The organism is Brachyspira intermedia PWS/A, assembly GCF_000223215.1.
Taxonomy (GTDB): domain Bacteria; phylum Spirochaetota; class Brachyspiria; order Brachyspirales; family Brachyspiraceae; genus Brachyspira; species Brachyspira intermedia.
Genome location: NC_017243.1, coordinates 57672 through 115342, shown reverse-complemented (window position 1 = coordinate 115342; position 57671 = coordinate 57672). Strand labels below are relative to the sequence as shown.

Below are 57671 nucleotides of genomic sequence, written 5' to 3'. Positions count from 1 at the left end.
AAAAGACTACTTATTAGTAAAGCTTTTATTAGGAATAGCTTTAGGTATTGTAATAGGTATGGTATGTAATGAAGCTGTGATTAATGTCATACAATCTATAAAATATGTACTTAATCAAGTAATATCATTTATGGTTCCATTAATTGTATTAGGTTTTATTGCACCTGCTATTACTAGAATGGGAAACAGGGCTAATAAAATGTTAGGAGTTATTCTCGCTCTAGCATATTTTTCTTCTGTAGGGGCTGCTTTATTTGCTACTATTGCCGGATATATAATAATTCCTAATTTAAATATTGCTTCAAATGTTGCAGGAGGTAAAGAACTTCCTGAAATAATATTTAAATTAGATATTAATCCTATATTTCCTGTAATAACTGCCCTATTCTTAGCAATATGCGGAGGAGTAGCCGTTGTAAAAACTAAATCTAAATACTTTGAAAATCTATTAGATGAACTTAATAATATAATACTATTTTTGGTAAATAATGTAGTAGTACCAATATTACCATTTTATATAGGAACTACTTTTGCTACTTTATCTTATGAAGGTACTATAATTAAAAGTGTTCCTGTATTTTTAATAATTATAATTATAGCAATAGTAGGACATTTTATATGGCTTACAGTTTTATATTCTATAGCTGGTATTGTATCAAAGAAAAATCCTGCAAGAGTATTTAAACATTATGGTCCTGCTTATTTCACTGCTGTAGGTACTATGTCATCTGCTGCAACTTTACCTGTAGCTTTAAAATGTGCAAGTAAATCTGATGCATTAGATAAAGATATTGTAAACTTTGCAATACCTATGGGAGCAACTATACACTTATGCGGATCTGTACTTACAGAAACTTTCTTTGTTATGACTATATCTAAAATATTATATGGTCAGCTTCCAGCAGTTGGTACTATGATTTTATTTGTTATATTGCTCGGTATATTTGCTGTTGGAGCTCCAGGAGTGCCTGGCGGAACTGTTGTTGCTTCTTTGGGAATAATAATTTCTGTCCTAGGTTTTAACGATGATGGTACTGCTTTAATACTTGCTATATTTGCATTACAGGATAGTTTCGGTACAGCATGTAATGTTACAGGAGATGGTGCTTTAGCCTTAATACTTCAAGGTATTTTCAAAAAAGATCAGAAAGTTAGTTAAATTAGAATTCTTTTAAATATGGGTAAGACTTAATTATTAGTCTTACCCATTTTTATTTTTACCGCACGCAGAATGACACTACAAATATAAATTAATCATAATTACAAATTAATCTATAAATAACAATTTGCTTATCGTGCGTTAATTAAATTTTAAATCTAATCAAAACTTGGGCGGGTATGCTTTTACAATTTAAGCTTTAAAGAATAAGAAAGTTATAATATCAAATAAAAACAAAAAAATTTTTAAGGGCGGGGTATGTAAATTAAGCTTTAAAATTTAATTACATTTGCCCACCCTCTATCCTTATAATTTAAATTTGAAATTAAAACTTTAACTTCTTTATTACAAAAATAAAATTTATAAGCACCCACCCAAGTTTTTTTAATTAAAAATGCATTCACCGCACGTAAAAATAAATCTAATATATTGAATAATAAAAAAATAAATTAATGTACATTATACAGATATTATATTTACCGTGCGTACGTATTTGCAAAAAAGTAAAATTATAATATACTTGCTATTGATCTTATTTATAAAAAATACTAGAAAATGAAACATAAGATGAAGTTATTTTAATAAAAAATAATATTGGAGTTTTAATAATGAATAGAAAAAAAATTTCAATTATAGAAAAAATATTAATATGTTCTGTAGGAATATTTTTAACTTTTGATGGGATAGTAGGATTCTTTTCTTTTATTGATACAAAAAATTATATTCATACTGTAGGAGTGGTTGAAGAGTTAGATAGAAGAAAAATAGTATATAACCCTAGAAAAATTGGATATAAAAAGGTAATGGTAATAAGATATGAAGCTGATAATCATGGAACATTATATGCTACTTTAAGAAGTCATTATCCATTTAGAAAAGTAGGTGATGAATTGCCTTTATGGTATGATCCTAATGAACCCAAAAATATAAAACTTCCATTTTCTGATAGTATTTCTTATATATTAAGCATTGTTATAGGATTGCTAATAATTTATTTTGGACTTTATATTGTAAATAAAAATAAATATTGATTATGATGGTTTAAGCCTAAAATCTTATATTTCTTATTTATTCAATTTTTTTAAATTATAATTAAGTTATATGTAACAATTTATTGCAAAAATGCTAAACTATAATATACTATCATTTATTTATGAAAAAGCTTTTTTTATTTTTTGCATTAATATTGATTTTAAGCGTTAATCTATATACGCAGACTTTCAAACCATTTAGAAAATTATACACCATACAAACAAAAAAATTTGAAATAATATTTCCTATAGAGTCCAGAAGAACAGCAGAAAATTTGGCAAAAGTTGCTGATGATATATATGAAAAATATTCAAAAATTTTAAATAGCACTGTAAGAGGAAAAAATCCTATAACAATTACACCTGATTTCAATTTATTCAATTCAGCAGCAATGATAATACCATATTCAAGTTTGATATTATACGATACAAATTTAGATGAGAATTTCACAAGCTACAGCAATAATTTTGAAACAGTATTTATACATGAACTTACACATTTACTTTCTATGGCTTCAGAAAATACAGGACTTGCCACCAAAGTAATGGGAAACTGGGCTTCATTTGTGCATATTAATGCTATGCCATTTATGATTGAAGGGGCTCCTGTCAGTATGGAAAGTTTAACAGGTTTCGGACGTGCTAATGATCCTTTAGTAAAACAAAGATTAAGACAGGATATATTTGAAGGAAACTTTAGAACTCCTATTCAGGCTTCTTATGTTTGGACTAAAAGCCCTTATGGAAATGTATATTATGAATACGGCGGATTATTTTCTAAATATTTGCAAGATAGATTTGGAATGGAAAAGTATGCTGAGTTTTGGAATAGAATGCAGACTAAACTTCATTTCTCATTTTTAGTTTATAATTCTGGAGTTTATGGAGCTTTCAAAAAAGTTTATGGAATTAAATTTACTGAAGCTTGGGCAGATTTTCAAAATTCATTAGCTTTGGAAAATGTTAATCCTAGCGAAGAATTAATAGTAAATGATAAAGAAACTTTTATTAATGATCTTCATTCTTATAATGATACTGTTTATTATATAGATGGTGATATTGGAGCTTTATATTCATACAAAGAAAAAAGAAACAATGAAAACAATAAAAAAGATTTAAAATTAGAATTCTTAATAGACAGAGGATCAGAAAGTTTGGATATATCAAAAGACGGAAATAATGCTTTGATAGTATCTGTAATGTTTAATGGAGGACTTTATAAATATATAGTTAAAGAATATGATCTAAATAAAAAAACTAGAACTAAAAGAAAATGGTTTGATATGCAGTATGCAAGATATTTCAGAAACGGAATTATAGGAATATCAAAAGATTTGCATAACTCTATTTTAGTTTATATAAATGAAAACGATGAAAAAGAAATTTTATTACAAGCTAACGACAATTTTGGATATAGTTCACCTGCGGTTATTGATGATAATAATATAGCTTTGATAGTTACTGAAAACGGAATTAAACATATAGCAATATTCAATTATAATAATAAATCATTAAGATATATTAATACAAAAGATAATACTTTAAATTATGTAAGAACTTTAAGATATTCAAATAATAAACTTCTTTTCTCATACAATAATAATGACAGATTTTATAAACTTGGTGAAATTGATTTAAATAATAATAAAATTAAGCTTTATACAAAAGACTATTCAGGAGGGGTATTATCGCCAGTATACGCTGGAGAAAATATTTATTACAAGGGAAGATTTTCAGAGTATGACAGGCTTATGAAATATTCTGATAATGAATCTGTAACAAAAAATTTCGCCTACGCTGATAAAACAATAAATAAATATGAATTTACTCCTCAAATGGAGCTTGAGAATTATAATGGTTTTAAATATTTCAAACCTTGGGCTATGTGGGTGCCTCTGCCTCAGCTAAATGATACTTTCCCATTTTTTATTAATGGGCTTGGTATATTATCTGTGGTCGCTTCTCCTTCTTCTGATAATCTAGCATTGATTTGGCTTGGATATGATATACCTTCTAATTTTCTTCAAACTGAATTAACTGTTACTTCTTATAAAATGCTTTATCCTTTATACTTCGGGTTTAAAAGTGATGTTGTTTATTCTACTTATAATTATTGGAGATTGAATACTTATCTTGCAATGCAATTCTTACTTAACACAGAAAGTGATAAATTATATTTTATGCTTGAGCCTTCAATATCTGGAGCTTTATTTTCTGAGTTTGTAAATCCTCAAACTAATACCTCAACTGCATTTACTTGGAAATATTCTTCTTGGACATTAAATGTTTCTTTAAAAGCTTCAATGATATTTAGAGTACAAACTGATAAGCCTTATAGAGATGATTTAGTGAATCTTACTGTTATACCTAAATACTCTATTAGATACAATAAATTTGCTATAGATTTCAGTACAAAGTTTCAAACTAGATATGTACCTATAAGAGCTAGTTTTTATGGTTCTTATGCTTTTGGTACTAATACTGCATTCGATGGTGCATCTACAGTATTTGGATCAAGCGAAGTAAAAGCACCTGAAGAATTTTATGCTTATGTACAGAATAAAAAATATAAAGCAAATTATTTTTTAGGCGGAGATGTTGAGCTTTTAGGTTATTTGAGTTCTCATTTTAATTTAAGCCATATATATTTTGATAATTTCTTCGCTTCTCTTTCGTACAGATTTGCTTATTACTCAAAAGAATATATGCATTCAGCTGCTTTAAAAGTAGGATTTGATGCAAGCATTCCTATATCAGGATATCAGAATATTGTAACAGGAGAGCCTTATATATTATTGGCTTTAAGACTTCCTACAACCTTAGATAAAACTGTAATAGGAAATTATCCTACTTTAAATGATTTATATATAGGCTTCGGGCTTCAAATGTCTTGGTAAAGTTAATAGTATTAAATAAAAATAAAAAAAATTTTTTATAGTGTTTTACTTAATTAGGTTTAAAATATATTTACACTCCCCACCCTTTATATTTACAGTTACAATATGCAATTAATATTTTTTATTTCTATGCTGACTAATTAGATTTTTTTGCTACCCACCCTAGCCGTATTTAAATTTAAAATATTTTAAATATTTGGGAACTTTTAATTATGCAATTCGTCTAATTATACAATTAAAAGTTAGTATTAGGAGAAAAACTATGAAACGCATTATTATGGTTCTTTTCATCACAGTTATATTATCTATATCATTATTTGCTGAAAGTGAAAACTATTATTGTGCTAATGAACCTTACACTTACTTTATTTATAGTGAAGATTCACTTACTGAAAAACAATTAAATGAAATAATGAAGTTAAAAGATAAATATCAGCCTAAAATTTCAGAACTAAGAAAAAAAATGTATTTGGAAAGAACTAAAATAAACTTGGAAATGTCTAAAAAAAATCCTGATGAACTTGTTGTTAATAATTCGCTAAAATTGAATATGGAATATGCCAAAGAATTAAAAAAGATAGCTAGTGATTTTCTTCAGGAATATAATGAAATAAAAAAATAACAAATAACTCACATAATAAATAAAAACCATATTTTACTAAAGGAGAGATTAATTATCCCTCCTTTTTTCATATAAAATCATTTTTGATATTTCAATAAATTACTTTTACATGTATAATATAATTGTTAATTATTTTTGAGGATAAATTATGAAAAAGATTTCTGCATTATTATTATTTATTTTTTCATCTTTTTTATTTTCTTACTATTGTCCGTATGATAATTATGATTATTTCATTATAAATGCAGAAGGTCTAACAGAAAAACAATTACAGGAAATAATCAAATTAAAAGAGAAATATCAGCCAAAATTTCATGAATTAAAACAAAAAATTAATATAGAAAAAATTAAAATAGATATAGAAATGTGCAAAGAAAAAAGAAATCAAAAAATTATAGATGAAAGCATACAATTAAATATAGAATATAATAAAGAATTAAAAAAAATAGCCAATGAATTTTTTAAGGAATATAATAAAATAAAAACAGAAAACTAGTATATGAATCATTATAATTTTATTCATAATATGAAAGCAGATTCTGCTCTTTCCTTTCTCAAAAAACTTGATTTTGAAACATTAGAAAATAATGATTCATTCTTTTATGATTTTACTGAAAAATTAAAAAAAGATAAAAGATTAAATATTAAATATAATGATACTGCCATACTTCAATTATTAATAGATTCATATATAGATGAATGTGCTTATAATGGAGATAATGAAAGTTTTGAAAATGTTATAGGAAGTATAAATTCAATACTTATAAAAAACAGTAGTAATATATATGCAAGAAATAAAGCCGCATTTCTATATTATACTAAATATATTTATGATTATGATGATATTTATTATGATATAGTATCTGATCATATAGAAAGAATAATACATCATAATAATGAAGTTAGTTATTTTATTTTAGCTATATTAAATCATCTAAAGTATGTAAGAACTAAAAATAATAATTATTTTAATAAGGCATTAGACTACTATAAAGAAGTATTGAATATAATAGGCAGTGATATAAATTTAAGCTATAATATTTTCTCATTATATAAATCTAAATATTCAAATGCTGAAAAAGAAAAACATTTCAATATTGTCGCAGAAGTGTATTTAGAAATTTTAGATTTTGATCATGACAATATGTTTGCTTTAGAGCATGCAGCCAAATTATATAAAGAAGAATTTCTTAATACTAAAAACCCTGACTATTATTTGCTTTCTATAAATTATTATATAGATTTGTATTATTCTGTTAATGATATTGATATTTTGCTTAATGTTGGTTTTTTACATACCATCATGTTTAAATATAGTAAGTACATACAATTTTCTGATGATGCTGTTTCCGTTTTAAAAAAGATAGAAGAAATTAATAATTCTAACAATCTATTATATAATCTTTTAGGATATGTTTACAGCATAAGATACAGTTTAACTAAAAATAATAAAGATTTTTCCTCAGCTATTAATTATTATAATAAAGCCAAAGAATCAGACAATAATGCCTATTATTTCATGGCATACCTTTATATATTATGCTATAAAAATACAAAAGATGAATTATATTTCAATGCTTCTTTATCGGCATTTAATCATTTAGATACTGATGATATTGATATATTAAACTCTATTGCCTATCTGTATGAATGCAAATTTTCAATAACTAAAAATAAAGATGATTTTAATAATTCATTATTTTATTATAATAAAGCACTTGCCATAGATTGTGATTATCTTTACACATATATAAATAGATTTGAATTATACAGATTAGCATTTTGCTATTTTGATGATGTGAATTATTTTAAATTTGTTATTAATGATTATGAAACTTTACTAAATGACGGACAATTAAATAATGATAATACATTAAGCTATTATATGAATTATAATTTAGGATGTTTTTATCATTTTTTATATGGTAATAGTTTGGAAGATAATTTCTCATGCTCCAATTATAATTTAAGAGAAGAATTTTTTAATAAAGCATTATTATTTTTCAGCCATTCAAATTCTCTTATTGCTATAAGTGATCTTTACAGACTTAAATATATTGAAGATCATAATAACAATAAATATTTTAACTTATCTCTATCATATATAGAAAAACATTTTAATAGTTTTAGATATGATATCAAAAATTTATCACAAAAAGCAATACTTTATTATGAAGCATACAAAGTAGAAAAAGATATAAAATATTTTAATACCGCTTTAGAAAATTTTAATTATGCTTTAGAAATAAACGAATATGATAAAACATTATATTATAATTTAGCCATTCTTAATCATTTACAATTACTTGAAAACAATTTTGAAAATTATCAATCAGCAGAAAAAAACTATCTTAAAGCTATTGATATTGACAATGAATATTATATTGCAAAAGAGAATTTAGGTTTTTTATATAATAATCTTTACAGCAATTATAATGTTGAAGAAATATTTAATAATAGTTTATCCTGTTTTGAAACTGTACTATATAATAATAAAAAATCATTGATATCATTAGAAGGATTGGGAGATATATACAATTTAAAAATTCACAATAATGATTTTGATAAAGAAATTAAATATGAATATATAATTAAATGTTTAGAATACTATAATGAGGCTTTAAATCTCGGTGTAGGCATAGATACTCTTTATAAAAAATTAAGCAGCATTTATTTTTTATTATTCAGTGAATATGATGATAAAATTATCATAAATGATTATTTCGATAAGTATATAAATCTTATGCATGAAAACAGAATACTTGCAAATAAATATTTATTTATTTTAAATAATGTTATGTATGATATTCATAAAAATAATAAATATCTTATAAAGGCTGGTAAATGTTTAAGCAGTTTGAATATAGATATATTTTCTATAAGGTTATGCATAGATTTTTTTAAACATTTATTTGATATTACAAAAAGAATAAAGTATGCATTGTTCTCATTATTTTATTTGGAATATATAATCAATATAGAAAAAAATAATATAGACTATTATTTTGATATGGGAATTCTGCATTATAAAATATTTTTAAAAACTAAAAATTATGAATATGCTGTAAACTCTTTTCATTGCTATAGCAGAGTTTTGGATATAAATCCTAAATATCCTAAATGCAATTATAATAGAGCTTTAATATTAAAACATTTATTTGAAAAGACTTCAAAAATGTATTTTATAGAAAATGCTTTTGATAATCTAGTATGTTCTGTTAAACTTGGAAATATAGAAGCCTATTCTTTGATGGGAGATATATATTTACTTTTATATAAAAAACAAAAACCAGATGAGGAATATTTAGACAGAGCAATATATAATTATAATATGTCTATAGAAAATAAATATTACGGCAAAAATAATTATGAAATTTATTTTAATTTAGGAATATGCTATTACTTTAAATATAAAAAACACAGAGAAGTAAATGAGTATTTCAATAATTCTTTAGACTATTACAAAAAAGCATTGAACATAAATAAAAGAAATGTAAAGATAAGAAGATTTATTAAGTATCTTCAAATAATCAAAAAACTTCCTCGTTCCTCATAATAATAAATTTTATATATACTGAATTTTTTTAAGTTTGTCAATTTTTTTATTGTTCTTTTTCCCGCCGCACGCCACAGGCGGACTTCGTCAGGTACTCCCTTCAGTCGCAGGCACTTCCTTCGGTCGCAAAATAAGTGGGGTGCGAGGAAAAGCCCTGCAGATATTTAAAATTTAAAAAAATTATTTCTGACAAAATATAGTTGTTTAGACATATAATAAATCAATTTGATTTAAATGAATTATAGGTATATAATAGTAAACATAATATATTGGTATTAATTTCATAAGGGGTAGTAATATGAATTTTAATTTTTATATGCCTAGTAAAGTAATATTTGGATGCGGTTCATTAGAAAAACTTCATAAACAAAAATTACCAGGTAAAAAAGCATTAATAGTTACAGGCGGTACATCTGTAAAAAAATACGGATATTTAAAAAGATTGGAAGAACAATTAGAGAAAGCAAATATAAATTATTGTTTATTTGATAAAATACTTCCAAATCCTATTAAAGACCATGTTATGGAAGGTGCTGCTTTAGCAAAAAAAGAAAATTGTGATTTCGTTATAGGAATAGGCGGCGGAAGCAGTATGGACTCATCAAAGTCTATTGCTATAATGGCTACAAATGAGGGTGATTATTGGGATTATATATTCGGAGGTACAGGTAAAGGAAAGCCTATACCAAATGATCCTTTACCAATAGTAGCAATAACTACAACTGCAGGTACAGGAACAGAAGCAGATCCTTGGACTGTTATAACTAATGGAAATGAAAAAATAGGTTTCGGATATGAAAAAACTTATCCTTATCTTTCTATAGTAGACCCTGAACTTATGAAAACAGTTCCTCCAAAACTTACAGCTTATCAAGGTTTCGATGCATTATTCCACAGCACTGAAGGTTATATAAATAAAATTGCTAGTGAAATGAGCGACTTATTCGCTTTAAAAGCTATAGAGCTTATAGGTAAAAGTTTAGCTGATGCTGTTAAAGATGGTAACAATATGGAAGCTAGAGAGAATGTTGCTATGGCTAATACTTTATCCGGTATAGTAGAAAGTACCTCAAGCTGCACTTCTGAACATTCTATGGAGCATGCTATGAGTGCTTATTATCCTAAACTTGAACATGGTGCAGGACTTATCATTATCAGTAAAGAATATTATACAGTTATTGCTAATTCTCATGACTGTGATGAAAAAATGATAAACATGGCTAAGGCTTTGGGTAAAAAAGATGCTGATAAAGCTATGGATTTTGTTGATGCATTAGTAGAACTTCAAAAAGCATGCGGTGTTGATAATTTGAAACTTTCAGATTATGGAATGAAAAAAGAGGATTTACCTGCTATAGCTAAAAATGCTAAATTTGCTATGGGCGGATTATTTGAATGCGACCCTCATAATTTTACAGATGAAGAAGTTTTAAGCATATTAGAAAAGTCTTATAGATAATTTTATATTTTAATTTTTGTAAAAACAAAGGCTATAGTATATTTTACTATAGCCTTTATTTTTGAAGTTTTTACTTAGTAGTTTATAATTAATTTTAACTTACATATTGTTTATTATTAATTTTTGATAAAAAATATTGTATTTTAAAAAAAATTGTTAAATTTGGCAATTTATTTGTCAAAAATTATAATTATTTGTTACTATATATATAATAACATTTATTTTATTATAAATAAATTTTTATTTTGGAGAATAATAATTTTATGAAGAAAATAAACAGTTTAGCATTTAGAATGCCTTTCGTTATATGTGTTATGGTTGTAGTTATAATAATAGCAATGCTTATATCCTCTATAAAAATAGGGAGTAAGGGAATAAGCGACAGTAAACTTGGAGGCTTCAATAGTACCATAGCAGGATATGCTTCTGTTTTAGATACTTGGTTCGGACTTGAAAGCTCCTTAGTAAATACTTATGCTGTAACTCCTGTAGTTATCAGATATTTAGAAGGTTATCAGGATACTTCATTAGAATTATTATTAAACACAATAAAAAATTTCAAAAACAATAATCTTTATATAATAAATATGGGACTTGCTGATATGAACGGAAATATAATTGCTGATTCCGCATCATCTGCACTTATAGGAAGGAATCTAAAAGATTATATTCCAAATGCTTGGTCTCAAGAATCTGCTAATAAAGAAGAAATTATATTTTCAGATACTTTAATGCAATCTGAAGTTACAGGCAAATGGGCTATGCCTGCTATAAAACTTGTAAAAGACAGTAATAATCAAAATGCAGGATATATATATGTTCTATTTGATTGGTCTATACTCCATCAAACACATTTTTCTAATATAGATTTAGGAACTACAGGAGGACTCTTCATAACTAGTGAAAAACTTTATAATATAATGGATTCAAAATATGAAAATATAGCTAATATGAAAATTAATCCTATATATAAACAAGCATTCACTGGTGCTGGAAGTGGAATAATTACTTATGATGTAAATGGAGAGCAAAGAACAGCTGCTTATTATAAAATGAAAAGTAGACCTTGGATAATAGCTCTTGCTATGATGGATTATGAAATATTTGCTCAGAATAAAAAATTGATAATAGCTACAATAATAATAGGAATCATATCAATAGTGGCACTTGCAATATTTGTAAGTTTATTCATTGGCACTATCACTAAGCCTCTTGAAATAGTGGTTGAAGAAGCTCAGGAAATAGAGAGAGGTGATTTAAGCAATATTAAGCAGCGTATAAAACCTAGAAAAGATGAGATAGGAGTTTTATCAAAATCTTTTGTTAGTATGAGAAGAAAACTTGCTGAAACTATTACAGAAGTTAATACTGCTTCTAATAATATAGTAAAAGCCGCTCAAGAATTATCTCAAGGCAATACTGATTTATCAAGAAGAACAGAATCTCAGGCTGCAAGTCTTGAAGAAACTGCAAGCTCTATGGAAGAGATGGCTTCTACAATAAAATCATCTACAGATCATGCCGTTGCCGGAAATAATATGATGGTTGCTTCAAGAGAGGCCGTTGAGAATGCTGGTAAAATAATTGCTGAAACTACAACAAATATAGAAGAAGTATATGAGGCAAGTACAAAAATCAAAAACATTACTAAAATCATTGAAGATATAGCATTTCAAACTAATATACTTGCTTTGAATGCCGCAGTAGAGGCAGCTAGAGCAGGAGATCAAGGTAAAGGTTTTGCTGTTGTTGCTTCTGAAGTTAGAAACCTAGCACAAACTACTCAATCATCTGTTAAAGACATTACTGTTTTAGTTGACAACACAAATGAAAAAATTAACAAAGCTACAGAAACAGCCCGTCAGTCTCAAGATATATTTATAGACATTCAGCAAAAAATAGAAGATACTGCCAGAATAATGCAGGATATTAGTGCTACTGCTATGGAACAGCAGACAGGAGTAGATCAGGTTAACAGAGCGGTCGCTGAAATGGATACTGTAACTCAGCATAATGCTTCTTTGGTACAGGAAAGTGCAAACACTTCTGAATCGCTTCTTGCTCAGGCCCATGTTCTTAAAGATACTGTAAGTTTCTTTAAATTGAGTGCTGATGACTTGAAAAAAGATAATACAGCAAAAGTTAAAAAAGAAGTTAATGAAATTAAAGAAAATAATCAAAAACAAAAAACTAAAACTCCTGAAATAAAAAAACAGAATTTTGAGAAAAAAACTGATTACAAAGAAGATTCTTATGAAGTACATAAATCTAGTTCTAAAAAAGAATTAAAAGTTCCGCCTTCTGTAGAAAGAGCAAGAGCTATGGAATCTCAAAAGCAGGATAATACTACAGTGAGAAACGATGAATTCGGTGTTACATATTCTTCTACTTCAAATGGTATGACTGATGATGGTTTCGCTTCATTCTAAAATCATTTTATAAAAAATTGAATTCAAAGCATCAAGTTAATAAAAAAACTTGATGCTTTTTTATTTATTAAATTCTCATATACCGCACGGAAAATAAAGCCAAAAATATAAATTTATTTTAATTTCAAATTATTCATTGAGTTTTAATTTTAATTAAACGTGCGTTGAATAAATTTTAAACCTAATAAAATCTAGGGTGGGTGTTAACATTTCTAATTCAGCATCAAAACAAATTAAAATTATAATTTCAAAGTTAAGCAGAAAAAACAAAAGGGCGGGGTATGTAAATTAAGTTTTAAAATTTAATTACACTCGCCCACCCTCTATGCTTTTTAATTTATTTTGTTATTTTTACTTTCAACTTCTTTATTGCTTCATTAGAAATTATAGCACCCACCCAAGTATTTTTTTAAATTAAAAAAATACATACCGCACGATAAAAAAATTTAAAATATATGATTACTTAGAATTCTAATTTAAATAATAAATAAAAATCTATTCACCATGCGTTAAAGATTTTTTCTAATAATAGAATTAATAATACTTATAATTTCTTATATTTTTTACTATTAGTATAAATATATGAGGAGTTTTTATTATGGCTTTTGATTTTAAACTAATAGTAAGAGATAAATATTCAGAAGAGATTTTTGATATTATAAATACAGTAGAAAGTATAAAGGCTGATGATATAAAAACTGATTATAAAGTAGCTGACGGAAGCAGATCATACTCTATCAAAACAGGTATAGGAAATATTGCAAGCGGTAGAGCTTTTAATATAGGAATTCCTATTTATGAATATAAAAATGAATCAGGTTCTTGGGTAAGAATAGAAGAGCAATATGCTAAATATACAAGCATGATTTTATCAAGCAATGTTAAAAGATATTTTATAAGAACTATATTTGAAGATGAAATTTATGAAGCAGAATATATTATGAAATCAGTTGGCGGATATAATATAAAATATATAAATAATTTGGGTGTGATAGATATTTCACTTGAAGCATTGGATAAAGTTTTTTTAAGACAAAAAGAAGAAGAATATGAATTACCTATTACAGAAGAAAATAAACAGGATATAAATTATAAATCATTAAGTTTAGTACCTGTGCCTGTGAATTTTAATTTAGAGTTTATAGTTGTAGGCGGAGCATTGGAATTCTTATTTGCTAATAGACAGAACTTTGGAATACAATTTAATGCAGAGCTAAGAAACGGAGTTTATAATATTGATTTTGACGGTGAGAAATTAAATGTAAATGGAGTGGCTTATAATTATAAAGGACTTCAGCCTGAATTAAATGTTGGTAATAATATATTTTATTTAGAAAGCAATCAAACTTGTGTTAAGGCTTCTATAATCTATAAAAGAGGAATATTAATATAAAAGGAATTTCTGTATGATGAAAAAAATGCCCTATCATTTTTTGAGAAATAAAATATATAAACTTCCTCCAGCTCCTTATATTAATTTTGAAGAGTTCGGTACTTATATAAAAATTAATGGAAATATATATTCAGAAAATGCTTATAATACTTATTCAAGTTATGAGTTTAAAGTTAATAAAAGAGGAGGCGATGTAAGCAAAGTAAGTTTTAGTACACCTCTTAATTATTTTAATATAAATGATAAAGTTGAATATTATTTGAATGGTAAAAAAAGATTTGCAGGATATGTTGAAAGTATAGATAATGCCGGACTTAATTTAAGTATTATTCCTATATGGGGAAAACTTCTTCATCAATATATACAGGGAGATTTAATATTAGAATCAACAAAAGGAGCATTGGATATAGTTTTATCTTTAAGAGAAAAAATCGAAGAGATGAATATAATATTCGATGAAAAAAATATCACTCTTAATAATGATAAACAAATAACAATGTCATTCAGCGGAAAAAATATTTCTGATATACTCGATGAGGTAGAAGAAAATTTATCTGATACTTGGTGCTGGGGAGTAGATTTTGAAGGATATTTTTATTTTAAAGAATTTTCTGATATACCGACTAAAAAATTGAATTGGCATAATAATGATTTTTCAGATAGCGAATACGAAGAGGATTCTGCTGATTTAGTAAGCCGTTATATCATAAAGATGAAAGATACTCTTACAGATGATGAAGGTAATGAAGAAGAAGTATATAGAACTCTTCCAAAAATAGTTGGTGCCGATAAACTATATCCACAGATACCATTAGAAAAAGAGATTGGAATAAAAACTGATATATTTGAAATAGAATATAAATTAGAAAATTATGATTTAGCTTATAAGCTCGCTTATCAATTTTTGACTAATCAAACCAAAAAAGAAATTGTTAAAATAAAAACTCTTAACAGCAAAAATTATGATTTAAATATTAATGAATGTATAGAATGCATATTAAAACCAACTAATAACTTTTATCAGATAATAGATTTTAATGATTTCACAGAAACAGAAAGCAGATTAAATGAAGTTTATTCATCGGATATCATAGATATTGATTCAAGTTTAGAATATAGAAAATATCCTAATTATAAACAGCAGCAATCGGTTACTCTTACGGATATAGATAGATATTATAAACAAATTTGCAATCAAAGTTATAACATTACAAAGATAGTAATATTTTTTTCTGATGGTATTCAAAATGAAGAAAAAAATAAAAATGTTTCAGCGGTGTTTCAAATTGAAGACAAAGAACATTTTCAAAGAAAGTATTTTACTAATGGCTTCGGTGTATTCGATGTTAGAGGTTATGACAAAAGAAATATTATAATAACTTCAGAGAGAGGAAATATTTTATATGATAAGTTCATTTGCTTTTTTGATATTGGTTCAAGAGTTGTTGATATGAATGTGCGTACTATAGATTATAAATTTGAAAAGAATGCACTTAATATAAATTTGGAACTTGCAAAGATGAATATCAATCTTACTAATTATTTATATAATCAGGAAGAGCGAAGAAAAAATCTTGAAAGAATATTAAACAGCAGTGGTTTTTAATTATAGTTAGTTATAGGTAGTTAATTAAAAGAAGAGGTTTATAAATATGAATAACAATCTAAACAAAAATATTTCTGATACTAATAAAGAATTACAAAATATAGAAAACAGCATAAAAAAATAAATTCATCATTTGAATCTTCTTTATTTTTTAATGATTCGGCAAATAAATTTAATGACTTTACAATCTCAGCAGAAGAAGCGAATAAAGCAATAGATAATACATCATCATCTATAAACTCTCTTGATGAAAGCATTAAAAGTATTAATATAAAAAATTTTACGGACGGCGTAAAAGATTCTATTTCAAGCATATCAAGTATATATAAAGATTTAAGTGCAAGTTTTTCTGACTTTTTTCATTATGATTTAAGTTCATATGATAATGCAATCGAAGAAGCAAAAAATAAACTTCAAGAGTTCGATGATTATCAAAGAGAATTAAAAGAAAATAAAAAATTAGAAGATGATGAAGATTATGAAAACTATTTAGCGAGGCTAGACGAGGAATTAGAATTAGCCATTGAAAATAAAGATGCTATGAGTACTGAAGCTATAAGAATAAAAAAGAAGAGTTAAAGAAAAAACAGGATAAAGAAAAAGAAGATTTACAAAAAGAAAAAGAAATACAAAATCAAAGAGAATTATTAGAAAAAGAATTAGCACAAGCAGAGTACAATAAATCCTATGCTGAGTGGGATAATAATGTAAAACTTGCTGAGATGGAAAAATCTAAGGCAATAGCAGATGCAGTTTTAATACCTTCGCTTGCTATAGCTCAATCAGCTTTGGGAGTTGCAGCTTCATTTGCACAAGGAGGTCCTGCAGGATTTGCAGCTGGGCTTATAATATCGGCAACTGCAATATCATCAGCAATTTCTGCCGCTTCAGGTATAATGTCATCAGCAAATGCATTGGATGCAATAAAATCTAATCCTCCTCAAGCTCCGCAATTTGCATTCGGTACAACAGGATACACTATTCCAGACGGAGGATCTGCTATAGTTGGTGAAATGGGTGCTGAACTTGTAAGTAATAAATCAGGAAGAATCACAGTTCAAAGTAATGCTCAGCTTAAGGAACAAAATTATTCTAAAGGCGATATTTGGAATGTTACTATAAATGTAGAACAGGCTTTAAATCCTGATGAGGTTTACAGGCTTATGAATAGCTACAAAGCAAGAAACAGTCAAATGTATTCAAGATAATTTTTTATATATTTTTATAATTATTTATCTAAGAGGGGCTTCTGATATGCTCACCTTTATATCATCTAATTTATTCATCTCTGTATTTTTTGAGTGAAGTACCTTTCTTATATATTCTGCAACTGCTTCATTGTTTTCTACTTTAGAGCCTATTATTATTTCTTTTATATAATTACTCTTTTCATCAAAAAGTTTTATATAATCAATATATAGTTTTTTATTATCATTATCAATTAATATCTCATCTGATTTATAATCATTTGTTACAAGCATTCTAAGTTCCTGCTCTTCAAAGAATGCTTCATGCTTTATTATGTATTTTATATTTTCAAACAAGTAGCTGTATAATTGATTTTTAATATTTTTATAAATTTCATTTCCTTCTATTTGTTTTTTAATTTCTTCTGTATAATAAAATATTTTTGCAAATGCATATTTAATCATATCTTCTTTTTTATCATCTTCTTTTAACTCTGCTTTATAATTAGGATTATTCAAATCATTTAAATCAATAATATTGATTGCATATTTAGATTTTTCTTTATTATAAATAAGCTGATTTTCTTTCTCATTATAATAAAGCATCCAGTATAAATTTCTTTTATTTTCTTGAAATTTTTCTTTGTTAATTTTTTCATTCATTTCAATTTTATTATTTTCTATTTTTAATTTGAATTCATAAGAATAAGGTGAAGTATATGTATTGTTAAAATATTTATTATCTAAAACTAAGCATATACCTGTAGCTTCTTTATTTTCTTTTTTACCATAAAGTCTAAACATTGTGAGAGAATCTTTATTTCTTGAATATGATGTTTGTAATGTTAAAGCTTTTTCATCATTTTCTATTTTTATATCTATATTATTTTTATTTAAAATTCTTTCTAAGATTTTTCCTTCTTTAGGATCATTAGCAGTTGTTATATTATTTATTCTTATATTTCCGCTTTCTTTTGTATTTCCTTTAACATTCAATAATAATGGCAGAATATCTAAAGAAGTATAATGAGATATTTCTATATCATTTTCTTCTTCAGTATCAAAAGTTAAAATTTTGAGTAAAAAATATTCGTATAATAAAAGATATTTTATATTTTTTATAAGCTCATCATCAAAATTTTTACTCTCATCAAAGCGAGAAATTAAATTTGTTATTGGTTCATTTTCCCATAATTCATTATTTTTTATATCAACTATAAATTTAAATAATTTTTCAATATTCTCATATTCTTCGAATAATTGTAATATTGTTATTATATATATATTATTATCTTCATTAATTTTAAAAAAACTTCTAAAATCTTCTATAGCATTTTCATTATTTAAATAAATTTTGCAAATACCTCTTAAAAAATATGCATCTTTATAATTTGGATTTAATTCTATTACTTTATTAAAATTTTCTATAACATCTGCATATTTTTTCAAATTGAAATTTGAAAGTCCTAAATTAAAATATACATCATTAGCATTTGGATTTAGTTCTATAGCCTTATTAAAATCTTCTATAGCTTCTCTATATCTTTTTAAATCAAATTTTGAAGCCCCTCTATTAATATATGCATCTATATAATTTGGATTTAATTTTATAGCTTTATTATAATCTTCTATAGCTTCTCTATATCTTTTTAAATCAAATTTTGAAATACCTCTATTAAAATATATATGTTCATCATTTGGATTTAATTCTATAGCCTTATTAAAATCATTTATAGAACTTTCATATTCTTTTAAATATCCTTTTGAAGCTCCCCTATTAAGATACACCTCACTATCATTTGGAACTAATTCTATAGCTTTATTATAATCTTTTATAGCTTCCCTATATCTTTTTAAATTTGATTTAGACAAACCTCTATAAATATATCCTTCTTCATTATATGGATTTAATTCTATGGATTTATTATAATCTTCTATGGCTTCCTTATCATTTCCTAAATCTGATTTTGAAATTCCTCTATTAAGATATGCATCACTATTATCTGGTTCTAATTCTATAGCTCTATTAAAATCTTCTATGGCTTCCTTATCATTTCCTAAATCTGATTTTGAAATTCCTCTATTAAGATATGCATCACTATTATTTGGATCTAATTTTATAGCTCTATTAAAATCTTCTATAGCCTCCTCATATCTGATAACCCCAACAAAAAACGAGCCAAAAACCAACGAATATATTCATATAATTAATTGCATAATATCTAATAATAGTTATAATCAAACATTATATAAATGGAGTATTTATGGAAATTATAGGTACAATTTTTATTGGAGTTTTTACAAGTATTATAGGAACTATTTTAATAAATTTATGTTCAAGTATTATATTGAGGCGTAGACAGAAATTAAAATATATAGAAACTGTAAAAAAAGCTAATAATGAAATAATAGAAATATTAAAACCATATATATCAGAAAAAGGTTTGCCTAAAGAAGAAATAATTTTATCTATAATATCTTCAATATCAAGAAAATACGAAGTAAATGAAAATGATTTATATAGTATAAATATTTTTTGTCAGGAATTAATAAAAGGCATAATTGATAATGTTTATGTTTCAAGTGATAAAAAAGAAGAATATGCTGAAGAATTAGTAAAATATTTGGAAAATTTAAATTCCAATTTTATTGATAATCAAAAAATAGAAAAATATAATAAATTAAATGAAAAAAATCTATATCAATTAAAAATTTTACTGGTTCTATATTATCATTTATATTGAGTGTTGTATGTTTTAGTTTTGCCATTTATACTTTTGATTTAGCAAAAATGATTGAAAATAGTCATATTAAACTATTATTTTCCATATCAGCATCATTTTCTTTGGTAGTAATTAACTTTGTAATTGTAACATTAGTTGTACTTATTTACACTAAGATAGAAGAAACTATAAAATCAAAAAAATATAAGTAACAGTTTTTGCCTTGACTTGCAATCAAGCTATGCTAGTATAGAAGCAGTTCTTTAATATATTGATATTTGTTAACATTTGGTTCATTATCGGAAGAAAGTCGTTCCAATGGCATTCAAGGTGATGCTATTAGAAATATTACAGGAAACTTTGATTCATATCATAATAATAATGGAAATCATAATAATTGGAAAAATAGTCCTTTTTCTTTTTCTTATTTTACTTCTCCTCCTTCTGGATTTAATCCTTCAGGTGCAAATAATGGAATATTAACTCATATAAATATAAATTTTAATGCTTCTAAAGTAGTTACAACTGCATCTGAAAATAGAACTAAAAATAGGAAAATACGTGTTTATAAAAGAATTGCATAAAATAAAGCCCTATAAATTATAAAATTATCAATTTATAGGGCTTTTTTATACCAAATTAGGCATTTAATAAAATATCAGATTTAGGATTTGATTCTTTTATTTCTATCCTTTTATTATTTAACATATCTAATTGTGTTTTTTGTTCTTCTGTTAAAAGACCTTGATTTGATAAATTACTTAAAACACTGTCTAAAAGTTCTGCTCTAGCTCCATCTAAATTAGTTTGATATTGCATTTGCCTTATTTGAATTATATAATTATCATATTCTTCCTGAGTTATAAGATTTTCTCTTAATTTTTCTTCCATAGATTTTTCTATTATGTACTTTGTACCATCTTCAGATATTTCTATTTTTTGAGTAGGCTCTAGTTTTTCAATACCTAATTCTATTAATTTAATTAAATCCTCTTGTATATTTTTATCAAGTTTATATATTTGTCCGTTTCTTATTTCTTCATCTTTTTCTAAAACTAATATTTTATTTTCAATTTGTTCTTCTATACTCATTACAGAACCATCATTCTTAATAGCTCTAATATCTTTTACTCCCATATTTTGAACATTATCAAAGACCTTATATTCATCATTATCACCAATAAAACCTTGATTTTTTAGCTTCTTTATTGCTATTTCAGTGTTTTCATCAGTAGAAATAATCTCTTTTATCTTATTATTGTTAAAAATTACTATATTCATATATAATACTCCTATAAAAATTAAGCTATTCTTTTATATATTCTAATTTTCCTATTTTTAGTTCTATTTTCAGTAGAAGTTCTAGCCCGTTTAGAATTATCAAATTTTACACCTTGCGAAACTTGCAATAAGCCTGTATCTGAATTTGAACCATATCCTCCTCCTGATTCAATACTAAAACATCCAGTACCATCCATAATTATCTTATGATTTTGAGTATTATAAGTGTGTATAGTACCTGTTAATTTTTGCATAGCATCTTGCTGTATACCATTGGAACGACCTTCTTCCGATAATGAACCTTCTGTTCTAAAAAACACACTTTCTGTGTTATATTTTAATTGCCAAGTACCTCCAAAAAGTTTTTCTGGAGATTTGCTTGCATCAAAAGTCCCATCATCTTCAGCAAATTGTATGTATGTTGATCCTATTGGACATGATTTATTTAAAATTAATTTATCAATAGCTTCTTTTAATTGTGTTTCGCTTGTATTATTAGGTTCTAAACCACAATACTTTATTAAATTATTTAAATTATCTATTATAAGATTTATAGTTTCGGCAGGAATAAAAGAAGCTGGTTTTTTGGGGTCTGTAAAATCTCCATTTGTAAACTTCCCATCGCTTCCCATAGAAGGAAACTTTATTATTTCACCAAAAATATTAATATCTTGATCTACTGGATATAATCCTGACATAATTTAACTCCTTAATTTATATATTCAAAAAATACTATATTTTCTGGATAAATTGATCTAATATAGCTTTCAAAATTATCTTTTTGATTTTGGTTATTTAATTGTACATAAAAAATAATAGTTCTATGATTTATATAATTTAATATCCTTATTTGTCCAGTTTTCAAATCTCCAAGTTCACTGGATTCAAAATAATTAAAAGATTTTAATATATGAGCATCATATTTTTCAATATTTTTGTTTAAGTCATTTAAATCTATTTCAGCTGGAATAACATATACAAAAAATATAGTTTTATCTGTGTTTATACTAAATATTGTATAGAAAATATCTTCAAATAAAGCTCGTTTTCTTTTTCCTGCTAATGTAACATATATAATAATAGAATTTGAATGCATATAATTAAATATTCTAGTTCTTCCAAATTTACTATGAGCGAATAAACTTTGTTCAAAATCTTTTTCTATTTTCTGTACAGTACATCCAGATATATAATTTTTTATTATTTTATTAATATAATCAACAGTTATTTCTTCTATACTAGGAAGTATATAATTATATATAATAATTTTATTAGCCATAAATATAGTGTCTAAGAATTTTTCTAATTCTTGTTTTTTAGAAGGATCTTCTATGGTTAAATAAATCATTATTATACAGAAAGCCCTATAATTAAAAATCCTATCATTACCAAATCTGCTAAAACCAAAAACAGAAGGCTTAATTTTTTCATCTATTTTTATAATATTAGCTGAATAATATTTATTTATTATTGTATTTAATGAATCTATATTTAATTTATTTTTATTCTGTATCAATAGAATAGTTTTTCTTTCTTCTAAAGTTAGATCTGGTCTTAATATACCAGATAATATTCTTTCATAATCTTCTATAGTATCTTCTGTACAAGTTTCAAGTCTTGATTCAAGCCAAAGTTTATTCAACTCTTTTTTTAAATTATAAATCATTTCTGATTGTACTTTAACAAGTTTATATATATCAGAATCTTTATTTTCAAACTGTCTTTCAAAAAATAGTCCTTCAGGGTAAAGGCTTTTCACTGCTTCAAAATATTGTTCTTTTGATGCTATTAAACCCATAATATACTTCCTAAAACTGGAAATTGTAATTGACTAATATATTTATCACCATCTTCTATAGTTACTGAAGCATTAGAAATACTAACTCCATCTACAATTAAATCTCTTAATGTACTTGTATTGATAAACATATCAGGTTTAGCTTTCTCTAAAAAATATTCTTTTATAGTATTCTCACAATATTTTCTATTTATCATAGTATCTTCAAGAGGTAATAAATCTATAGTTAAATTAATATAAATCAAATCAAGTGCTTTTACTGTAAAAATAATTGGAGGAGCCACATTTTCTATATATGTTTGTATTCTTTCTATATTTGATATTTTATAGAAACCTGTTTCAGAATTACCTCCAAGAACTACTATAAGTAAAGCCCCAAAGATATTAAAGTTTTTAAACTCCCAAGCCTTAGATACCTCACTTGAAGCATTTAAAGCCCAAGCCGCAAAATCTCCTGATTTACCATTTAAACTGCTTTTTACATAATTTAATACCCTAAGTAAATAGTTTTCATCAGTTTCTCCATCTGTACCGCCTTCTATATCTTTTTTTACCACCGCTTCACTGCTTACATTAGAAATTAAGTTAGAAGTAAGAGATAATTTTGAGTCTTTTTTTAAATTATAGCTGCTTCCTGCATTTTGAGCCTGCACTTCAATTTCAATACTTCCATCATTTTCAATTATATATGATTTAGAATTAAAATAAGTATTACCAATATTTGATGAAAAAACACATCCTGCTGGTATTGAAACTCCTGGTATTCCTTCTATTAAAATACTTCCGCTTGCCACCTCAGCATATAGAGGCGGTACTCTATCAGCCCAATGAGCTCTTAAAAAATCCTTTTCTGCTGTATCAGGAAAGATTTGTTTTTTTAAAAACTCTATATCACCCAAAAGAGAATATTGAATACCAGCTTCTACATTTGCTATTACTTTTACTAAATTATATTTAGGAGTATTTTCAAGCGGATTTAATTCACTGTAATATTGATTTAATATTTTTGCTTTTAATTGTTCTAAAGATTCATTCATTATTCCATACTCCTTTTATAATTTCTGTATTATTATCAGGCTTTCTGACTAAAACAGAATAATTTAATCTGCTTTTATTTTCTATTTCAGTATCAACTTCTATATCTTTTGCAAGTCCATCCTCAACTATCCATTCAATAGAATCAGTTATTATTCTTTTTACTTCATTTTGAGTTTCTTTGCTTAATTTATCTTTTTTGGCAAATAAATCGCTTCCAAAATAATTGTCTGCCCACCATTTATTTTTATTGGAATAGATGCTCATAGAAACAAGATATTCTATATTATTATATTTATTTAGATCTATTTCTAACATTTCAATTATTGGCTCCATGCACTATTTTTGTATTTTCTATATTACCAAAATTAGCAATTGTTTTTCCAGCTAAAGCAGTACTTAAAGCAAGCTGAAAAGCAGAGTTTGCTCCATTTCCAGCTTCTGGTATAGGAGCTCCAAGACATATATTTAATATAGCTTTAAGTATTTGATTATTTTTTTCCAATTCTTTTTTTAATTCTTCTATTTTTATAAGTCCGCCGAAATCATCTCCTCCTATTTTTATCATATCCTCATTTATAATTATTGATATTTTTTCATTATATATACATGTATCTCCTTCTTTAATTTCAGGAGCTTTATCACTAGATAAAATAGGCAATATTTGAGAGCTGTCAAAATTACCGCCTTTAGATAAAATAATTACTTCTCCTTCTTTAGCTTTTGCAATAAATCCATAAGGAAATAATTCTTTTTTTTCTATTGTTTTATCATAAGAAGATTTTACTTGAATAGTATCATCATTATTTCTTTTTATAAATTTTGAAATAGTTATCATATTTGCTATTTTAGAAGATATAGAAGAAATAAAATTATTAATATTCATTTTTAGCTCCTTTGTCTACTAAAATTATATTAGATGAATACTCTTCATTATTAAGAATAAGCTCAACACTTTTTATTACTTTATAGTTATCTATTCCAAAAGAAGGAATATTTACTTTTATTAATTGATTAGGTTCATAAAATACTTCCTGTTCACTTTTATTTCTTATTTGTAATTTTTCTATTTCTTTTTCAGGAAGTCCCCAGCCATACACATTGATATTTAGTTCATCTGATTTTCTTCTTTTTAATTCTGATTCAGCTCTATTTAAAAGTTCTTGTTGAGATATATTTTCATCTGTAAAAAATAGAGTAAACACTCTTTTTGTATCGCATTTATCATCAAACTTTTCTCCAACTCCATAATTTCCTTTTATCTTATAACAATTAAATTGTTCATATCCTTTTTTATCCAAAACTGCAGATTTTATATTCCAATTTTCTTTTAAACTATGATTTGGGATACTTGATAAATATTGTTTTTTATCCCAAACATACAAACCAGACTGTTGATTTGAAGCTATTGCATATCCATTATTTTCTGCTATAGTAAGAAGTTTCTGCCAAACACTTTCATTTTCCCATGTAAAAGATGCTATAGGAGGTGAATTATCTTTGTTTGTAGGGTAATGTGATACTACTATATTAGAATTATATTTTTGTGCTATTTTTCTTACTACCTCTACTAATGTACCGCCTTCAATTCTTCCTGAATCTGTAGAATCTATTATATCTCTTGCATAAGAACGTGAATGTATAGTCATCTGCTTTTGATTATTATTTAATACAGCACTAATGTCATCAACTAAAGTAGTTGTTACATTCCTCTCATCATTATTCCACATAAGAGCCTTTATTATTATCCTGTCATGTTTTTCTACTTTTTTTAATTCGCTTAAAGGACATACTATATCAGCAGTATTACATATTTCATCAATACTCTTTTTTATAATAATTGAATTATAATTAATTAATCTCTTATTTTTTCCAGCATAAACTTTAATATGCATTTTAATAATACTCCTATTTGCTATGTTTGCCTCGCCTTCGCTTTGCGTGCCTTCGGCAAAGAAGTGAATAAGTAAACTTATTCACACGTCTGTGCCCCTGTGGGGCTGGCTCGGCTCACTTTTTCTTAAACATAAAATATTTCTTTAGGAAGTACAAAACTATCTTCTATAAAATTAAAATCTCTCAAATTGTATGAGTTCAAAAAATGCTCTGCATTTAATAATGTCATATTCTTATTGAACTTAATTTTTCTTAATTTCTTTAATTCTTTTATTTTCAATTCTTCTATAACAGATATTTTTAAGTCTATTAAAGCATTATTAAGTTCATAATCATCTTTATTTATAGAATCATTTAATTTGTCATATAGTTCTAAATAATTTTTTATTTTTTCTTTACTATCATCTATTTGAATTATAATACTAGCAACAGCAGTAACTGCAATTATTTTAATAAAATTATCACTTTCTTTTGCAGTATTCATTTCATTAAAAGAAATTGTATCTTTTGTAGTATCATAATTATAAAAATTAAGAAACTGAAGTAAAACTTTTTTTCATTATTTTTTGCATTTTCTATTGGAAGTATGCTGTTAATTGACGACTGTCCGCCTGCGGCGAATGATTTTGAGCTTTCAGCAGTTTCATTTACAGACTGTTTTATATCTATTATTCCATTAACTATTGAAGATACAACATTCTGTAAAGCATCAGCGAAAACTGAAGGAGTTCTAATTCCTTGGGCGATTGTAGAAGATATTGTATTTATAGCCCTTGCCATATCATTAATATAATCTGCTTTTCCTTGTATCATTCCAATAACATTTGAGAGTTTACTTGATACATTATTTATACCTGATAAAAAAGTATCATAATTAAAATTATTCTCTAATTTCTTTTCAAGATTTTTATTAGCTATTTCCTGAACATTGTTTTTAGCATCTTCTATATTAAGAAAATTATAATTTTCATCATTTTTTCTACGCCAAAGGCGGACACTCGTCTCAGCACATAGATTAAAATTAAGTTCTATTTTACATTGACCATTTTCATTCGCTTTTTCATCTATAGACCAGTTTTCTAAAGTTACTTTTAATCTAGGATAAAGAGGTAAAAAAATAAAAGCTGGATTTTCATCATCTGTTTTTATCTTAAAAGCATTTATTAAATCTATTTTTTTATTTAAATATTCTTCATCTCTTAAAAAACCAGATACTCTTATTTTATTAACAGATTCATTAATTGAAGTATTACTCCAATACCCAAAATTAGGATAACTTGAATTATCTAAAGACTGTCCGCCTGAAATATTTATATTATCATATAAGAAATAAACAGCTTCTATATTAGGAGCTTCATATTTTACAAGGCTTTGTATTTCATAAGCCTCTCTCCAAGATGAAGAGCTAGGATATTTCAAATTGCTAGTATTTTCCATTTAATAAGCCATATTCCTTATTTCATTAATATTTCCTGTTTGTATATTTATATTTGGTATGTTATTATTGTATGGAGTAGCTTTATAATAAGTTCTTTCATCTGTCAATTTTATATCTACTCCAATATTAGCAGCCCCTTTCATTTCAACCTGAGCATTGTTATTTTGTATATTATTAGCAGTAATAGTTTTTTCTAAAGTATCTTCTTTAGTCAAACTTTCTCCAATTTTTCCGCCAAGTTTGCTTCCTAAATATCCTCCAGCAATACCAACACCAGCACCTACTAAAGCTCCTATAGCTGTGCCGAGTCCAGGAACAACTGAACCTATAGCAGCACCTATAGCAGCGGAAGTAGCAGCTCCAGCACTAGCTCCTATAGCTGTACCCGCAATACTTCCAACGGCTCCTCCAACAGCCTCACCTTTCATTTTATTTTGTTCTTTTTTGAAAGTGAAGGATCATTAGCAGCCATAAATCCGCTTATAGCCATTGGTATAGCAGTAACAGCAGCACCCATAGCACCTGCACCTGCTGTTTTTCCTAAACTTTTCCAAGTCATTTTTCCATTATTGATATTTGGTATATTTGAAGATGACTGACCTGCTTTGAATGTGTTAGAATTATTTCCATTTGAAAAAAACTGTCCCATATTTGTAACAAAAACAGGAATAGGAGTTCCTGTTCCTTGTATATGACGACTGTCCGCTTGCAGCGTAGATGATATATTGCCTTTTGCCATATTTTTCAAACTGTTTATTGAACTAATTGTATTAGCAACCCCTGATACCAATTTTGCTGTCATAAATATTCCAAATCCAGCTGCTATAACTTTGAATACGGCATCAAATCTTTCAGGATTTTTAGCAAAATTATTTAATATTCCTGTAACTTTTTCTAAATATGGTGCTACGTTTTTATTTGCAAAAGAATCAAAAGCTGTCTGCAAGTTTTGAATATTAGCTGCCAAACTTTTAGCATTCTCTGCTGCTGCTTTATCTCTCATACCTTTTGCATCTTCTAAATCTAAATACTTTTCTAAACTTGAACCATAATTTTTATAAGCATTTAAAGCTTCATAAACCATATCTGAACCAAATACTTTATTCTCTCTCAAAGCACCCCAACCATTACCTAATTCTTTCTGAGCATTTACTATCTGCATCATAATAGTATTTAAATCCTTCATTTTTCCATTTGAATCTGTTACAGAGAAATCTTTTCCTAATGATGCCCCTAATTGTTCTAAAGCATATTGAGTTTCTGGATTAGCAAGTTCAGACATTACTGCTTCAAGCCTTGTAACAGCTTCATCAGATGATCCAACTGCCTGTCTTAAAACTTGCATTGAAGCCCCAACATTTTTTATGTCTTCTGGAGCAGTACCTATTACAGAATAAGCCGAAATTATAGAAGCTCCTAAAGATGCGAAATCTTTAGCTACAAAAGCCCCCTTATTTCCTTGAGAATATAATTCATCAAGCAGCTTTGATGTTTCTTCAGATGTATATCCTAATTTAGAAAATTCCGAAAGTAATGAGCCTATATCTGTTCCTGTAGCATTAAATGCCCTTATAGATTTTGCTATATTATCTATATTAGCTCTTGCAAAATCCATATCACCTGTTTTTTCCATTATTTGATCCATAGCATCAATAATTTCATTGGCATCTATTTTTACATCTGACTGCATAGCTGCTTTATATATAGCTTCACTTAAACCCTCCATTTGTCTTTTTGCAGTTTCTATATCTTTGGCATTCATTTTTGCAACAGTACCTATTTTATTTATCCTATCTTCAAATGCTATCATTTTATTAATTGTAGCACCTACACCTATAGAAACTCCTAAAGTAGCTAAATTACTTGCTGTAGAGTTTAATATCCCATCTATTTTTGCCGAGTAGGCACCTATCGCTGAAAAAGCTCCCTGCATTTTACTCTGAAAAGAATTAACTTTATTGGAAGCCTTATCAATACCAGAAGAGAATTGATCTTTTAATTTTATTAAAACGCCAGCTGTTATATTACTCATTGTTGCCGCTCCTGCGTGCCGAAGGCAATGTTCGCCTCGCCTTAAAGAAGTGAATAAGTAAACTTATTCACACGTCTGTGCCCCTGTGGGGCTGGCTCGGCTCTCTTTTCCTTAAATTAAAATATTCCTTTTATTACTTTATAAATTCTTAAACTTTCTTTATGCCATTTTAAAAATTCTTTTATTGTCATATTAATCAAATTATCATAACTTAAACCTTTAGACATTATCATAACTTCAAGTATTAAAGTTCTAAATATATTTATAATATCTATATAATCTTCTTCAACATATTCATCATTTTTTTTATTATCCTTTTCCTCAGTATTAGAAATAGAATTATTTATAAGTTCATTTAATTTTGCTTGACAAATTACCCAATCAGTTATTTCCATATTTTGTAATATTATTTCAGGTTCTCCTGTCATAGCAGATAACATAGCGACCTCTCTTGAAACTGTATTTTGAGGATATGGATCACCTGCCATAATATGTCTAACTAATACATTTTTAGGCAATATTAAACTTGTTACAGTTCTTTCACCCTGTGTTATTGGATATTTTAAGTTTATTACTATTTCATTATTCACTTTATACACTCCAAAATATTTATTTTATTTTTTCGCTGAACTTTGAATTATAAGTAACTTCATATTCTCCTTGACCTAATTCTACTTTGTCAGTTACCCAAGCATTAGCCATCATATAAACCATTCCATTTTTAAAATAAATAGTCAATGTATCATTTTTTACCCCTGAAAATACTCCAGGATCTAATACAGCATTTAATTTTAATTTAAGCTCTGCTACTGTATTGGTTTCAACATATCCAGTAGCATTAGGAGTTTCTCCTATTTTTGTTTCTCTTGAATATGACTGAGGACTGAAAGTTGTACCATTAGCCTGTAAAGGCAAATCTCCCAATAATCTTGAAGTAACTTTATATACCTTGAATAATTCCATAAAAACAAGGATGTTTTACATCCGCCTCCTTATTATTTATTTTTTACTTAAATTGATTCAATCCAGCTCCTATATAGAACTGACCTATTAATATTGGCTTATGTACATATTCAAGCCAAGTTTTTGTACCTGATTTTACTTGTGCAGTTATGCTTTCTTTATATGATTGAAAATCTTGTGTCCAAGCACGCTCTTCCATAAATACAGATTGATATAATTCACATAAAAATGATGTCCATACTTCAGCATTCATTACTTTAGCACCTGCTCCGAAATCTTCATTTGTACTTGATAATTTCCAGCCTTTGAATCTTGTTTTAGCTTCATTATTTATATAAGTTCTTATAGCATCTATAGTTTCTACAATTTGAATATCTAAATACGAAGTATCTCTTGCACCTTCTGAGTTAGTTGTATAGCTTGTAACGAGTCTTTCTATTAAAACATTTCCCTGAGCATCTGTATTGTAAGTTGCAACTCCTCCTGTAAGTAAGTTTTGACGTTCTTCGAATAAAAGAGATTTATTTGTAGTTATTCCTGCAACTTCCAACCCTAAGGTATTTGATGAAGGATCATTTATAAGTTCAGTAATAGCAGCAGCAGCTATTTTAGTTAAAAATATTATAGGAAACTCATTTGTATTAATAGATGATGAAGTTTGTACTATGGGAATAAAGCATATATGAGGGCTGTTTACTTTTGAGGCTTTGCCTACTATACTGTCATTTTCGCTTGTATTTCCTATTTCTCCTTTCAAATATGCAAACATTCTTCCGCCTATTTGCCTAGTTGCAGAATATCTGCTTTCTAACTCTTCAGCAAACTTTTTTAATGTATTTTCATCATTAAAAGCATTTATTATATAATTGTATCTAGTTTCTCCAATAGCATCAAAATATACTTTCCAATCTGAAACAGGAGAATCTGCTGCATCTGTTTTACTATCTTCAGCAAAAGTAATTTTTGAATTATCGCTTTCTATATTTAAGATAATTCCATAATCACCTTTATTTAATGCATTAAAAGTTATATTCCAAGTAGCATCTTCATTTGCTGATTCTCCAGAAACAGCATTCATAAAGAAGTTAAACATTGTATTAACAGAAGCTGCTATTTTTCCTGCTATAGTTTCTGCTGTATCTTCTTTTACAACTGAAATATTTATTTCAGTTGTATTTACTGTAATCTTTATATTACCTGTTTGATTAGCTTCTGTTAATGCTATTTTATATGTTTTTGAATATGCAGTTCCATTATCAGTAATAGGCAATGCATATAGTTCATCATTCTTATTTACTGATAAAAATTGTTCGCACATTACAGAAAGTATTGAACCATATCCAAATTTTTCACCAGCTTTAATAGTAGATGTTATTCTTTCTATAACTCCATTTTTTGCAGTACCTGTAGCTAAGAAAGGACCTACTAAAAGTATTCTTTTAATTTCTGTTCTTGTACCTGCTAGTGAATTATCTACTTCTTGATATTGTCCAGGAACAAGTAAAGAATCAGGTATTTGACTAAAATTAATTGTTGACATTTGCATTTACAAGAACTTAATTTGTTATTAGTTCCTGTTTCCTCCTTTTATTATTTTATTTATGAATTATCTTTAATGTTTACTATATCTTCTGCTGTTTTATCTTCTACTTTATGTTCAGCATCATATCCTTCAAAATCATCCAAACCAGAAACATCGTTTATATCACCATCTATATTTATACTTCTTACATTCAAATCCCAAGATATACCCCAAAGACATGCATTTATTTTATCAAGCTCACCAGAATAAAGACAATCAGCTGAAATATTCTTGCTATCGTATCCCCAGCTTCCAGAATCTATATTTTTTATGCATGCTATTAAAGCTCCAGTTATTTCAAGTCCGCTGTCATATATTTTGTCTTTTTGATTAGCTCTTACAACAACATAATTTACAAATCTAATATATTCTTTTTCTACATTAATATTTGCCATAGAAACGAATATACTTGGAGCTTTAATAAAAATCCTTTTAATTTCATCAATATTCAAAGCACCTGCACTAGCTTCTACATTTATTTTTATCTTTCTATCTTCAAAATATTTTTTTATTTGATTTTCAACATTATTTCTAATATCAAGATATGTCATTTTATTGTGCATACTCACTTTTTTAATTATTAGCTTTCTTTATACTATTTTCCAAAAACTCATTTATGATATTTTCAATATCTGCATAATTATCGCTGCTTAAACCTAAAAATTCCCTTTGAGGTATATTTCTTGAATCATCTCCAAAATTGTGAACAGCAGCATAAACTTTTGTAGCTCCTGTTAGCAATTGACTATTATTTACTTGGCTTTCTATAGTATCTCTTAATTGTCTAGTCCTGCTTAATATACTCCCTACTATTCCTTTTTTGTTATAATATTCTCTAGTTTTTTGAGATATGTCTTGCCATTTATTACCGCTTACATCTCTTTGATTTTCAAACCTTTCCTCTATTTGAGTTTTTATTTCAGTACCTATAGCCTCTAAAATATCTCTTTCCTCGCTTGAAGATAATTTTAGACTTTTTAATTTATCTTGTAATTTTTTTATTTCTTCAATATCTGTTATAAAAACTTCCGCAGACATTTTTATATAAATTCACCTTTCTTGAAAAATCTATTATCAAATAAATCTTTATCAGTTTTTTCATCTACTATAAAAGAGCTTTGCAAATTTGGTCCAGAAAGTCCTCTATATTCCTTATCTATTTTTTCAAGCATATTCATTGCATTTTTATATTTTTCTCTTGAATCTTCATCACTTGATACTTTGTCATTTATTCTTAAAAAAGCTATATCACAGCATATAGTTTTTAATACACTTTCAAACTGAATAGGAATATTTTCTGTAATATCATTTATCTCTTTATCTATAATCCAAAATAAATGAGATACTATAATACCTGTAGCATCATTAATAGCCTGCAAAACATGTTCTTTAGGTTCTCCTTCATCTTTTAATTCAGGCAAAACATCTTGTGAATACCTGCTTGCAAATTCTTCATAGGATATTAAACTCTTCATTATTTTTATGTTCGCCCACCCGTCGCTTTGCGTGCCTTCGTCAAAGGTGTGAATAAGTAAACTTATTCACACCTCTGGCTGGCTTGGCTCACTTACTCCTTATTGCTATACAAAAACATATTTATTAATCTAAAGTATCAGTTATTATTAAATGTTTATCTTTCTTTAAAATTTTCAATACTTCTTTTGTTATTTGATACTCTCTAAACACATTAAAAAATTTTATTCCAGCTCTATAATAGCTATTATTTCCTGTATTGCATTTTACAAATACTTTTATTTTTTCTGATTTGTTATCGCTTTCAGTATCAGGCAAATCTGCTTGTTTTGTATTATCTTGCTGTAAATCATTTATTTCATCTTTATTATTCATATTTGTATTTTCTGTACCTTGATCCTCTTTATTTTCAATATCATTTTGTTTAGTTTTTGGCATATACAACTCCTTAACTAATTAAAGCCAATCACAAACTATAATTTCAACTTTTTTATAGTTTATATTTCCAGCACCTGCAGCATTATTTGCTACATTGAAAATACCTTCTGCTTTACTTTGCAAATCTGGAGGTATTACTATATGTGTTGCTCTAATACCCATTTTTCTTCCTCCATCTTTAGTAACTTTTCTCATTTGTGCATAAGCCTTTTCAAAATTTTCAGCTGTCAAATCTTCTTTACTTATTAATGCCTGCTGCCAAAAACCATAGCAAAAAGCACCTCTCCAAGAGCTTCCGAACATATAAGCATCATTAGTAAATACATATTCACTATTTGGATTAGTTATAGCTTCCATTTTTAAAGCCTCTCTTTGCTGGAATATAAAAGGCTTTAATGATTTGCTTAAATCAAGCAAATACCATGCAGCAGAGCTTCCAGCACCATAAATATTAGAAGTCGGAGTATTTGAACCCGTACCATCACTATTTTCATAAACAGGGTGGTCTGAATCAAAAAAGTTCTGACCATCATAACACAAAGCAGATTCTCCATTCTTTAAAAGATCAGCAGCGGATTGATTAAAGAACTCTATAGCGGCTTCTGCCTGTCTTGCTGCCTTTATTCTATATGTACCTATATTATCATTTTCTAAATCCATACGCTTAACACCTAAAGTAGCTTCATAATTTTTGTTGCTTACTGTATATGAGTGTTCTTTCATATCTTTTACTTGTCTTGCTGATGTCCATTCCTTAAACTCTGGAAAATCTCCCAACAAATCATAAGTATTTGATGCTGAGTTTGAAGCTATTTGAGTACATACCTTGTTACAAAAACTATCTGGAGATAATTTTCCATAGGCATTATTAAACTCATGTTTTATTACAGTTTTTAATGATTGTAGTTTTGAATCAACGGTTACTGGCATTTATTACTCCTTAATTATTATACTCAGTTTCTCACTTTATTTTTCATTTTTTTTCATTTCTAACATTTCTTCTTTAGTATATCCCATAGCTCTAGCTACTTCTTCATCTGCTTCATTCAATGAAACATTATCTGTTTTATTTGGGATATTTGTTTCTCCAAAAAGTCCTGCTTTTGGAGTGTTCTCCATAATTTTATTGAACTTTTCTATTCCTCCATCTTCCATACATAAAGATAAATATACATCTTTTGTAGAAGGGGCTATCTTTCCATCATTTATAGCTTTTTCTACAGCGGCTTGAGCATCTTTTTCAAGATTTACTTTTTTTAATTCCGCAAATTCTTTATTTACTTCATTTAATGCTTTTTCTAAATTAGTATTTTTTTCAATTAAAGATTTTTTATTTTCTCTTTCATTATTTAATTCTAATTTTAAACTTTCTATCTCATTTTTTGTTTTGTTTATGGCATTAACAGCTTCAGAATCTGAAGCACTTTCATTTATACCTAATGCATTATTAATTTCTTTACTCATATTATCTCCTTTATTACTATTTTCACCAAGTAATTGACTTTCAGCAAACTCATTTTGTTTATTATTTAAAGCAGTTAATCTCAAATTAGGGTTATTTGTTATTGCTGCCCTTAATATTGATATTATATTTCCGCTTTTATCTACTTCATAAACAGGGCTTATATATTTATATTCTTTACTTTTTATTTTAGCAGATCCTGATTCTGTCCATTCAACCAAAGCCCAAACTGAATTATCTTCTTTAACAAAAAAATCATGCATCCAGCCCATAGCTTCTGTACTTTGTCCCGTACCTGCTGTATAATCTATTCTATGATTTTCATCTATAACTACATATTTTAATTTTGAATTAGTTTTACTGATAATAGCTTGTTTGTCTCTTGCTTTAAAAACTCTTCCATCAAACCCAGTAAAAATTTCTTCGCTTGGTATTAATTCTATTTCTTTGGGAATAGTTTTATTATAATCTAGTTCAAAAGCATTTACAGTTTCTTTCATATCCATAACTAGATTATAGAGTTTTATTAAACTTTTATAGACTAAAGATTTTTAGATTTTCTATTATTGTTATGTTCGCCTCGCCTTAAAGAAGTGAATAAGTAAACTTATTCACTGGCTCGGCTCACTTTTTCAAATAATATCTTTCTATCAATATAAGGATTTTGTCTGATATATTTAAAATAAATTTTTTGAAGGTTTTGATTTGATTTTTATGTTTTTTAATGCTTGATTCTTTAATTTTATAAATGTTGCAAAAGTAATATTATATTTTGAACATATTTCAAATTGAGTTTTATTTTTATCTTTTGATTTATTATATTCATCTAATATTTCTGCTGCTATTTCTTTTCTAAAATATTTTATTTCCAGAGGCACATATTCTGATATGTTATAAAAGTTTTCTAAAAATATACGTGTAATTTTTTCACTTGTTCCATATTCTACTTTTCCATTTTCTTCATCTAATTCATCATAAATCAAATTAAATATTTCATTACTTCTTTTACTTTCTGCAGAACTTGAAAAATATACTTTCTGACCTCCGTATTTTCTGCAAAAACAACGAAGAGTTTTTATCATCAACTCTTCGCTTATACCAGCTTCAAGTAAGCTGTCTTTTATAGAATTAATAAAATCGTTATTCATTTATAATTTATTTTTTAATTTCCTGTATCGCTGTTATTAATATATTAGCTTCTTTATGTCCGCATTCAGATAGAGAGTTTTTACCTGTTATTCTTTTTATAAAAACTTTCAATGTATTTTCGCTTGGATTATTTGATTTTTTCCACCATAATCCTTTTATAAATTTAACTTGTTTTTCTGTTAAATATTTTGTATCTTGATAGGTTACGTAAAAATGTTTATCATTTTCATTTTTTTGATTTTTACTAGACGCACCTTGCGTGCCGCCTCGCGAAGCGTGCCTTTGGCAGGCGAAAGCTCCAGCAACATTCATTGAATTTAATACTTCTTTTAATTCTTCAACAGTCATATCTGTTGTGCTTTCTTTACCTGCTGTGGCTTTTAAAAATACTTTATAATCATCTTCATTTAGTCCTAAATATTTTTACCTATATGTATTTTAGCTATCATTTTCTTTCGTTTGTTTTCACTCTTTTTTTCTTTAAACATTTAAAAATCCTCCTATTTTCTTAGTTTGGTATCATCTATTAAAAGCCATTTATTGCCGTATGGCTGTACAGCCTAAAAGTCTTTTTATTGTTTTTGGTATAAATAATAGCGTATATAAAAAATCCTTTTTTATAAGTCATTTTTAGTTAGATATTTTGTTATAGACTGATTCAAATATGCCTCCATAAAATGCCCTTATAATACCCTTTATTGAACTTCTCTTGATTTCGGCAGGCTTTTTTTAATTACTAATACAAAAACCTATTGAAAATATAAAAAGCCCCTTAAAATGGCTCTACGCTTTAATTAGCCTTTTTTATCTTTATCATTTTTTAATGGATATTTTGACATCCATTGTGCCATAGAGTATGTTGCAAAAGATGAAATATTACCGAATTTTTTTCTTTTACGTATTCCTCTAATTCTGAATAATTATCTACCTCTACTTTTACAATTCTATTATCTTTTTCTCTTATATGTTTTTTATAATCCTTTTTAAAATATTATTTACAATTTTTCTCATAAATTGGCTTTTAGTAATAGATTTTTCTTTGCAGTATTTATCTAACTCTGCATAAATTTCTTTATCTATACCTATAGCTAAAGTTTTATATTTATTTTTATCCATCTTTTCCTCCTTAAACTATATTAAAATAACTTATAAACTCATTATTAAATGTTCATCAATTTTATTTATTTTTAAATCATAAGCCTTATTTATTGCTCTTCTCATTAAATTATTTATACTTAAAGGATAGGCTTTACTTATTGTTGTACCTTTTAATAATTTACTTGAAAGTTTTGAAGATATTGCCTCTATACCTTTGTCTGTAATAATATCATCAATATTCACTCCAGCTTTGGCAAACTTTAATTGTAAATATGTTTTTATATCTTTAGGATCAGATAAAGGTTCTATTTTTAATAATTCCATTCTTCTTATAATTTCTCTAGCTTCATAATTTTTACTTTCATCTAATTTGCCTGCTAGTTCTGTCTGTCCTATTAAAAGTATTGAAAGTAATTTTTTCAATCCGTCCTCAAGCTCCCAAAATCTTTTTAGATATTTGAGTGTTGCTATACTTAAATCATGTGCTTCTTCTATTATGAGTACATGAGCAAATCCCATTCTTGATGAATTAGTTAATATTCTTTCAACCTGCCTTGCTTTAGCTTCTAAACTCTTTTTTGGAGATTCTGAAGAAACATCTAATATTATAGAATCGCATATAGCTCCTACGGAAAGTCTGGTTTTATCTATAATCTTACATTGTATTATTTTTACTCTTTGATTTTCTTTTTCCATAGTGTCAATAGCATATCTTCTTAAAGTAGTTTTACCGCTTCCGCTTTCTCCAATTAAAGCTACCATTCCTCCTTGCTTTGCTGTCTGACATATAAACTCTGTCATAAAACGCATATCACCGTTTAAATATACATCTTCCATTTTTTCTATATCACCAAAGAAAGGATCATGCTTAAATCCAAACTTTCTAAATGCTTTTATATTTATTGCCATAAAAACACGGATGTTTTTATGCCGACGCTACATGGATGTATAAGCGGCGGCATTCATCCACCTCCTTTTTAATTTTTTAATATTTTATAAACAAAAATAAAGCTGCAGCAATTATTACTGAATATATAATTACTATTAACATCAGCCAACTCCTTGATTATCCTCTTTAGCTTCTTTATTTTTTATTATTGCCGCCTTGCCGAGTAGGCACCTATTCGGTGCGTGCCGTAGGCAATACTCGCTATCGACATATAAAGAAGATGTCAAACAAGTTTGGCTCGTTAAATTATATTTTCATTCTCCTTATCTTCTTTATTTTTCCAAAATCTGATTATCTCGTCAACATACCCATATTCAACGCCGTTAGGATAATCTTTCTTTAATTCCTCAGCTAAATCATCTGGAACATATCCTAATCCCGATTTTACTTTTTCCATCACTTCAACATACGATAATAAAATCTCTCTAGAGTCATTATCATTTTTATCTAAATTAATTTTTTCTCCTTCTTTTTGATAAATAAACTTAATATCTGGCTGTATTAGAGAATGAGATTTTAATATTTCCTGTCTTTTTATTTCTTCAGAAATATTTTCTATTTCTTTAATATCATTCTCATTTTCAGTTAATTTTGTCTGTTTATATTCTTTACCAATTACTGCTGCATTTATGTCGAAACCAGCCTCATCAATTTCTATAGGTTCTATCTCATAGCTTAATTCTTCAGATTCTCCATATTCATTTTTTCTATTAAACCAAATTATTGCTTTATATTTATCTCCAAATAATACGGCTTGAGCATTTATCTCATCTCCTTTTTCAACTCCTAAATTGATTAAACTATAATATAGAGTTCTTTTTGCTTTAGCATGATACATACTGATAGTCAAATCACTTTTTACTTTTCTTTTTAACACTCCTGCAGAAAATATTTGTTTGCATACTTCTATATCTGGAAGTTCTCTTAATTGTTCTAATGTAATTTTTTGCCATAACAAATATCTGCTGTTTATAATTTGTCCCATTCTTTTTATTTTCATTTTTGTATTATATTCAACACAAAATCGCTCTGCAGCTTCATTTAATTCTTCTATACTTGATATAGCTTCAAGTCTGAAAAGACATTCAAAATGAGTTTCTATCAAATTGTTTGCATTCTCTACCTGTCCTTTAGCCCTTGAATTGCCTGTAGAATGAGCTATTGTTTTTACTTTCAAACTTCTTAAAGCATTGGCTACAGATTTTGAAGTATTAGCAGAACCTTTATCCCATACAAGTATTTCAGGTACTCCATGAAATGCATAATCTTCTCTTTCTTTTTTACTCCAAGCATAAAGCAAAAAATCATAAAGATATTCTGCTGTTTCTCCATAAGCAGCATAATATCTTAAACATATACTGCCTGAATAATGATCCGTTAAAACGTATCTTAAACATTTTTTTCTCCTTATCTTTTTTCCTTTTTTATCTTTAGCATCATTGAAGAAATCTTTATTTTTGTAATATTCACTATCTTCAATAATTTTCATTTTACTTTTACCGTCTTCTGATTCTGGAGCAAAATATATTAAAGCTACACTTGGATCTACTTGATGTACCTGATTAGGATATTCACTTCTAAGCCTTATATTATGACTATCTTTTTTTAATCTGTCTGCATCTATTTTTGAATCTTTCAATATCTCTCTCATTCTGCTTGTTTTTATATTAATATCATAACCATTTCTTTTTAGCATATCCAAAGCAACATTTACAGGCATAGTTTTTTTACCATTTTCTCTTATTCCAGTCTTTACTAAAGAAGCTACAATTTTTATGGTATTATCATCTATATTTTTTTTGCCTATATCTTTTCTTTTAGCTCTTTTAGAATCATATCCATTCTTTTTCAACTCTTTATAGCAAAAACTTACAGAACGCCCAATAATTCGTGAATATTCTTCAACTATCTTTTTACGTTCTTTTGCAGTTTTAGCTTCCTGCATTTTTAATACCCATTCATTCATGATTATTGCTATATTCAAACTCGGCTATTAATAAGCTAATAACAGACTTTGTCAGTTATTAGCTGCCTCGTTTTCATTTCTCCTTTATTGTTATGCTCCAGCTTTCTATCTTATTACTACTTACTACGTTTCAAAATAAAATATTTAATTTTTAATCTATATAATATCTTTTTTCATCTTTCATATTATCACCGTAATTTTTTATAATACCGAGTTCAAGCTGTTCTTCTCTTGAATATACATGAGGGTTATCATATATATCATAAAAATTTTGTCTTTCTTTTTCTAAATTAGCAAAAGCATTTGAAAATCTTTCCTGAAACTCTTCAATAATTACAAGATTTATTCCTTCTATAGATTGTACTGCATTCATCATTTGTTTTAATGAGAAAAAATCCATCTCAATACTTGCTATCTTTTTTAGGAAATCTTTAGATATTTCTTCGCATTTTTCCTGAGCTAACCTTTCAGCACTTATCGGATCTAAACCTCTAATTTGTCTTTCAAGCTCATTATTTTTTTCTTCTTTCTGTTTTATTACATTTTCAAGAGCTTCTCTATCCTGTTTATTTTTTTCTTTAGCTTCTCTCAAATTTTTCTTTAATTCCCGTACAGACATTTTATCTATTTCATCAAAAGTCATTCCGAATATTTGATTAGTATCTTCAAGCTCTTTTACTTCTTCATCTTCTAATACTGTTAAAGCTATCATTTTTGTAGTACCCAAATTCGCAATCGATTGCGAATTTGAAAATCTTCTAGCAGCAACCATAGCATAACTTGCCGTTCTGCTTGCAATATTTAATTCTTCCAAAGCAAGCATAAACATACCATGTTCCTCATGTGCTTTTATTCTTAAAAGTCTTTTACCCATTTCTATGAATGCATTTCCTGCCTGTTCCTGATAAAACTTTATTTCTTCAACAACTCTTGAATAATCATAAGTATCTGTAAAATATGTTTTTTCTACTTCTTCAATAGTGATTTCTTTTGATATTCTTTCTTTATTCTCAATTTCTATGGCTGTATCAATTATATTTGTATCATTTGATTGTTCTTCTGTTATTTTTTTACGTGACATTTATAGCTCCTTTTAACTGCTATGTTCGTGTTCGGATTTAATCACATAGCAATTTCCTTTGTCAATTGCTATGTCCTCACACTCACTTTATAATTTTATTTTTAAATTTTTCAAAAGTATTTTTTGTTATTTCTCTTAACTCATTTAAATCAGCTATGACTTTATTATCTTCCATCTCATACTGAATAAACGGATTATCTTTATCCAATTTTTCTCGCCACAGGCGGCACGCAAGGTGGGCAGACGCCACAGTCGTCGGGTCAAAACCTTCATACTCTTCATTTTCTAAGTCTAAACTGCTTTCTTCAAAAGGATCGTTTGAAAAAAGTTTATCAACAAAATTATCAATCGCCACAGGCGGACAGTCGTCATCTTTATTTTGACAGTTGTCTCCCCACACCGCAGGCGTACAGGCGTAAAAGTCTCTATCCTCATTATCAAGATTATAATTGTCAAAAACTTTTTCATATTTATCGCTGCAAGCCTCGTATTGATCCCCGATAGTTTCACAACTATCGGCACTCGGCTTTTTGCTTTTTTTAAAGTTATTATCCATTTCTCTGGTAAATTCTCCGTCAAGCAGATAATCGCTTGTATAGCTGCCGTTTTTATCTTTATACAACATAATACTTTGTTTTATTTTTTAGCTTTTTTATGCTAATTGAAATATTCTTTTTTCTCTTCCTGAAGTTTAGCAATCGCAGTATCATAACCACGCTTCATCTCTTCTGAAATAGAAGCAAACTTCCTTGAAAGTCTTATTCCATTTTCATTCTTGCTTATAAAATCAAACTTCTCAAAAACTTTTATATCTCTTGATATATTAGCTTCTTTAGTTTTCAAAATATTAGCAAGCTCTTTTGTTTTTAATGCTCTAGGAAATGATTTTGCAAGTAATTCTATTATTGCACAAATACGTTCCTGTGAATTATATTCTGTCATTTCTGTTATTTCCTTCTTTACTTTTTAAATTTCTTTAATCATATTTTCCAACAGCTGAATATCAGCCTCTATTTCATGTACGCTTTCCCATAGTATGCTTACCCTAGCATTTGCAGTAGTTCTTTTTGCTCTTGAACCTGCTTCATCTAATATTTCTCTTTGCTTATTTCTTGCATTTATAGCTTTAGCTTTTTCTTTTTCCAAAGTTTTTTCTTTTTTGTTTTAAGTTCTTTTAAAGCTATACTTAATAAAAGTTTTTCTCTTTTTTCTCTTTCCATAATTATCTCCTTTTATAAACTTTGAGGACTTAAAGAGATATGTTCATATTTTCCGTCTTTATCTCTTCTTTCATAAAAACGTATATATCTTTTGCTATCCTCTACTGTAATTGATTCTGTTATTGCTTTCATAGCTTCATTCCAAGTAAAGTCATTTATTTCGAGTCTTCTCAAACCTAATATTTTTTCTGTGCTTATTTTTCCCTGCTTATCTACTTTGAAAGCATCGTTTACTAATGCTAATAAATTTTTATCTGCTCCCTTTGCCCATTTCCTTATGCATTCATCAATCAAATCTTTTGCTATCTGAAGTTTCTCATTAAAGCTGATATAGTCCTGATTAGCTATAACTACTTTATATTTTCCGTCATAACTCAAAAGTGTAATATTTCCTTTTTCTCCTCCGTATTTTACATTATGCTCTGAAGCTGATATTTCTAAAAATGCTTTTATATCCTCCCAGCATATATTTCTATGATCCTCTATTATTTTTTGTACTTTCTTAGTTTTAGACATAAGATTTTTTACTAAATCATCTCTAAGCTTATCTACAGGCTTTACATTCTCTATAGGAATAAAAGCTCCCTGTGCATTTTTCATAAATTTGCTTTCATCAAAATTATTATCCATTATTTACCTCCGTTAATTAATTTATTTATAAAAAATATTGTTTGGTTATGATAATTTTTATTTTTCCAACTGTAATGCTTTAATACAAGTTTGATATTAATAAAATCTTCTCTATGTACTTTTTTACAAGCCTTTATTACTGAAATCAAAGCCGCTGATAAACCTGTAACATACAAATCCAGTTTTATATATTTTTCTTCTTTGCAATCATTTGCTATTGTTTTAATTTTTCTGTATGCTTCAGCTTCTATATTTCTTATTTTAGTAGGGTCTTTTATCCTATTAAATATAAAATCATTAACAGGCATATTATGTCTGTTTGCTATAAGTCCGTATTCAAGTTTTTTCATACCTTATCACCTCCTTCGCCATAGGCGGCACGCAATGTGGGCAGACGCCACAGTCGTCTATTTTTTATTTAATTCATCATTTACAGCCTTTACAGCTTCATATTCTAAAATCCTAAAATCTGTATAACCTAATGCAGCTGCTATTGCTTTTTTAGCTTTTTGCGAACTCTTGCGTCCGTTTAGTACATGTGTTATAATTGCAGTAGATAAGTTGGCTGATTTAGCTATATCATTATGGGTTATACCTTTTAGTTTTAATTTGTAAGAAATGTATTTTCCAACTTGTTTACTTATATAATTACTCATATAGCCTCTTATCTTTACCCGTTTTATACTTAAATTACTAAAAACACTGTACTTTATTAGTAATATTTCGATAAATAACGGGTATTAATTAATACTTATACTATTATTATACTAAATATATTAGTATAAGTCAATATGTTTATAATATTTTTACTAAAAAAAGTTATAAAATATACTTTTACGAAGGTTTTTACTAATATTATGCTGAAAATAGGTGATAGAATAAGAGAATTTAGAAAAAAGTTGAACATATCTCAAGAAGAAATTTCCAAAATTTTGGGAACTAATCAAAAATCTTACTCTAGGTATGAGAATAATTTGACATATCCTCCTACAGAAATACTAGAAAAATTAGCAGAGGTATACAATTTTAATTTACATTGGCTTATAACAGGTCAGGGAGAGATGTTTATAAAAAATAATATAGATAGTTCCGAAAATAAAAAATATACTGTAAATGAATTTAAATCAGAATATGATATTGATAAGGAATTAGAAAATATAAATGGCGAGTGGATAGCAAAAAGCAGTAAATACATACTTGAGGATAGCAGTTCTATGCTTGAAACAGGACAAAAGAATCTTAATTTAATTAAAGTCATAAATGGAGATATGAATTCAGCGGATGCCATTCAAATACCAAATGAATTAAAAAAATATGAAGGTAAATTAATAGCTATTATTCAAAAAGGCGATGATATGGAGCCGATTATCAGAGATTCATCTATTGTATTATGCGATACTTTAGGTTTTCAAGGTGCTGGCTTGTATGTGTTAAAACTAAATAACATTTATATGATAAAGCGAATATCGTTAAAACTTGATAATTATTTATTATCGCCAGATAATAAATTATATGAAAGTTTTGAAGTACCTCTTAATAGTGATAAATTAAAAATAGGCGGCAAAGTAAGATTTGTTGCCAATGTTTTTATTAAAAATATTTTTTAGGAGTTTTATTATGAAAAATAATAAATCATTTATAATCATTATAATATTTGCAGCTTTAGGTGCTTATTTAGGAACTTCTTTTTATAAATCAAATAATAATAATCCTAAAGATAAAGTTAATTCTAAAAATGAAATAATAGGTATTTGGAAAAACAAAAATACAGGTTTTGTATACAATTATCAAAATGAAACTCTAATAATATCAGATAATAATGATGATATATTTTTAATTTTAAAGTATATGATTACTAATAGTTCATTAATAGGTATAGATAGTAATAATGATTTTTATAGTAATGCTATGTTAATTTCTAAAAATAAAAATAAATTAGCTTTAATAAATGATGAAGGAAAAGTTATATATGATAAAGTTAATTCGGAAGAATTAAAATATAATATTGTAAAAAATGAAAAAGAAGTTGTTGGATTATGGGTTAATGAACTAGAAAGTATATCTTATGGATATTCGTTTTTTGATGATGGTTCAGTTGTAATGCTTATAGGTTCTAAACCTGTAAACACTGTCTTTAAATATTATATAAGTAATGATATATTTTATACTGTTAAAGATAATAAAGCACATACAGAAGGCTTTCCGCTAATACTATTAAAGAATCAGTTATATATGTTTGGAGATGCTAAAAAACCTTTAATAAAAATGATGGATAATTAATTTATTGGAGGTTTGCAAACTTTACAAGCAGTGTATCCTCTTTCTTTTGCTTCCTGAATACTTATAGGGTATTTATTGCCTCTTAATGTTCTGCAGTTTTCTCTATGATATTTTTTTCCTTTATCTGATATATAAACTGTATTAGCTTGAGCAAATATGCTTGAAGTTATAATAAGCGATATTAAAAGTATTTTTATAAGTTTCATATTTTAGTCCTATACGCTATAATAATATAAAAATTATAATAAAATTAGTGTATATGTCAATATTTATAGTTATGAATTTCTATAAATAAGGAGAAAGCGACAAGTCGAGTGCCGATAGTTGTAAAACTATCGGAGATTCATGCGAGACTTGGAGGGTTAGCAATAAAGGAGAAGTGAGCCGAAGCAGCAAATAAATTTATTTATTTGCAGATTATATGCGTAGGCGAACATAGCAATAAAGGAGAAAGAGAGCCGAGCCAGCCCCACAGGGGCACAGACGTGTGAATAAGTTTACTTATTCACTTCTTTGCCGAAGGCACGCAAAGCGAAGGCGAGGCGAACATAGCAATAAATGATAAATACAAGCAATAGACCATCACACAACAGCGAATAAGATATTATTTGTTGATTTTTTAGAACTTTTTTATATAATATTAATTAGGTAGGATATATGTTTAGAGAATAAACGGTATAATGAGTAATTGTTATACGTCTGGCGGCTTATAATCCTACCTTATTTTTATCCATTTTTTCGTATCAGCATCATATTTGCTTTTCTTTTGAGTTTCATTAATAAATTGAATATTTCTTACTGCTGGAATAGTTATTCCTGAATTACGTCCTGAAAAATTTATCTCTGTTGCTATGCTTATTTGCAAATATTTATCATCTTCTATTTTGTATAAATATATGATATATTTGTTATCTGTTTGAAAATATACTTGACCTTCCAAAATACATTTTATTATATACTCTGCATCTTTGGCTTCTAAGGCTTCATTTTTTTTAGCATGTCTTTTTGCTTTAATACTGTCACGCTGTGGGCTTCGCCTTAATAGTCTGGCTTCAAGTCCTATAGTTATACTTTCTCCAATATCTATATTTTGATTTTTCAAATAATTTTTTACTGCCGAATCTATAAAACCTATTGCTGTTATGCTTTTAGGATTTGACGACTGTGGCGTCTGCCCACCTTGCGTGCCGCCTGTGGCGACAGAGGCATTTTGAGGATTATCAGAATCATATTCAAATGCTCCTTTTATCCAATTTTCAAACTGTTCTTTTTTTATTTCGCTTCTTAAAATAGTTTCTGCTATATTTTGATATTGTGATGGAAATTTATCCTGAACCTTTTTCATAAAGTCATTAAATAAAACTAAATCTCTATTATAATTTCCCTGATTAAAATTAAATGCTGGGTCTACTCCTTTAGGTACTTTTGATATAGTTCCATTTCTTTTATTTATATATGTTGTATATTCTATTTTTGGTCTTTGTGTTTTTACTTTAATTTTTTTTGTTTGTCCGTCTCCGTCTGCAGTAGGTATTCCTTCTTTCTCATATTTTTCTTTTCTTGCTTTACTAATGGCAACTGTATAGCATTTACAGCCCCATCCGTTAGGGGGATTATGTGAAAGCCAAAAAGGATCATTTTTATCCAAAATAAGTCCGTCCCATTCAAGATGCTCTTTTCTATGATTTTTGGAAGGTCCTATTCTATACATCAAATATGGGTGAAGTGTGCTATTGTAGGCTCTGTCAAATCTTCCTTTCATATATGCACTTCTTAAATTAGTTTCATAAATAGTTTTTAATCTGCTTGGAGTATCTATATAAACTTCTTTTATTTCTTTTGTAATAGGGTCTTCTATTAATTGTTTACCTATCCAGCCTTTTTGATAGAGTATAGGAAGAAGATTTTTTTTAAATTGCTCTAGTGTTTCTCCGTTTTCAATTGCTTTTTCTATAGACTCTTTCATATCTTGTAAAATATCTAACTGCATTACTTTAGCAGCTGTAAATGCTGTTAAATGTTCTTCATTCCATACATCTTGATAATCAAAACCTATTTTTAATTTTTTTGTTTTATATAGTCTAATGCTTTTTGAGGTATCATTATAAATTAGTATCCTTCACGCTGTGGGCTTCGCCATCAAAATCATTATCACCTTTAGCTCTTGCCATAAAAAAAGCTGCTGCCATTAATTCTGCCTGTTTTTTAGGATTCCAATTTAAAGTTAATTCTTCTAATTCTTTTTTTAATTCTTCAAAATCTTTACATTTATTCAAAGTTTTTTCTAAAACATTTATAATATCATCTTCTATTGCTATATAGTCATCTTTATATTCATCTTCCGAAATATCATTATTTAATACAGCAGAGTTTAATTCATAATTATTTTTTTCAAAATCTTCTTTTCCATTATCTTTAATTGTTTCATCTATACCTCCTATAATTTCATCTTGTTCTTCTGGTTCTGAAAGTCCTAACATTTCTCTTATTTCTTTTGCTTTTACTTTCAAGCCTTTAGATGATAAATTATTTACAGCATTAATAATAAGTTCTATATTTTTTACATCTGGTTTGAATAATTCTAATTTAGGATAATTTTCTAACTCTCCGAAATTAAATCTGCAGTATGGTATTATTAACTGCTGATTTAATGTTTCTTCTATTTGTTTTATATCTGCTTTTAATATATCTTCTCTTACTTGATTATGCACATTAGCTTGAGAATAGCTTGCACCGTCTTCTGTAGTCATTGTCTGACCTAAAACTAATTTGCTTATTTCTTTATTAATAAACTCTGCTAATTTTTGATATGTATCTGATGTAGACTGAGTAGTTTTGCTTTCTATAATTTCAAGTATTGCTGATTCTGGTATTACAGCTCCAAAATCAGAACCTATGCTTGATACAGCTCTTTTTAATGTAAGAATATCTTCTTCAGTTGCTTTATGTCCGTATTTTCCTATTCGTATAGGATAACCAAATCTGTCTATAAAGGCAGCCCAAGAAGTAATATCATAATATTTAAGCATAAAAAGAAATAGAGCAGGCATAGCTAAACCTGATAATACTTGAAGTCCGCTGAAATTTTTAGGTTCATGTATAATAAACTTATTTTCTATTAAATCATATAATTGAGTGCTGTTATAAGGATCTATCAATTTTAATTTGCTGCTGTTAATATAATCGTATTTAAAAAATCTGGCATCTCTATATTTATATTGATATGGTTTCCAAATACTATTTTCACTTTGCCATATAATTTCATTTACTGAAAAACCTTTAGATACAGCATCAAGCATATTAAATATAAGAGAATAAATACCTGCAGTTTTATTATATAAAATATCTCTTTCAGCTGATTTTGCTATTTCTATATCTTTTTTATCTTCGCTTCCAGCATTGATTTTTATATCTAAAGAAAGTATTGATAGTTTTCTTGTATTTAATACACTTCTATAGTGACTGTCTTTCAATTCCATATCACTTGCTAATTCCAAATATTCTTTATTACTGTATCCGCTTTTTACATCATTAAAAATATTTGCTAAAACTGAAGGACTTAAACTTTGTATTAAAGAAAAATCGCTCCATTCTGAACGGTTTGAATAAGGAACAGAGTATGCTATTTCTGACAAGCAAGGCGGATTGTATTTTATTTTTTCTTTATTAAAAAAAATCTTTTTTATTGTTTCTTTAATATTCATTATTATTATATTCGCCCACCCTCAAGGGTGCCTACATTGGTCGCCTAAATAATAGCACGGTAATTCGTTTCACTCTTTACCGTGAAGGCTCGGCTCACCTCCTTTTATGTTCTCCAACAATTTTGAGTTTTTACAGGTTCATAAGTTATCTTTTGATATATATTTAGCTCTAATTCATTAATAGCATATATTGCCATAACTTTAGCTATTAAGCTGTCGCCATGTCTTTTATTTCCTCTTATGCCTGTCCTTTCTCTTATAAGAGGTATTCCTTGCCAAACTTCAGCCTGCAAAAAATCATCTATAATAAAATTATCTTTTGGGATATTTGTAGTTTTATCTTCAACTGCACTTTTTAGCTTAGGCATATTTTCTGCATACCATTTTCTAGTTATCATTACTTCTAAAATTAAACCTCTATATGCTAATGAAAGATTCTCCGCTATCATTTGTCCATTGCCTCTAGCATCGAAAGCAGCTCCTAAAAACTTTCTTCCAAGCTCATTTATGCATAGTAAAATAAATTGTTCCTGATTACTGAATGGAATATTTCTTAATTCTATAACACATAGAGTTTTTGTTTTATTTTTACTAAGTTTTATTTTTTCAAACCATAAAACTGTTAAATCTCCGCTCCTTGCAAAATCTTCTCCTAAAACTACTTCATCTTTTATATTTGTAAATAAATGCTTAACAATATTGAAATATTCCAACATTTTTGCATATCTTTCATTTTCTGTTTTGAAAGTAAAATCATCTTTTTCATAGAATCTATACACTTCTATTTTTTCATCAGCTACAGTTTCTAATAATGCTCTATTAAAATATTTATCTCCATTTTTTGAAGGTATGCAGTAAAGTTCTTCTTCATAAGCCTCTCCATAATCTTTAATTATATATTTTAGCCATTCTTGTTCTTTACTTTTACTGTATTCTTCTTTAGATATTTCACATATTTTTTATAAAGACCGTCTCTTAATGCCTCATCAATATCAGTTGTTTGTAAATAATAATCTTTCCTTCCAGATTCAATATCTTTTACAAGCAAATTAAATTGATTATCTTCTCCGTTATGAGTAGAAAGTATTGAAACGCTTCCTCCCCACATAAGCATAGCTAATGCTGCTTTTAATAATTCTTTTAAATCATCGCAGAATGCTGCTTCATCAATAACTATATGACCTTGTTTACTTCTTATAGAACGAGGTACGGAAGGAAGCCCCCATATCTCAAAACCTGATTCAAATCTTATTTTATAAATTGTTATATCTTTGTTTTCATCTTTTATAACTGTTTCTCCAAAATCTTCACATGCTATATTAAGCAATTTAGCCCAAAAAGCAGCATCTTTAATAAATTGCTGTGTCATATCTTTGGCATAAGATATATAATAACAGCTCATACCATTTTCTTTTTTTGATAATGATGCTTTTAATACACAATTTAAAGCTTCAACATAAGAAGCTCCTATTCTTCTTGATTTCTCCCAAACTTTTACTTTATCCTGATTAATAATCCATTTTTCCTGATAGGGTAAAAGTATCTTTTTATTTTTTACTTTGTTATTCATTTTTAATTATTAATATTAAATACATCTCTAAATATTGTATTGACTGTTTCCTGAGATATTCCTGCAGAATTAGCATTATTAATGGCTTTAATTTGTGCCTCTTGAAGGGCTTTATTTTTTATTTCTTCTGTATGCTGATTATTTTTTGATATAGCATTTTCAAGATTGATTATTCCTTTTGTTGCCTTTTCTATAGAGTTAGACATTTTCTCTATTTCTTTTATATCCATATTTGCTACCTCGCTGTTTTGTATCTCCTGCAATGAACCTACAAAATCATAGATAAGCATTCTTATTTCTTCCATAGTCTGCTTGCCTAAAATATTGCCTAATTCATCGCCTGTTTTATCTTTCCAAGCTGAAGCTATTGCCTCTATTTCTTTTTTCTTATCCAATAAATTATCAAATCTTTTTTTATATCTTGATATACCAGATTTTGATACTGCTTTTTTTCCCAATTTCTCATTGATAATATTAGCAATATCAATATATCTTACCGTACTGTCTTGCAAAAGTTCTATAATTTCTTCTTTTGTTTTTTTATCAAGTTTATCTATGTTGCTTTTAGGTGCCATTATTACTGCCTCTTATTTTATAGTAATTACTTCCTATCTGTATATTATACCAAATCTGCCATTCTGATATTTTTATAATACTTTTTGATATTCTTTAATAAGTTCTTTACTTGTATTTATATTATTATTAGGTTTATAAAAACTAGGCGGCTGTGATAATGGTATGGTTATATATTTAGCAGTACAGCTTACTAAAAATATAACCATTAGTATTAAATATTTAATTCTTTTCATCTGTAATTTTTACTTCTATTTTAGGATTATTTATATTATCTAAATTATTAACTATATCTTTTTTTATTTCTTCTTGTAAATTACTTAAATTATAAATTAATTCTTCTCTATTATTGCCTTTATCTAATAAATATTGCTTATTAATACAGCTGTCAATTTTATCTTCTAAATTATCTATAGTTTCTTTAATCTTATCTTTATATATTATCATTATAATTATAAAGATAGTGAGCAATACTGCATAAGAAATATATTTTAGAATATTAAAGCCTCCAAAGAAAATATCACTTACTATGCTTACTGCAAGCATAACTAAATACATAATAATAGCAGCTCTGTATTTTTTGATTTTTTCCCATATTTCTGATATTATTTTTTTAATCATTGTTTACTCCTTTTGAATATTTCTATAATAATTATTAATAATTGCATTTAATGCATTTATTTCATCGCTTTTAAGATAACTTTCTTTTATATTTTCTATAGCTTCATTACTATTTCTGAAACTTTCAAGCATTATTTTTCTTTCATTGTAAAAAATAATTTCTTTTTCTAGTATAATATTTGAAATCTTCAATTTTGTTGTATATATTTCTTTTTCTAAAGATTTGATTTTCTTATTTTTGATTTTTATTGTACAATTCAAAAAACTTATATATCCAAGTAAAATACCTGCAATCAAAAAATATATAAAATATTTTGATTTCAAAAAACTTAATAGTTTTGTCTTAAAAAAATTAATTATTATGCTGATTATTACTGTCATTTTCTTTATAATTTTCTTTGTAATTATATTTTGCCTTAAAGAAATTATTTATAATAATGCTTAAATCAGTGGTGCCAGTTACCAAGCTAGCACCCCACATTATTATAACTATTGCAATAGATTCATTATAATTAGGAAATCTTTTTTGAGTTATCATTATGAAACTTGTCATAATAATTCCAAAAGCAAAAGCTCCTATGCTTGTAAACCAGCTTGTTTTTTTGCCCAAGCCTTTAGCATCTAAGAAACCAAATAACTTTTTCATACTATTTTCCTATAAAATGATTAGTAAAAAAATATATTGTACCTAATATAGTGCCAAATGCTGTAGTAACTCCTGCCAAAAGCAATATAAAATTTGCGGCTTTTTTTATTTTTGTACTTGTAATACTATCATCTATATTTTTTTTAATCTCTTTCATTTCATTAATAATTTTTTGCTGTTCTTCATTATTTACTTTAGCTAAACTTTCTAATTTTTCTAATCTATAATCTATTTTTACCATATCCTCTGAAAGATTATCTAAATATTTTTCATGAGAATCTAATTGTTCTTTAATTTCTTTCATAGTATTAATTAAACCATTGCCGTTTGAACTGCCGTCTTCATTTATTCCTATTCTATGACATATACTAGCTGTTCTTTTATCTAAATCACTTATAGTTGTTCTTGGCATTTTCACTCCTGATAAACATTTATCTTAATATTTTTAATATTTTATCAAATCTTTTTTCCCTGTCCTCTAGTCCGTTATAGCCTCCATTTATCATTTTTGTTACTGTTTTTACATCGCCTTTTCTTGCAAATGGCTGTAAACCTCTTTCTATCCAATAGCAGCATGCTATATTTGATGCTATTAATTCTGATGATGCTAAATCTGGATTATCAACCAAATTAATCCCTAATTTTTCTCCGTATTTTTTATAATTATTTTTTCCTGTAAGCTGTATAATGCCTCTGCCTCTATATTTGTATCCTTCATTTTTACTGTTTCCTAGTCTGCCTCCGTATATTCTATTTGCTATAGCTTCTTTACCCTTACTTACAACTTCTTTGGCTTCATCAATATCCTTAAAATATTTTGGAAATATTTTTAATAATGTATTTGCTGAATAATTTAGATTTTCTTCTAATTTTGTGAAATTAATGCTTTCATGTCCGCATTGTGCCAAAAACATAGCTAATTCATTTATATTTTCTTCTTTGTTATCAGATTTGCATATATTATATTCATCAAAACTTTTACTTAATACTTCATACCATTTTTGATTTATTCCTGATTTTTTAAGAATATCTTTTGTAAGCATTATATACCTGCCTTCATTTAATTATATTCAGATTATAGATTTTTAATGAACTTTTATAGACTAAAGATTTTTAGATTTTTCATATATATTGACAAAAAATATTAAAGATTTATCATTTATTATAATAGTTTATAGGGAGTTATTATGGATGTCAATGATATAGCTGGCATTGGTAAAGCTGTAGAAAAATTTATTGATTTATTAAGAGGTCTTGGTTGGAAAATATATGAACCGCTTCATATAAAAAGAATTGCTGATGTTGAATCTTATAAAAGAAAATTAGAAACAGATGATAAAATATATGAAATAGAAAAAATATCAGAATTTATAACTAAAAATTCAAATCTTAATATAAATCATAATAATAATGGAACAGAAATAAGTAATGCTAATATATTATTAGAAAACACAAAAGCAAGATTAGTAAATCAGGAATTATCAAGAACTTCTAATATTCAAAATGTTATTTCTAAAACTTATGATATATTAAAAGATGAAGAGGATGTTTCTGATAAACCTGTGGATAAGGATTGGTTTACTAGATATTTTAATATTGTTCAAGATATAAGCAATGAAGATATTCAGAATTTATGGGCTAAATTATTAGCAGGAGAGATAAAACAGCCTGGCAGTTTTTCATATAGAACTTTAGAAACATTAAAAAATATGACTACTGATGAAGCAGAATTATTTACTAAAGTTGCTAAATTTTTTATTTTTGATGGACAAAAAAATTGTTATATATTTAATGATCATGATTTATTAAAAAGATATGGTGTTATACATTATTATATTGTTACCTTAATAGATATAGGATTAATAAATAGTTCTTTAAATACAGGTATAATAGTAAATAATAATCTAACTATGCTTAATAATAATTTGATATTTTCAATATATAATAATATGGGTATGGTACAAATACCTATACTTACTGTTAGTAAAACTGGCAATGAAATATTAAAATTAATTGATAATAAATGTAATAGCGATCAATTTTTTATAGATAGTATTAAGATAATAAAAAATATGTTTGGTCAAAATGTTCGTTATACACTACATAAAATTGATTATATAGATGACAAAGGTATAATTCATACTATAGATGATAATGAAGATTTAATGAAGAATATACAATAGTTATTTATAAATTTCCTAAAGCTAGTTTTACTAATAATTGTTTAGCTGTTTCTATGGCTACATTGATTGAAAAATCTTTTATTTTAGAAAATACTTTATCTTCTCTTAAACCGCTTAGAAAATCATATCCTTTTGCTGTAATTCTATAAGCTCCATTAATTAATGGAAAGTTAGTAGATAACAAATAAGTAAATCCATATTTATTTTCCTTATTATTGAAATCATTATCTATACATTCATTATCAAATAAAATTTTAATATGTCCTACTAAATTATCATATAATAAAATTTCTTCTTCATTATTATCATCTTCTGGTACTTTGATGTTTAATTTATCTAATAGTTCTTTTCCAAGTATTTCATGATTTTTATGTTCTTCCATCACTTCAAGTATATTTCTAATTAATTCGTAGTTTATTTTCATTATGTAATTTCCTAGTGTTTTGTGACTAAATTATATATTAAAATGAGTTTTTTTCATCGTTTTATATATAAAAATTATTAAATTAATTGCATAATGTGTTGGTTCTTTTTCTTTTTACATTTCACTAAATACCGCTTTATCCCGTTAAATCCCGCTTATTCGCTGTTGTGTGATGGTCTATTGCTTGTATTTGATACATATCTCTCTAAATTTGATTTGGATACACCTCTATTTATATAATACACTTCATCATTAGAATTTAATTCTATAGCTTTATCATAATCTTTTATAGCTTCTTCATACATTTCTGATTTAGCTTTAGAAATAGCTCTATTAAAATAAGCTTTTTCACTATTTGGATTTAATTCTATTACTTTATTCAAATTTTCTATTGCAGCATTATAATCTTCTAATTCAAAATAGCAGTTTGCTTTTAGAAAGTATGCATCTTCATCTTTATCATATTTTTCAATGGCTTCATCGCATAGCTTTATTGCTTCTTCAAAATGTTTTTCTTCTATTAGTTTTTCTATTCTTGTTCTTAATTCTTCAGTCATAAAATAATCCGAAATATTTTTTACATTAAAATATACTTAATTATAAAACATTATAAAAATATTAAAACAATATATAATTAATTTTGGTATTTTAAAATTGAACTTTTGTATAATGTTTAATATGGTATTGATTATAATAAATAAGTTTACTAGCATTAAAAATTGATAATTATTTTATGAAGCTTACATATCTATAGTAGAACTTATCAAATGCCGTGCTTTTGGTTCTCGCCGCAGGTGGGCTTCGCCTTATACCAATACCGAAAGGTACCTTGCCTACGGCACGCAGAGCGTCGGTAAAAGAACTAGGGGTTGGGGCAACGCCCTAAATATAAAAAGTATATACTAAAAATTTTTAAGTTTGTCAATTTTTTATTCAACTTTTTCCCGCCGCAAAAAGTTGCAAAAAATGCAAGTATAAAATTAGAACTAAATCATACTAAAACTGTTTTATATATAGGATAAATTTATTAAATCTTATTATCCAAAACTTTTATATTTACCTTAAACTATTTATAATATCTTTTAATTCGTTAAAATTAATAATTACATTGGGATAATCACTATCTAAAACAAAATAAACCAATTCAATATTCTCTTTTTCAAAATTAAAATATAGCTCAACTTGATTTAAAATCATTTCTGTTTTTAACTTTATATTTAATAGAATTTTTTCTCTAAGTTTTAAAGAGCCATGTATATCGTCTTTAAATGCCTCAATAGTTTTATTCATTTTTTCCTATATTAATTTTTGTATTTTTAATTATTATAAAGCATTATAGAAATATTAAAACAATATATAGTTTATAATATTTTTAATATTAAAACTATTAGTCTTTTTGCAACTTGACGAAGTCTGCTGTAGCATTGGCAAAAAAAGTTGATATAAAAAATAAAATTAAAAATATAGACAATAATAATCAGTTTTTTAGTTACACTTTCATAAAGTGTATCCAATTTATCAATGATATAATATTATTTGGTAAAGTCGCGATAAAAAGAACAATAAAAAACTTAAAAAATCTACCCTATAACATCTTGTAAATACCATTATGATAAATGATTGTTTCATACTATAAAATTATCAACATAGCATTATTATGAATAGAAATTTCTAATCAAATTCGCTTGAAATTCTTAAAAAATATTAATATAATAGCCCTTGTGTGTTTTATAGAAATTTTTTATTATTACAAAAATTTTCATAAAATATCTATTTTTTAATAATAGAATAAGGAGTTAAAAATGGCTTCAGTAATTATTGTAGGAACTCAATGGGGTGATGAGGGTAAAGGTAAAATAGTTGATTATCTTGCTGAAAATTGCGAATATGTTGTTCGTTCTCAAGGCGGAAGTAATGCAGGTCATACCGTTGTTGTGGATAATGTTAAATATAAATTAAGACTATTACCTTCAGGTATACTTCATAAAGATAAAGTTTGTGTAATTGGTAATGGCGTAGTTATAGAGCCTAAAGTTTTTTTAAGTGAAATTGATTCTTTAATAGAGAAAAAAGTTAATATATCAAATCTTAAAATATCAGACAGAGCCCATGTTCTT

The 57671-nt window shown here is 26.8% G+C and carries 64 protein-coding genes and 2 pseudogenes (2 of these 66 cut by a window edge); 18 read left to right on the top strand and 48 right to left on the bottom strand.

The genetic code is table 11. From position 1 onward, the window contains the following. The 11 genes and pseudogenes from BINT_RS00580 to BINT_RS15355 all read left to right on the top strand — a co-directional run. On the top strand, window positions 1–1159 hold the 3' portion of the coding sequence (locus BINT_RS00580; protein ID WP_014486610.1) for a dicarboxylate/amino acid:cation symporter. It extends 26 nt beyond the left edge of the window; only the last 1159 of its 1185 coding nucleotides appear in the window; its start codon lies beyond the left edge, outside the window; the stop codon is at window positions 1157–1159. Window positions 1160–1767: 608 nt separating this feature from the next. Next, window positions 1768–2190: a DUF3592 domain-containing protein gene (locus BINT_RS00575; RefSeq protein ID WP_014486609.1), complete on the top strand. Its 423-nt coding sequence runs from the start codon at window positions 1768–1770 to the stop codon at window positions 2188–2190. A gap of 122 nt (window positions 2191–2312) precedes the next feature. Beyond that, a complete protein-coding gene (locus tag BINT_RS00570; protein ID WP_014486608.1) occupies window positions 2313–5087 on the top strand; it encodes a hypothetical protein in 2775 nt (924 codons plus the stop codon). Window positions 5088–5349: 262 nt separating this feature from the next. Continuing rightward, a complete protein-coding gene (locus tag BINT_RS00565; RefSeq protein ID WP_041177124.1) occupies window positions 5350–5709 on the top strand; it encodes a hypothetical protein in 360 nt (119 codons plus the stop codon). Between the two features lie 148 nt (window positions 5710–5857). Next, complete coding sequence (locus tag BINT_RS00560; RefSeq protein WP_014486606.1) at window positions 5858–6205, top strand: hypothetical protein; 348 nt, start codon at window positions 5858–5860, stop codon at window positions 6203–6205. 3 nt (window positions 6206–6208) lie between these two features. Continuing rightward, window positions 6209–9265, top strand: a complete 3057-nt coding sequence (locus BINT_RS00555; protein ID WP_234944340.1) for a tetratricopeptide repeat protein — start codon at window positions 6209–6211, stop codon at window positions 9263–9265. Between the two features lie 298 nt (window positions 9266–9563). After that, window positions 9564–10724: an iron-containing alcohol dehydrogenase gene (locus BINT_RS00550; RefSeq protein WP_014486604.1), complete on the top strand. Its 1161-nt coding sequence runs from the start codon at window positions 9564–9566 to the stop codon at window positions 10722–10724. 263 nt (window positions 10725–10987) lie between these two features. Further along, a complete protein-coding gene (locus BINT_RS00545; RefSeq protein ID WP_041177123.1) occupies window positions 10988–13153 on the top strand; it encodes a methyl-accepting chemotaxis protein in 2166 nt (721 codons plus the stop codon). A gap of 598 nt (window positions 13154–13751) precedes the next feature. Then, the gene (locus BINT_RS00540) at window positions 13752–14546 is read left to right on the top strand and encodes a hypothetical protein (protein ID WP_014486602.1); all 795 of its coding nucleotides are present in this window, start codon (window positions 13752–13754) and stop codon (window positions 14544–14546) included. A 13-nt stretch (window positions 14547–14559) separates the two neighbouring features. After that, a complete protein-coding gene (locus BINT_RS00535) occupies window positions 14560–16152 on the top strand; it encodes a hypothetical protein (protein WP_014486601.1) in 1593 nt (530 codons plus the stop codon). Window positions 16153–16198: 46 nt separating this feature from the next. Then, window positions 16199–17360, top strand: a pseudogene (locus BINT_RS15355) (hypothetical protein). Window positions 17361–17384: 24 nt separating this feature from the next. Here BINT_RS15355 and BINT_RS00525 read toward each other — a convergent pair. Next, a complete protein-coding gene (locus BINT_RS00525) occupies window positions 17385–19529 on the bottom strand; it encodes a tetratricopeptide repeat protein (protein WP_014486598.1) in 2145 nt (714 codons plus the stop codon). A gap of 74 nt (window positions 19530–19603) precedes the next feature. Here BINT_RS00525 and BINT_RS00520 point away from each other — a divergent pair, with 74 nt between their 5' ends. The 3 genes from BINT_RS00520 to BINT_RS00515 all read left to right on the top strand — a co-directional run bounded on the left by BINT_RS00520 (window position 19604) and on the right by BINT_RS00515 (window position 20646). Then, on the top strand, window positions 19604–20083 hold the full coding sequence (locus BINT_RS00520; protein ID WP_014486597.1) for a hypothetical protein: 480 nt from the start codon (window positions 19604–19606) through the stop codon (window positions 20081–20083). A gap of 47 nt (window positions 20084–20130) precedes the next feature. Further along, window positions 20131–20274: a hypothetical protein gene (locus tag BINT_RS14765; RefSeq protein WP_158306601.1), complete on the top strand. Its 144-nt coding sequence runs from the start codon at window positions 20131–20133 to the stop codon at window positions 20272–20274. A 66-nt stretch (window positions 20275–20340) separates the two neighbouring features. Further along, the gene (locus tag BINT_RS00515; RefSeq protein ID WP_014486596.1) at window positions 20341–20646 is read left to right on the top strand and encodes a hypothetical protein; all 306 of its coding nucleotides are present in this window, start codon (window positions 20341–20343) and stop codon (window positions 20644–20646) included. Window positions 20647–20701: 55 nt separating this feature from the next. On the opposite strand, the gene BINT_RS00510 is transcribed toward BINT_RS00515, so the two are convergent. The 32 genes and pseudogenes from BINT_RS00510 to BINT_RS00370 all read right to left on the bottom strand — a co-directional run bounded on the left by BINT_RS00510 (window position 20702) and on the right by BINT_RS00370 (window position 44209). After that, window positions 20702–21343 (bottom strand): hypothetical protein, encoded by a 642-nt coding sequence (locus BINT_RS00510; RefSeq protein ID WP_014486595.1) that lies wholly within the window; start codon window positions 21341–21343, stop codon window positions 20702–20704. A 20-nt stretch (window positions 21344–21363) separates the two neighbouring features. Further along, complete coding sequence (locus BINT_RS00505; RefSeq protein ID WP_014486594.1) at window positions 21364–22041, bottom strand: hypothetical protein; 678 nt, start codon at window positions 22039–22041, stop codon at window positions 21364–21366. An 11-nt stretch (window positions 22042–22052) separates the two neighbouring features. After that, on the bottom strand, window positions 22053–23141 hold the full coding sequence (locus tag BINT_RS00500; protein ID WP_014486593.1) for a DUF2313 domain-containing protein: 1089 nt from the start codon (window positions 23139–23141) through the stop codon (window positions 22053–22055). Beyond that, window positions 23132–24178, bottom strand: coding sequence for a baseplate J/gp47 family protein (locus BINT_RS00495; RefSeq protein ID WP_014486592.1), 1047 nt, complete (start codon window positions 24176–24178; stop codon window positions 23132–23134). The genes BINT_RS00500 and BINT_RS00495 overlap by 10 nt, the downstream gene beginning before the upstream one ends. After that, on the bottom strand, window positions 24171–24494 hold the full coding sequence (locus BINT_RS00490; RefSeq protein WP_014486591.1) for a phage GP46 family protein: 324 nt from the start codon (window positions 24492–24494) through the stop codon (window positions 24171–24173). Before BINT_RS00490 ends, BINT_RS00495 begins: the two co-directional genes overlap by 8 nt. A gap of 1 nt (window position 24495) precedes the next feature. Then, window positions 24496–25062, bottom strand: a complete 567-nt coding sequence (locus BINT_RS00485; protein ID WP_014486590.1) for a hypothetical protein — start codon at window positions 25060–25062, stop codon at window positions 24496–24498. Next, window positions 25052–26071 carry a hypothetical protein gene (locus tag BINT_RS00480; RefSeq protein ID WP_014486589.1) on the bottom strand — a complete coding sequence of 340 codons (1020 nt, stop codon included), beginning with the start codon at window positions 26069–26071 and terminating at the stop codon, window positions 25052–25054. Before BINT_RS00480 ends, BINT_RS00485 begins: the two co-directional genes overlap by 11 nt. Before the next feature lie 125 nt (window positions 26072–26196). After that, a complete protein-coding gene (locus tag BINT_RS14995) occupies window positions 26197–26556 on the bottom strand; it encodes a hypothetical protein (RefSeq protein ID WP_014486588.1) in 360 nt (119 codons plus the stop codon). Then, a complete protein-coding gene (locus BINT_RS00475) occupies window positions 26553–27509 on the bottom strand; it encodes a methyl-accepting chemotaxis protein (RefSeq protein ID WP_014486587.1) in 957 nt (318 codons plus the stop codon). Before BINT_RS00475 ends, BINT_RS14995 begins: the two co-directional genes overlap by 4 nt. Further along, window positions 27510–27938 (bottom strand): hypothetical protein, encoded by a 429-nt coding sequence (locus tag BINT_RS14990; protein ID WP_014486586.1) that lies wholly within the window; start codon window positions 27936–27938, stop codon window positions 27510–27512. It abuts the gene before it with no gap. Beyond that, window positions 27935–29542 (bottom strand): phage tail tape measure protein, encoded by a 1608-nt coding sequence (locus BINT_RS00470; RefSeq protein ID WP_014486585.1) that lies wholly within the window; start codon window positions 29540–29542, stop codon window positions 27935–27937. Before BINT_RS00470 ends, BINT_RS14990 begins: the two co-directional genes overlap by 4 nt. Window positions 29543–29658: 116 nt before the next feature. Further along, window positions 29659–30132 carry a phage tail assembly protein gene (locus BINT_RS00465; protein WP_014486584.1) on the bottom strand — a complete coding sequence of 158 codons (474 nt, stop codon included), beginning with the start codon at window positions 30130–30132 and terminating at the stop codon, window positions 29659–29661. Window positions 30133–30151: 19 nt separating this feature from the next. Continuing rightward, a complete protein-coding gene (locus tag BINT_RS00460; RefSeq protein ID WP_014486583.1) occupies window positions 30152–30505 on the bottom strand; it encodes a phage tail tube protein in 354 nt (117 codons plus the stop codon). 43 nt (window positions 30506–30548) lie between these two features. After that, window positions 30549–32045, bottom strand: a complete 1497-nt coding sequence (locus BINT_RS00455; RefSeq protein ID WP_014486582.1) for a hypothetical protein — start codon at window positions 32043–32045, stop codon at window positions 30549–30551. A gap of 59 nt (window positions 32046–32104) precedes the next feature. Then, window positions 32105–32650, bottom strand: a complete 546-nt coding sequence (locus tag BINT_RS00450; RefSeq protein WP_232473715.1) for a hypothetical protein — start codon at window positions 32648–32650, stop codon at window positions 32105–32107. A 10-nt stretch (window positions 32651–32660) separates the two neighbouring features. Continuing rightward, window positions 32661–33125, bottom strand: coding sequence for a phage virion morphogenesis protein (locus BINT_RS00445; RefSeq protein WP_014486580.1), 465 nt, complete (start codon window positions 33123–33125; stop codon window positions 32661–32663). A 2-nt stretch (window positions 33126–33127) separates the two neighbouring features. Further along, window positions 33128–33562, bottom strand: coding sequence for a phage protein Gp36 family protein (locus tag BINT_RS00440; protein WP_014486579.1), 435 nt, complete (start codon window positions 33560–33562; stop codon window positions 33128–33130). Window positions 33563–33686: 124 nt separating this feature from the next. After that, window positions 33687–33998: a hypothetical protein gene (locus BINT_RS00435; protein ID WP_014486578.1), complete on the bottom strand. Its 312-nt coding sequence runs from the start codon at window positions 33996–33998 to the stop codon at window positions 33687–33689. An 18-nt stretch (window positions 33999–34016) separates the two neighbouring features. After that, a complete protein-coding gene (locus tag BINT_RS00430; protein WP_014486577.1) occupies window positions 34017–34928 on the bottom strand; it encodes a Mu-like prophage major head subunit gpT family protein in 912 nt (303 codons plus the stop codon). A gap of 36 nt (window positions 34929–34964) precedes the next feature. Beyond that, the gene (locus BINT_RS00425; RefSeq protein WP_148258765.1) at window positions 34965–35960 is read right to left on the bottom strand and encodes a phage protease; all 996 of its coding nucleotides are present in this window, start codon (window positions 35958–35960) and stop codon (window positions 34965–34967) included. A gap of 177 nt (window positions 35961–36137) precedes the next feature. Beyond that, window positions 36138–36608 carry a hypothetical protein gene (locus BINT_RS00420; RefSeq protein WP_014486575.1) on the bottom strand — a complete coding sequence of 157 codons (471 nt, stop codon included), beginning with the start codon at window positions 36606–36608 and terminating at the stop codon, window positions 36138–36140. A gap of 7 nt (window positions 36609–36615) precedes the next feature. After that, window positions 36616–37008, bottom strand: a pseudogene (locus BINT_RS00415) (phage protein GemA/Gp16 family protein); the annotation flags it as partial. A 561-nt stretch (window positions 37009–37569) separates the two neighbouring features. Continuing rightward, window positions 37570–37725 (bottom strand): hypothetical protein, encoded by a 156-nt coding sequence (locus BINT_RS14760; protein ID WP_014486573.1) that lies wholly within the window; start codon window positions 37723–37725, stop codon window positions 37570–37572. Between the two features lie 30 nt (window positions 37726–37755). Beyond that, a complete protein-coding gene (locus BINT_RS00410; RefSeq protein ID WP_014486572.1) occupies window positions 37756–38616 on the bottom strand; it encodes an ExeA family protein in 861 nt (286 codons plus the stop codon). 281 nt (window positions 38617–38897) lie between these two features. Continuing rightward, window positions 38898–40622 carry a DDE-type integrase/transposase/recombinase gene (locus BINT_RS00405; protein WP_014486571.1) on the bottom strand — a complete coding sequence of 575 codons (1725 nt, stop codon included), beginning with the start codon at window positions 40620–40622 and terminating at the stop codon, window positions 38898–38900. Between the two features lie 151 nt (window positions 40623–40773). Continuing rightward, window positions 40774–41703: a phage-like protein gene (locus BINT_RS00400; RefSeq protein WP_014486570.1), complete on the bottom strand. Its 930-nt coding sequence runs from the start codon at window positions 41701–41703 to the stop codon at window positions 40774–40776. A gap of 82 nt (window positions 41704–41785) precedes the next feature. Continuing rightward, window positions 41786–42328, bottom strand: coding sequence for a hypothetical protein (locus tag BINT_RS00395; RefSeq protein WP_014486569.1), 543 nt, complete (start codon window positions 42326–42328; stop codon window positions 41786–41788). 32 nt (window positions 42329–42360) lie between these two features. Then, window positions 42361–42645, bottom strand: coding sequence for a helix-turn-helix domain-containing protein (locus tag BINT_RS00390; RefSeq protein WP_014486568.1), 285 nt, complete (start codon window positions 42643–42645; stop codon window positions 42361–42363). 24 nt (window positions 42646–42669) lie between these two features. Beyond that, window positions 42670–42849 carry a hypothetical protein gene (locus BINT_RS00385; RefSeq protein ID WP_014486567.1) on the bottom strand — a complete coding sequence of 60 codons (180 nt, stop codon included), beginning with the start codon at window positions 42847–42849 and terminating at the stop codon, window positions 42670–42672. An 86-nt stretch (window positions 42850–42935) separates the two neighbouring features. After that, window positions 42936–43553 carry a DUF3164 family protein gene (locus BINT_RS00380; protein WP_014486566.1) on the bottom strand — a complete coding sequence of 206 codons (618 nt, stop codon included), beginning with the start codon at window positions 43551–43553 and terminating at the stop codon, window positions 42936–42938. Beyond that, complete coding sequence (locus BINT_RS00375; RefSeq protein WP_014486565.1) at window positions 43553–43903, bottom strand: hypothetical protein; 351 nt, start codon at window positions 43901–43903, stop codon at window positions 43553–43555. Before BINT_RS00375 ends, BINT_RS00380 begins: the two co-directional genes overlap by 1 nt. A 57-nt stretch (window positions 43904–43960) precedes the next feature. After that, complete coding sequence (locus BINT_RS00370) at window positions 43961–44209, bottom strand: hypothetical protein (protein WP_014486564.1); 249 nt, start codon at window positions 44207–44209, stop codon at window positions 43961–43963. Between the two features lie 201 nt (window positions 44210–44410). On the opposite strand from BINT_RS00370, the gene BINT_RS00365 reads away from it, so the two are divergent. Further along, the gene (locus BINT_RS00365; protein ID WP_041177540.1) at window positions 44411–45160 is read left to right on the top strand and encodes an XRE family transcriptional regulator; all 750 of its coding nucleotides are present in this window, start codon (window positions 44411–44413) and stop codon (window positions 45158–45160) included. Window positions 45161–45170: 10 nt separating this feature from the next. Beyond that, window positions 45171–45833: a hypothetical protein gene (locus BINT_RS00360; protein ID WP_014486562.1), complete on the top strand. Its 663-nt coding sequence runs from the start codon at window positions 45171–45173 to the stop codon at window positions 45831–45833. Here BINT_RS00360 and BINT_RS00355 read toward each other — a convergent pair. The 12 genes from BINT_RS00355 to BINT_RS00305 form a co-directional block, all read right to left on the bottom strand. Next, the gene (locus BINT_RS00355; RefSeq protein ID WP_014486561.1) at window positions 45830–46039 is read right to left on the bottom strand and encodes a hypothetical protein; all 210 of its coding nucleotides are present in this window, start codon (window positions 46037–46039) and stop codon (window positions 45830–45832) included. The genes BINT_RS00360 and BINT_RS00355 overlap by 4 nt on opposite strands. Before the next feature lie 509 nt (window positions 46040–46548). Next, window positions 46549–47823, bottom strand: a complete 1275-nt coding sequence (locus tag BINT_RS14380) for a phage head morphogenesis protein (RefSeq protein WP_148258764.1) — start codon at window positions 47821–47823, stop codon at window positions 46549–46551. A 112-nt stretch (window positions 47824–47935) separates the two neighbouring features. Further along, window positions 47936–49537 (bottom strand): phage portal protein family protein, encoded by a 1602-nt coding sequence (locus BINT_RS00345; protein WP_014486559.1) that lies wholly within the window; start codon window positions 49535–49537, stop codon window positions 47936–47938. A gap of 104 nt (window positions 49538–49641) precedes the next feature. Further along, window positions 49642–50316 (bottom strand): hypothetical protein, encoded by a 675-nt coding sequence (locus BINT_RS14915; protein WP_014486558.1) that lies wholly within the window; start codon window positions 50314–50316, stop codon window positions 49642–49644. Window positions 50317–50438: 122 nt separating this feature from the next. Continuing rightward, entirely contained in the window at window positions 50439–51107 is a 669-nt protein-coding gene (locus BINT_RS14910) for a terminase large subunit domain-containing protein (RefSeq protein WP_014486557.1), read from the bottom strand. Window positions 51108–51109: 2 nt separating this feature from the next. Continuing rightward, entirely contained in the window at window positions 51110–51682 is a 573-nt protein-coding gene (locus tag BINT_RS00335) for a phage protein Gp27 family protein (protein WP_014486556.1), read from the bottom strand. Window positions 51683–51754: 72 nt separating this feature from the next. Then, window positions 51755–51916 carry a hypothetical protein gene (locus tag BINT_RS00330; protein ID WP_321162739.1) on the bottom strand — a complete coding sequence of 54 codons (162 nt, stop codon included), beginning with the start codon at window positions 51914–51916 and terminating at the stop codon, window positions 51755–51757. After that, entirely contained in the window at window positions 51903–52301 is a 399-nt protein-coding gene (locus tag BINT_RS00325; RefSeq protein WP_014486554.1) for a hypothetical protein, read from the bottom strand. The genes BINT_RS00330 and BINT_RS00325 overlap by 14 nt, the downstream gene beginning before the upstream one ends. 3 nt (window positions 52302–52304) lie before the next feature. Then, window positions 52305–52562, bottom strand: coding sequence for a hypothetical protein (locus tag BINT_RS00320; protein ID WP_234944339.1), 258 nt, complete (start codon window positions 52560–52562; stop codon window positions 52305–52307). 91 nt (window positions 52563–52653) lie between these two features. Continuing rightward, a complete protein-coding gene (locus BINT_RS00315) occupies window positions 52654–52947 on the bottom strand; it encodes a hypothetical protein (RefSeq protein ID WP_014486552.1) in 294 nt (97 codons plus the stop codon). A 1-nt stretch (window position 52948) separates the two neighbouring features. Then, entirely contained in the window at window positions 52949–53359 is a 411-nt protein-coding gene (locus BINT_RS00310; protein WP_041177121.1) for a hypothetical protein, read from the bottom strand. A 19-nt stretch (window positions 53360–53378) separates the two neighbouring features. Beyond that, window positions 53379–53990: a glycoside hydrolase family 19 protein gene (locus BINT_RS00305; protein ID WP_014486550.1), complete on the bottom strand. Its 612-nt coding sequence runs from the start codon at window positions 53988–53990 to the stop codon at window positions 53379–53381. Between the two features lie 144 nt (window positions 53991–54134). On the opposite strand from BINT_RS00305, the gene BINT_RS00300 reads away from it, so the two are divergent. Then, window positions 54135–55130 (top strand): DUF2806 domain-containing protein, encoded by a 996-nt coding sequence (locus BINT_RS00300; RefSeq protein WP_014486549.1) that lies wholly within the window; start codon window positions 54135–54137, stop codon window positions 55128–55130. A gap of 4 nt (window positions 55131–55134) precedes the next feature. Here BINT_RS00300 and BINT_RS00295 read toward each other — a convergent pair whose 3' ends face one another. From BINT_RS00295 to BINT_RS00285, 3 genes are all read right to left on the bottom strand, one after another. After that, window positions 55135–55554 carry a DUF2513 domain-containing protein gene (locus tag BINT_RS00295; RefSeq protein WP_020003302.1) on the bottom strand — a complete coding sequence of 140 codons (420 nt, stop codon included), beginning with the start codon at window positions 55552–55554 and terminating at the stop codon, window positions 55135–55137. A gap of 155 nt (window positions 55555–55709) precedes the next feature. After that, complete coding sequence (locus tag BINT_RS00290) at window positions 55710–56111, bottom strand: tetratricopeptide repeat protein (RefSeq protein ID WP_014486547.1); 402 nt, start codon at window positions 56109–56111, stop codon at window positions 55710–55712. Between the two features lie 499 nt (window positions 56112–56610). Next, complete coding sequence (locus BINT_RS00285) at window positions 56611–56844, bottom strand: hypothetical protein (RefSeq protein WP_014486546.1); 234 nt, start codon at window positions 56842–56844, stop codon at window positions 56611–56613. A 512-nt stretch (window positions 56845–57356) separates the two neighbouring features. Between BINT_RS00285 and BINT_RS00280 the strand changes: the two genes are divergently transcribed. Further along, window positions 57357–57671, top strand: partial view of an adenylosuccinate synthase gene (locus BINT_RS00280; RefSeq protein ID WP_014486545.1) — the beginning only. Its footprint extends 969 nt past the window's final position; 315 of the gene's 1284 nt are visible here — the first part of the coding sequence; the start codon lies at window positions 57357–57359; its stop codon lies off the right edge, out of view.

Excerpts from the sequence above, each read along its gene's own strand:
- BINT_RS00575 (WP_014486609.1), top strand. The coding sequence starts at position 1,768 with ATGAATAGAAAAAAAATTTCAATTATAGAAAAAATATTAATATGTTCT.
- BINT_RS00570 (WP_014486608.1), top strand. The coding sequence starts at position 2,313 with ATGAAAAAGCTTTTTTTATTTTTTGCATTAATATTGATTTTAAGCGTT.
- BINT_RS00565 (WP_041177124.1), top strand. The coding sequence starts at position 5,350 with ATGAAACGCATTATTATGGTTCTTTTCATCACAGTTATATTATCTATA.
- BINT_RS00560 (WP_014486606.1), top strand. The coding sequence starts at position 5,858 with ATGAAAAAGATTTCTGCATTATTATTATTTATTTTTTCATCTTTTTTA.
- BINT_RS00555 (WP_234944340.1), top strand. The coding sequence starts at position 6,209 with ATGAATCATTATAATTTTATTCATAATATGAAAGCAGATTCTGCTCTT.
- BINT_RS00550 (WP_014486604.1), top strand. The coding sequence starts at position 9,564 with ATGAATTTTAATTTTTATATGCCTAGTAAAGTAATATTTGGATGCGGT.
- BINT_RS00545 (WP_041177123.1), top strand. The coding sequence starts at position 10,988 with ATGAAGAAAATAAACAGTTTAGCATTTAGAATGCCTTTCGTTATATGT.
- BINT_RS00540 (WP_014486602.1), top strand. The coding sequence starts at position 13,752 with ATGGCTTTTGATTTTAAACTAATAGTAAGAGATAAATATTCAGAAGAG.
- BINT_RS00535 (WP_014486601.1), top strand. The coding sequence starts at position 14,560 with ATGATGAAAAAAATGCCCTATCATTTTTTGAGAAATAAAATATATAAA.
- BINT_RS00520 (WP_014486597.1), top strand. The coding sequence starts at position 19,604 with ATGGAAATTATAGGTACAATTTTTATTGGAGTTTTTACAAGTATTATA.
- BINT_RS14765 (WP_158306601.1), top strand. The coding sequence starts at position 20,131 with ATGATTGAAAATAGTCATATTAAACTATTATTTTCCATATCAGCATCA.
- BINT_RS00510 (WP_014486595.1), bottom strand. The coding sequence starts at position 21,343 with ATGAATATAGTAATTTTTAACAATAATAAGATAAAAGAGATTATTTCT.
- BINT_RS00505 (WP_014486594.1), bottom strand. The coding sequence starts at position 22,041 with ATGTCAGGATTATATCCAGTAGATCAAGATATTAATATTTTTGGTGAA.
- BINT_RS00500 (WP_014486593.1), bottom strand. The coding sequence starts at position 23,141 with ATGGGTTTAATAGCATCAAAAGAACAATATTTTGAAGCAGTGAAAAGC.
- BINT_RS00495 (WP_014486592.1), bottom strand. The coding sequence starts at position 24,178 with ATGAATGAATCTTTAGAACAATTAAAAGCAAAAATATTAAATCAATAT.
- BINT_RS00490 (WP_014486591.1), bottom strand. The coding sequence starts at position 24,494 with ATGTTAGAAATAGATCTAAATAAATATAATAATATAGAATATCTTGTT.
- BINT_RS00485 (WP_014486590.1), bottom strand. The coding sequence starts at position 25,062 with ATGAATATTAATAATTTTATTTCTTCTATATCTTCTAAAATAGCAAAT.
- BINT_RS00480 (WP_014486589.1), bottom strand. The coding sequence starts at position 26,071 with ATGCATATTAAAGTTTATGCTGGAAAAAATAAGAGATTAATTAATTAT.
- BINT_RS14995 (WP_014486588.1), bottom strand. The coding sequence starts at position 26,556 with ATGAATACTGCAAAAGAAAGTGATAATTTTATTAAAATAATTGCAGTT.
- BINT_RS00475 (WP_014486587.1), bottom strand. The coding sequence starts at position 27,509 with ATGGAAAATACTAGCAATTTGAAATATCCTAGCTCTTCATCTTGGAGA.
- BINT_RS14990 (WP_014486586.1), bottom strand. The coding sequence starts at position 27,938 with ATGAAAGGTGAGGCTGTTGGAGGAGCCGTTGGAAGTATTGCGGGTACA.
- BINT_RS00470 (WP_014486585.1), bottom strand. The coding sequence starts at position 29,542 with ATGAGTAATATAACAGCTGGCGTTTTAATAAAATTAAAAGATCAATTC.
- BINT_RS00460 (WP_014486583.1), bottom strand. The coding sequence starts at position 30,505 with ATGGAATTATTCAAGGTATATAAAGTTACTTCAAGATTATTGGGAGAT.
- BINT_RS00455 (WP_014486582.1), bottom strand. The coding sequence starts at position 32,045 with ATGTCAACAATTAATTTTAGTCAAATACCTGATTCTTTACTTGTTCCT.
- BINT_RS00450 (WP_232473715.1), bottom strand. The coding sequence starts at position 32,650 with ATGCACAATAAAATGACATATCTTGATATTAGAAATAATGTTGAAAAT.
- BINT_RS00445 (WP_014486580.1), bottom strand. The coding sequence starts at position 33,125 with ATGTCTGCGGAAGTTTTTATAACAGATATTGAAGAAATAAAAAAATTA.
- BINT_RS00440 (WP_014486579.1), bottom strand. The coding sequence starts at position 33,562 with ATGAAGAGTTTAATATCCTATGAAGAATTTGCAAGCAGGTATTCACAA.
- BINT_RS00435 (WP_014486578.1), bottom strand. The coding sequence starts at position 33,998 with ATGCCAAAAACTAAACAAAATGATATTGAAAATAAAGAGGATCAAGGT.
- BINT_RS00430 (WP_014486577.1), bottom strand. The coding sequence starts at position 34,928 with ATGCCAGTAACCGTTGATTCAAAACTACAATCATTAAAAACTGTAATA.
- BINT_RS00425 (WP_148258765.1), bottom strand. The coding sequence starts at position 35,960 with ATGAAAGAAACTGTAAATGCTTTTGAACTAGATTATAATAAAACTATT.
- BINT_RS00420 (WP_014486575.1), bottom strand. The coding sequence starts at position 36,608 with ATGAATAACGATTTTATTAATTCTATAAAAGACAGCTTACTTGAAGCT.
- BINT_RS14760 (WP_014486573.1), bottom strand. The coding sequence starts at position 37,725 with ATGGATAAAAATAAATATAAAACTTTAGCTATAGGTATAGATAAAGAA.
- BINT_RS00410 (WP_014486572.1), bottom strand. The coding sequence starts at position 38,616 with ATGGCAATAAATATAAAAGCATTTAGAAAGTTTGGATTTAAGCATGAT.
- BINT_RS00405 (WP_014486571.1), bottom strand. The coding sequence starts at position 40,622 with ATGAATGAATGGGTATTAAAAATGCAGGAAGCTAAAACTGCAAAAGAA.
- BINT_RS00400 (WP_014486570.1), bottom strand. The coding sequence starts at position 41,703 with ATGTCACGTAAAAAAATAACAGAAGAACAATCAAATGATACAAATATA.
- BINT_RS00395 (WP_014486569.1), bottom strand. The coding sequence starts at position 42,328 with ATGTTGTATAAAGATAAAAACGGCAGCTATACAAGCGATTATCTGCTT.
- BINT_RS00390 (WP_014486568.1), bottom strand. The coding sequence starts at position 42,645 with ATGACAGAATATAATTCACAGGAACGTATTTGTGCAATAATAGAATTA.
- BINT_RS00380 (WP_014486566.1), bottom strand. The coding sequence starts at position 43,553 with ATGGATAATAATTTTGATGAAAGCAAATTTATGAAAAATGCACAGGGA.
- BINT_RS00375 (WP_014486565.1), bottom strand. The coding sequence starts at position 43,903 with ATGAAAAAACTTGAATACGGACTTATAGCAAACAGACATAATATGCCT.
- BINT_RS00370 (WP_014486564.1), bottom strand. The coding sequence starts at position 44,209 with ATGAGTAATTATATAAGTAAACAAGTTGGAAAATACATTTCTTACAAA.
- BINT_RS00365 (WP_041177540.1), top strand. The coding sequence starts at position 44,411 with ATGCTGAAAATAGGTGATAGAATAAGAGAATTTAGAAAAAAGTTGAAC.
- BINT_RS00360 (WP_014486562.1), top strand. The coding sequence starts at position 45,171 with ATGAAAAATAATAAATCATTTATAATCATTATAATATTTGCAGCTTTA.
- BINT_RS00355 (WP_014486561.1), bottom strand. The coding sequence starts at position 46,039 with ATGAAACTTATAAAAATACTTTTAATATCGCTTATTATAACTTCAAGC.
- BINT_RS14380 (WP_148258764.1), bottom strand. The coding sequence starts at position 47,823 with ATGCAGTTAGATATTTTACAAGATATGAAAGAGTCTATAGAAAAAGCA.
- BINT_RS00345 (WP_014486559.1), bottom strand. The coding sequence starts at position 49,537 with ATGAATATTAAAGAAACAATAAAAAAGATTTTTTTTAATAAAGAAAAA.
- BINT_RS14910 (WP_014486557.1), bottom strand. The coding sequence starts at position 51,107 with ATGAATAACAAAGTAAAAAATAAAAAGATACTTTTACCCTATCAGGAA.
- BINT_RS00335 (WP_014486556.1), bottom strand. The coding sequence starts at position 51,682 with ATGGCACCTAAAAGCAACATAGATAAACTTGATAAAAAAACAAAAGAA.
- BINT_RS00330 (WP_321162739.1), bottom strand. The coding sequence starts at position 51,916 with ATGAAAAGAATTAAATATTTAATACTAATGGTTATATTTTTAGTAAGC.
- BINT_RS00325 (WP_014486554.1), bottom strand. The coding sequence starts at position 52,301 with ATGATTAAAAAAATAATATCAGAAATATGGGAAAAAATCAAAAAATAC.
- BINT_RS00315 (WP_014486552.1), bottom strand. The coding sequence starts at position 52,947 with ATGAAAAAGTTATTTGGTTTCTTAGATGCTAAAGGCTTGGGCAAAAAA.
- BINT_RS00310 (WP_041177121.1), bottom strand. The coding sequence starts at position 53,359 with ATGCCAAGAACAACTATAAGTGATTTAGATAAAAGAACAGCTAGTATA.
- BINT_RS00305 (WP_014486550.1), bottom strand. The coding sequence starts at position 53,990 with ATGCTTACAAAAGATATTCTTAAAAAATCAGGAATAAATCAAAAATGG.
- BINT_RS00300 (WP_014486549.1), top strand. The coding sequence starts at position 54,135 with ATGGATGTCAATGATATAGCTGGCATTGGTAAAGCTGTAGAAAAATTT.
- BINT_RS00295 (WP_020003302.1), bottom strand. The coding sequence starts at position 55,554 with ATGAAAATAAACTACGAATTAATTAGAAATATACTTGAAGTGATGGAA.
- BINT_RS00290 (WP_014486547.1), bottom strand. The coding sequence starts at position 56,111 with ATGACTGAAGAATTAAGAACAAGAATAGAAAAACTAATAGAAGAAAAA.
- BINT_RS00285 (WP_014486546.1), bottom strand. The coding sequence starts at position 56,844 with ATGAATAAAACTATTGAGGCATTTAAAGACGATATACATGGCTCTTTA.